23 protein-coding genes (2 of these 23 cut by a window edge) are annotated in these 57,671 nt (G+C 43.9%); all 23 read right to left on the bottom strand.

Annotation, left to right across the window (positions count from 1 at the left end; translation table 11 throughout):
- Positions 1 to 841 carry the 5' portion of a hypothetical protein gene (locus A2536_02800; protein OGF47713.1) on the bottom strand. 215 nt of this gene lie to the left of the window's left edge, so 841 of the gene's 1,056 nt are visible here — the first part of the coding sequence; it begins with the start codon at positions 839 to 841; its stop codon lies beyond the left edge, outside the window.
- 50 nt (positions 842 to 891) lie between these two features.
- On the bottom strand, positions 892 to 1,509 hold the full coding sequence (locus tag A2536_02805; GenBank protein ID OGF47686.1) for a hypothetical protein: 618 nt from the start codon (positions 1,507 to 1,509) through the stop codon (positions 892 to 894).
- Positions 1,510 to 1,744: 235 nt separating this feature from the next.
- Positions 1,745 to 2,551 carry a hypothetical protein gene (locus A2536_02810; protein OGF47687.1) on the bottom strand — a complete coding sequence of 269 codons (807 nt, stop codon included), beginning with the start codon at positions 2,549 to 2,551 and terminating at the stop codon, positions 1,745 to 1,747.
- Positions 2,552 to 2,705: 154 nt separating this feature from the next.
- Entirely contained in the window at positions 2,706 to 3,065 is a 360-nt protein-coding gene (locus A2536_02815; protein ID OGF47688.1) for a hypothetical protein, read from the bottom strand.
- 277 nt (positions 3,066 to 3,342) lie between these two features.
- Positions 3,343 to 4,113 carry a hypothetical protein gene (locus A2536_02820; protein OGF47689.1) on the bottom strand — a complete coding sequence of 257 codons (771 nt, stop codon included), beginning with the start codon at positions 4,111 to 4,113 and terminating at the stop codon, positions 3,343 to 3,345.
- Complete coding sequence (locus A2536_02825) at positions 4,110 to 4,739, bottom strand: hypothetical protein (GenBank protein ID OGF47690.1); 630 nt, start codon at positions 4,737 to 4,739, stop codon at positions 4,110 to 4,112. The genes A2536_02820 and A2536_02825 overlap by 4 nt, the downstream gene beginning before the upstream one ends.
- Before the next feature lie 173 nt (positions 4,740 to 4,912).
- The gene (locus A2536_02830; protein ID OGF47691.1) at positions 4,913 to 5,740 is read right to left on the bottom strand and encodes a hypothetical protein; all 828 of its coding nucleotides are present in this window, start codon (positions 5,738 to 5,740) and stop codon (positions 4,913 to 4,915) included.
- A 158-nt stretch (positions 5,741 to 5,898) separates the two neighbouring features.
- Positions 5,899 to 8,013, bottom strand: a complete 2,115-nt coding sequence (locus tag A2536_02835; protein OGF47692.1) for a hypothetical protein — start codon at positions 8,011 to 8,013, stop codon at positions 5,899 to 5,901.
- A 74-nt stretch (positions 8,014 to 8,087) separates the two neighbouring features.
- Positions 8,088 to 9,800 (bottom strand): hypothetical protein, encoded by a 1,713-nt coding sequence (locus A2536_02840; protein ID OGF47693.1) that lies wholly within the window; start codon positions 9,798 to 9,800, stop codon positions 8,088 to 8,090.
- Between the two features lie 86 nt (positions 9,801 to 9,886).
- Positions 9,887 to 12,124: a hypothetical protein gene (locus A2536_02845; protein OGF47694.1), complete on the bottom strand. Its 2,238-nt coding sequence runs from the start codon at positions 12,122 to 12,124 to the stop codon at positions 9,887 to 9,889.
- A gap of 120 nt (positions 12,125 to 12,244) precedes the next feature.
- Positions 12,245 to 40,288 carry a hypothetical protein gene (locus A2536_02850; GenBank protein OGF47695.1) on the bottom strand — a complete coding sequence of 9,348 codons (28,044 nt, stop codon included), beginning with the start codon at positions 40,286 to 40,288 and terminating at the stop codon, positions 12,245 to 12,247.
- A 733-nt stretch (positions 40,289 to 41,021) separates the two neighbouring features.
- Complete coding sequence (locus A2536_02855) at positions 41,022 to 41,435, bottom strand: hypothetical protein (protein ID OGF47696.1); 414 nt, start codon at positions 41,433 to 41,435, stop codon at positions 41,022 to 41,024.
- Entirely contained in the window at positions 41,435 to 42,586 is a 1,152-nt protein-coding gene (locus tag A2536_02860) for a hypothetical protein (GenBank protein ID OGF47697.1), read from the bottom strand. The genes A2536_02855 and A2536_02860 overlap by 1 nt, the downstream gene beginning before the upstream one ends.
- Positions 42,587 to 43,837 (bottom strand): hypothetical protein, encoded by a 1,251-nt coding sequence (locus tag A2536_02865; GenBank protein OGF47698.1) that lies wholly within the window; start codon positions 43,835 to 43,837, stop codon positions 42,587 to 42,589. It abuts the gene before it with no gap.
- An 87-nt stretch (positions 43,838 to 43,924) separates the two neighbouring features.
- Positions 43,925 to 44,614: a hypothetical protein gene (locus A2536_02870; GenBank protein ID OGF47699.1), complete on the bottom strand. Its 690-nt coding sequence runs from the start codon at positions 44,612 to 44,614 to the stop codon at positions 43,925 to 43,927.
- Positions 44,615 to 44,900: 286 nt separating this feature from the next.
- Positions 44,901 to 45,929, bottom strand: coding sequence for a hypothetical protein (locus A2536_02875; GenBank protein ID OGF47700.1), 1,029 nt, complete (start codon positions 45,927 to 45,929; stop codon positions 44,901 to 44,903).
- Positions 45,923 to 46,183: a hypothetical protein gene (locus A2536_02880; protein OGF47701.1), complete on the bottom strand. Its 261-nt coding sequence runs from the start codon at positions 46,181 to 46,183 to the stop codon at positions 45,923 to 45,925. Before A2536_02880 ends, A2536_02875 begins: the two co-directional genes overlap by 7 nt.
- Positions 46,168 to 46,866, bottom strand: coding sequence for a hypothetical protein (locus tag A2536_02885; GenBank protein OGF47702.1), 699 nt, complete (start codon positions 46,864 to 46,866; stop codon positions 46,168 to 46,170). Before A2536_02885 ends, A2536_02880 begins: the two co-directional genes overlap by 16 nt.
- The gene (locus A2536_02890) at positions 46,863 to 47,774 is read right to left on the bottom strand and encodes a hypothetical protein (protein OGF47703.1); all 912 of its coding nucleotides are present in this window, start codon (positions 47,772 to 47,774) and stop codon (positions 46,863 to 46,865) included. Before A2536_02890 ends, A2536_02885 begins: the two co-directional genes overlap by 4 nt.
- Positions 47,764 to 48,549, bottom strand: a complete 786-nt coding sequence (locus A2536_02895) for a hypothetical protein (protein ID OGF47704.1) — start codon at positions 48,547 to 48,549, stop codon at positions 47,764 to 47,766. Before A2536_02895 ends, A2536_02890 begins: the two co-directional genes overlap by 11 nt.
- 149 nt (positions 48,550 to 48,698) lie before the next feature.
- Positions 48,699 to 50,711, bottom strand: coding sequence for an amino acid transporter (locus tag A2536_02900; GenBank protein OGF47705.1), 2,013 nt, complete (start codon positions 50,709 to 50,711; stop codon positions 48,699 to 48,701).
- A 282-nt stretch (positions 50,712 to 50,993) separates the two neighbouring features.
- Positions 50,994 to 51,905, bottom strand: a complete 912-nt coding sequence (locus tag A2536_02905; protein ID OGF47706.1) for a hypothetical protein — start codon at positions 51,903 to 51,905, stop codon at positions 50,994 to 50,996.
- Positions 51,906 to 52,052: 147 nt separating this feature from the next.
- Positions 52,053 to 57,671 carry the 3' portion of a hypothetical protein gene (locus A2536_02910; protein OGF47707.1) on the bottom strand. It continues 4,413 nt past the right edge of the window, so the window shows 5,619 of its 10,032 coding nt (coding positions 4,414-10,032); the start codon falls outside the window, past its right edge — the gene reads right to left on this strand; it ends in the stop codon at positions 52,053 to 52,055.

Here is a 57,671-nt window from a genome sequence, read left to right on the forward strand (position 1 = left end):
TAAACTCTATCCACTCTCTTAAGGTAGAGACAGAACCGTTTTTAATTCTGGAGATGGTCGTATAAAGCATGTCAAATATTGGAATTCCCATAATAAGTACAGGCATTGCCACACCTATCATGACATTATTCTTATCCCATACTCCAATAATGGAAAAACTTGCAAGAAGGAAACCGATAGTTGACGAACCGGAATCACCCAAAAATATTTTGGCAGGCTTAAAATTAAACAGAATAAATCCGATAGAAGCCCCGAGAAAGGCCAGAAGAAGATATGAAAGTTCAAGCTGTCCGGATATATATATTATTGCAAAAAAACCGAGTCCTGAGACAATCCCGAGACCCGCAGCCAGACCATCGACCCCGTCAAGAAAGTTAACCGCGTTAATTATACCTACTACCCAAAATACGGTCAGAAGATAATCAAAAAAGACAGAACCCGGAAATTCAGGAATGACGGTAATATAGACTCCGGATATTATCAGGATAATAACAGCAACCACCTGAGCCCCAAGCCGGAGAAAAGCAGAATTGCTTTTTATATCATCCAGGAACTCCGCTGCGAAGACAAGTACCAGCCCGGACAAAAGGCCTATGACCTCTTTAGGAAAATGATAATTCCTCCCGACTGCAATAAGAAAAGCAAGAAATATTGCCAGCCCTCCGATTCTCGGTATCGGCTTTAAATGAATCTTTCTGTCATTTGGAATATCAAGGATACTAAATTTAAATGCAACTTTGATCGCGAGAGGGGTAAATATTACGGCAAGAAGAAAAGCAAGAAGCAGAACATAGATGCTTCTGAGATTGTTAGCATAAAACCAGGTTCCGCCAAACGGCATTAAAAGATAAAGAGCGCCTGCTCCAGCAGAGAAATACAGTATTTTTTTTATCATCTAAACTTTGTCAGCTCCAGCCTTAGAGGCATAAAACCCTCGGCGTATTTTACCCGGTTTTGAACTCCGCGAAATATCGCATTAGCTTCCGCATTTTTTAAAATGCTAAGTCCGGGAACTTTTGTTTTATGAACCTGCGAAGAATGCGCCTTCAAGAGCTCGAACTTGCGATTTATTACGGAAGTTATATTAACATAAGCTACCGGTAAAAACTCAATAGAGGAAGGCACTTCATAAAAAAGCACATTTTTTTGATATCTGGCAGCTGTTACAACCGCCGTCGAAATATTACGATGGTCCTGATGCGTATCATTATTATAAGGTACAAAAATAATATCTGGTTTTATTTTAGTTATTTCTCTTTCCATAATCTGGATCAGTTCTCTATTTAACTCCACTCTTGTATCTATTAAACCGCCCCAGTGCAATTTTGCATGCAAAATCTTTGCGACTTTATCCTGTTCTTTTATTCTTTTTCCCGAATCACCGCCGGCCTGCCCCCGGGTCATTATCAAAAGATTAATATCATATTTTTTTTCTTTTGCAATGAGCAAAGCGCCGCCGCAACCAATCTCTATGTCGTCAGGATGAGGACCTATTGCGAGTATACGCATAATAACTCCTTTGAAATAACGCTTTTCCTTTGTTTGCCTGCATAAATTCGAAACTCTAAACAGAAAATAACTAAGGTCTAAGCACTAAATTCTAAACAAACAAAATATACTTAATAACTAAATCTTAAACAAAATCGTTGAATTTATACCAATAATCCTATTTTCAATCTTCAATTCGCAAGATCTTTTCACTTTACAAACTTTAAAAACCTTACAAACCTTATAAACTTTCAGTTTAATCCGCTCCGCCTAATGAATCTATCGCTTCCTGCACTACAAACATATCTATCTGCGGGAGTGTTTTACCGTACGCTACCATAAGAGCCATATCGCAAATCTGATTAATTCTTCTCGGGATTCCACCTGAACGAAGATACAAGAGATTAATGGCATCCGCAGTAAATATTTCCTTTGTCGCACCTGCTACTTTCATCCTATATTTTATATAATCCGCCGTGTTTATTGAACTTAAAGCATCGAGGTGGTAACGCATCGCTATTCTTTGCGACAATTGTTTATTAGATTCAAGTTTCTCCCGAAGTTCCGGCTGACCTATTAAAAGTATCGTTACCAGAAATTTATCTTCGAGCTGGATATTAAGAAGCAGTCGAATTTCTTCAAATACCCTAACATCTTCTATCGTATGCGCCTCATCTATTACAATTACAGTCTTCTTCTTGTCTCTCCAGTTATTTGCAATGAGCCTTTCAAGCGTAATAAGGATATCTGATTTTCTGACAGGAAGTTCGGGCGCTCCCAGGTTATGAGCTATCAAACGAAGCAAATCAATATCTTCCACTCTTGGATTGGTAATGAAAGCCACTCTATAAATATCTTTTTCCAGCTCCATATTAAGAGCACGGGAAAGAAGCGTCTTACCGCAGCCAAAAACTCCTGTTAAGAGCCCCAGCCCTTTTTCTTCACGAACTACATAAAGTAAGCGGGAAAGCGCTTCTTCATGCTGAGGAGAAAGATAAAAAAATGCCGGATCCGGCGTATTCTCAAAAGGTTTTTTCTGTAATTTCCAATAATCTAAATACATGATTTCCTTTGAAAAGAAAATTGACTAAGTACTAATGACTATTGACTATTTATGGTAAGAGGAAAACAGCCTCCTCCAATATTTAATTTTTTCTTAAATAGATGCGGCGAAAGCTCTTTTTCGCCTTCATTAAATAGTCATTAGTCACTAGTAATTATTTTTTATTTCCTATCGATGTCATCATCGCAGTCTTTATATATTTAAAATCAAACGGCTTAAAGATGCAGTCGTAAGCCCCAAGCCTGAAAGCAGAAACCACTCTTTCCGCGTCCCTGAAAGCAGTAATCATTATCACAGGTATTCCCGGGTTTATTTCTTTAATATTCTTAAGTACTTCTATACCGTCAATGTCCGGAAGTTTAATATCCAAAAAGACGAGAGTGGGCTTTATTTCTTTAAATTTCGTTATCGCATCACGTCCGAGTTTTGCTATATCCGTCTCGTATCCCTCTTTTTTGAGAAATATCGTCAAAACATCGCATATATCCTGTTCGTCATCAACAACTAGTATCATAATAGGCTCCTTCACAATCGTAAATTAGAAGCACTAAATTCGTCCGTTTAAAGCGAGATCTCGCCGTAGGCGGAAAACTCGAAACTCGAAACAAAACCGATAAAAATACAAGGAGCTAAACGTTAGAAATAGACCTTTTTTTTCTGTTCTTGCTTCTTTTACTTCTTCTACTTCCCCTGCTTTCCTTGCTTCTTATTGATTTTAACAAAGTTTTCCAAAAAATGCAATATATATCAGCATTTTTACAATATTCAGGGTTTACTTATGTCCGTTTCATTTAATACTTTCCGATGCTTCCGGTTTTTCCGGCGTGTTTGACTGCAAGTTTAAAAGCATAAAAGGCAGCAGGCAAAACAACTATAGAAAATATTAAAAGGAACATAATGCTTGACTGCGGCGACCAGGAAAGAGAACTTTTAAAGCCAAACCCGATACGGATGAGTTCAAGAGCATGTGTTATTGGATTTAGCAATGAGAGTTTAAGAAGCCAGCCGGAGAGAACGCTGACCGGGAAAAACACACCTCCCAGCAGAGTAAGAGCTGCATTTAAAAGAAAATTTATGGGATCACCTCTTTTAAAAGCCATTATAAATGAAGCTGAAATGATTCCCAGTGCAGCCAGGGAAAAAAGCCCCAGAACAACACCGGAAAGCAGCAGAAATAGATTTATTTCACCCGGTAGCGGAATAAAAAACAAAGCCCCAAGATAGATAACTGTTTCCAGAAACCCATAAACCAACGGGTATGAAACCACTCCGGAAAGAAGGCTGAAATTACTCTTTGAAGAAAGAAACAAGCTTTCCATTGTTCCATAGAGCTGTTCTTTTCTTAGCCCCTCCGAAAATGCATTCAGCGGGACAAGCAGTAAATTTGCAAAAATAATCCCGAGGAACACCGACAAAAAGAAGGCACCGCTTTTTTCAAGCCAGAAGCCCATAAAGTAAAATATGGAAAGATACAGATACATACCGGCCAGCTTTAAAATAAAAGCCAGCTTATAATTTTTCTCTATCCGAAAATCCCTTTTAATAAATGCCCGCGCACTCACAGACCCAGCTCCCTGACCTTGTATTTTATGCCTCTAAAATCTGTTTCATTGTGCGTTGCAATTATGATGGTATTTTTATTTTTAAGCAGAAGCTTGAGCAGCTCGATAAATATTTTTTTTGCCGTTTTATCCAGACCCTTTAGCGGCTCATCAAAAAGACATATATCCGGATGATGTATCAATGTTTTAGCAATAGAAATTCTTTGCTTCATGCCAAGAGAACAGTTCTCGACAGGAAAATCAATATAGCTCTCCATTTTCAGACGTTCACTCAGTTTTTCGATACGATCTGAAATAGTTTTAGCATCCACATTGTAAAGTTCTGCAAAAAATTCCAGATTCTGTCTGCCCGTCAATTTAAAATATAAAGCTCGCTCCTCTGCACCTAAATAGCCAATCTCTCTTCTTGCCGCCGCCGGAGACAAGCCGTTTAGCACTACTTCCCCTTTATCAGGGATAAGAAGACCTGATATTATTTTCAGAAGAGTGGTTTTACCCGAACCGTTTTTGCCGGTAAGAAGAAGCAGTTCGCCCGGCTTTACGGTAAAAGATAAAGACCGGAAAACAGAAAGCTTTTCCTTTCCCTTCTTGAAACTTTTCGATATTTTGATTACCTTAACGGACATAGGCCATCCTTAGTATTGACAATTGACGATTTACGATTGACAATTTAATGTAGTATTATTTATAATGCACTTGTTAAATTAGCTTTACAAGTTCGTGATATTAAATTCAATTCGGCGAATCGTTTCATTTCGCCTTCCTAAAATTGTCAATTGTAAATCGTCAATCGTAAATTTCATTTGATTAAGTAGTCCTTAATCATCTTAAACTTCAGACTCCAGGTATCGGCTATTAATACAGGAATGAGGTAGCCGTAGAAAGCAGACCTTTTATCGTATTCTATTTTTAAAGCCGACTCCAGATTATATTTGATCAGTTTATCCGCAAGCCCTGTACTTATATTATACTTTAATCCTATGTTGTTTTGCCAAAGTTTACCGCAGAGCTCTACGGGTAAAAACACAGCTCGGAAAACCCCTTTTTTCTTTGCGAGGGTTTCTACTTTTTCCATGTTAATTCTCTTGGTCTTTAAAAACTCATTAATATCAACGAGTTTTGAGATATCGTAAAAAGAATGGGTCATGGAAGCATGCAGACAAAGATGGAGCAGATTATATTCGCAATTCAGAACTCTAACTTTTTGACCTCCGATTTTCACCTTTGCCGTATGTAAAAGTAACTCTTCGACCGGCAAAATATTTTTCAGCACTCCCAGTTCGCCGGCCAGCTCCACTTCAAGCCCGTTTACATCAGTCATCACGGTCACAGTTTTGTTAGATTTTTTCTTATCTTCCCTGAAACCCTCTTCATACAGGGACCGGACGGCTGCCAAACTGTCTTTTTCCGCCACAATAATATCTATATCGCTCAAATATCTGGCACCCGCGGGATAAATATCAAAAGCAAGGTAACCACCCTTTAATACCGCGTAATTTATTTTTTTATTATTTAAAGCCTTTACTATTTTCGGGAACTTCCTTTGGAAATACAGGAACCGGTTTTTCTCCCTCTTTTTTAACTTCTCCAAAACCAGGCGGTTTTTTCTGCTGATACGTAGATTCAAAGTTTTAACCGCTTTTGAAATATAAAAACCAAGCCAGTGCGCTTCAGCCAGAGCAATTATTTTTTTCCAGGCAAGCTTGTGCGGCTTACAACCGCCCGGTAGTTCCGGTTTTGACAGAACAAAGGTATCTATGGCAAACTTCTCTTCTTTGAGTATCTTCAGCTCCCCTTCTTTAGTTTTTCCAGATATTTTAAAGCAATCTTGTTCGACGGGTCCAGACCAAGAGCTTTTTCAAGTTCAAGCTCCGCCAATTTGGCCTTTCCCTGTTTAAGATGAAGCACAGCCAGCCCTATAAGCGCGTTTATATTTCCCGGCTCCAGTTCAAGACCTCTGCACAAATTATATTCCGCTTTTGCTAGATCGCCTTTTTCTGACTGTACAACACCCAGATTAGTATAAGCTTCGGCAAAACCGGGCCGCATTGAGACCGCTTCTTTAAAATAGTTTTCAGAGGCTGCAAAGTTCTTCTGTTTATATGAAGCAATACCCGCGCTTAACAACGTAAACGCATTTTTATATTTCCCCGCAAAATCCAAGGCTTCGCGGTAAAGCCCTGTTTCTGTAAGCTTTCTTGAGACATTCCCCGTAAAATAATCCAGTTCTCCCGCTCTTTCCGCAGAAAGGAGAAAGTATTTGACGGCCCGGTCTTTATCTTTAAGGTTATTATAATACTCCGCCCGAAAATAGAAGTATTGCGCGGAAAGATCCCGGAGAAGATAATCGCTAAATTTTTCTATTTTATCAAAATCCCCGTATGAAGACCAGAGCCGGTCTATTTCCGTTTTTCCGGAAGCCGGTCCTTCCGCAAGATACAGCACACCTTTGGGTACAGAAGCAATACCTGAGTTCGAGAGATAACTTCCGAGCGTAAAATATGTTTTTCCCGGAAAATTCCGGAGAAGATCCATTTGCACGGTACTTCTTACGCTGTTTTTTTCAACGTCAGAAAGCCGTACAAAGTCCTCTCCATAAATATTCTTAAAAATACAACCGATGTCATCATAGATAAAGAGATCAGTTCTGAGTTTTTCAACTTTATTAAGATATACCAGGGGAAACATGATATTGTCGCCGTAGCAAAAGAGCAGGGAACCTTCAGGCAGGGTCTTAAGTACATTTACATTAAAATTATACGCAAGTTCTGTTTTATCTAAACGCGCAGTATTTACGCCGGAGACCGCAACCGGAAGAAGGAATACGGAAAAAATAAGTAATGCCGGTAATTTGTTTTTCTCATAGAGAAAAACAAAGCCGGCAAACACAAGGATGGCTATACCCAGAAAGGACAGCATGCAGAAAACTTTAAATGTTTCAATATTTTTGTAATCCGTATCCGTGTTAAGTACCAACAGAAGAATTAGACCTGAAAAAACCAGAAAAATAACGGGTAAGAGTAATATGTTCTTCTTTTTATACAGGCAATAAACCCCTAGAACAGCTGCCAGAAGGAAAGCATAATATTCTTTGAACACCAGTTCAAAAAATACCGCTATTTCTGCAAACGCGCGGTTAAAAGAAAAAGCATTTGCGGTTAACGCCCCGTACTGTCCTCTGACTATATGATATACCGTTCTTTCAATGTTATGCGGATTACCCCAGTTAATCAGTGGATTTGCAGAAGCCCTTACAGGCAAATACAAATACAGAGCTCCCGCAACCATAACCGTTATCACGGAAAAAACCAGAGTTTTTATAAACCAACCGTCTTTCCTGTCCGTTATGATCAAATAAAACACAACCGGCACCAGAAAAAGTGACGTATGATGATTGGCAAGCGCCAGTCCCATAAAAAGACCCGCCAAATATAGAAACCTGATATTTTTTTTATAGGAATATTTTAAGACTGCAATTAATAAAAGAACTGCAAGAAAAGCGTTAAGCGTGTAGATCCCCCCCTTGGCCTGCAGGGCTTGCGAAAAATATACGGTTCCTAAAGCAAGCGTGACCGAGGAAAATAGTGCAGGGAGCGCATATTGCCTGCTAAAAAGAGAATTAAGCAGAATAAATAATACCGTACAGGCGAGGGAACCAAAAAATACCGCCATAATATTAACCCGGAAAGCGATACTTGCCAGAGGCAGAAACGTGAACAGTTTGCCAAGAAGCGTAAAAAGCGGATACCCCGGAGGATGCGCAATCCCGAGTCCGTAGCAGGCGGTTATCAGCTCACCTGAATCACCCACATAAACCGTAGGGCAGACAAAGGGCAAAAATACAGTCAATGTAATAAAAAAAACAAAAACTGCGGTATACTTAAAATATTTGACTCCCATCAATCAGGCTTTCCCTTTTTTCTTGAGTTTCTCCGGATAGAGATTGTTTTCCCCGTTAACTTTAATCCAAGCACTTATTTTACAGTAAATCTGCCGGAATGTTTACTGTTGATCTCATAAATGTACCTGCCGGCAGACACCGTATTCCCCGAGCTGTCTTTTCCGTCCCACACTTTAACATTATTTAAGACTTTGACTAAATCTCCGGAAATAGAATATATCCTGATGATAGAATTATCCGGAAAACCGGAAAATCTTAAGGGTTCCTTCACTAAGTCCACAATATCCTTTTCCACTCCAACCGTATTTTCTTCTTTTGCTGTCCTTTCCGCCTTAGAGATTGGCGGACTGCCCGCCAAAGAACCGGCGGACAGGCTATGCACTTTCCCTTTTTTATTTCCTTTTTTTTCTGCGTTTTCTGTAATTCCTGCACCTGCTTTTCCTGCTTCACTTGCTGCCCCTCCCAGTCTCGCCGTAAAGGAAATTCTGTGCGTAACCCCGAGATCCCCGAAAGGAACAAAAGCATAATCAAGCTGGTAGTCTGAAATCCGGATTCCAATCCCCGCCGTCAGACCGGACAGTTCCCCCAGTTCATTACCGTTAAATCTATAACGATATCCAATCCTTGGAAAAAGAAGATTATCATAATTATATTCCAACCCTGCCGAGAACTTTGTAAAGTTATCAATCGGCTGATTAATATCAAAATCTCCGGTGAGATTAACCTCGGGAATTTTAAATCCAACCCCTACTTTAATATTTAGCGGCAACCAGTAGGAGGTTTCCCGTATAGAAAGATGCGGTCCAAAGTTTTGTATTACCATTCCAATGTTAACATTTGGAACAATCTTATAAATTGCGCCGACATCTAAAGCAATTGTAAAACCGCCGTATATATCAATGCTTTCATAGACACCTTTAATATTTGCACCAAGTGTCCAGGATTCATCCAGCTTTGACGAATATGAAGCAACAGCCAGGATATCATAAGCCCCAAATGTTCCTTCCGGCAAAGAAGGACCGTCCTCCGGATTTTCCATAACCGTACGCCTTTCTATCCCTGCTAAATACAAGCCTCCCAGGGAAAAAGCACAAACACTCTTTGCATCAAGGCGAAGCGCGGCGGAAGCATATTCATACCTGATATCCTGAAACCATTCGGTATGCATAGCTGTAAACTCATTACTTGTCAAATTATTCAATCCTGCCGGATTCCAATAAACAGCATAGACATCATCCGCAATACCCGCATAGGATTCACCCATTCCGATAGCACGCGCACCCAAGCCTATTTTAAGGAAAGAAGCTGAGGTCTTGCCGGCATTGGGGTGAATCTCGGCAGCAAAAACAGTAGAAACAGCAAGTACAGCAGAAACAGCTAAGAACAGAATAAAAAAGGAATTATTTGTTTTTTTAATATACTGTCGTTCTTTGACGGCAGCCATTAAGGAACAAATCATCTTCCAAATCTCATCACAAAGATTAACAAGCTCATCATGGATATTTTCTTCAACAAGACTCTTCTCAAAAGCAAAGTCAAGTAAATACCTTACCTCTGCCGACGATCTCATAGATACATTCAAAAACTGAACAAATTCTTTCGGATGCAAAGCAGCATTGCCTTCAGCAATGTTTGTAGGAACAGACAAAGCCGCCCGACGCAACTGGCTAGTAAGGTCAAACATATATTTCCTCGGAAACTCATCTGTAATATCGTAAACCTTTAAAGCCAGACTATGTGCTTTTACCCATACTTTCAACTTTCTGTAATCATTAGCATTTCCCATATACCCCGCCCTTGTTTTTTTCTAAGTTCCTAATCTTTTCCTTTTCTTGCTGTATTTACTGTTCTTGCTTTGTTTGCTGTACTTGCTTAATGCACCACGGCCATCTTCTTCGTGACATATTTTCTTTCACCATTAACTTTTGAGATAGCTTGGAGTTTGAAGATATAGACTCCGCTGGCATAGTCCTTAATGTTCCACGGGATGTCAACCCCATTCCCACCGAAACCGTTTCCTTTTAATTCTGCTACAATCTCGCCCGCGATATTAAATACGGACACCGTAATATCCGCATCCGCGCCGAGATAGCATTTAAAATAAGTAATATCACCGAGCGCAGGATTCGGGTAAACATATACCGTATCTTTATTTATAAGTTCCGCAACACCAGGTTTATACTCGAAGATCCTATAAACTGAAAAGTGAGAGACCGTTGCAATCACATAATTCTCCTCGGTATTCGGTTTGGAAGTATTTACCACACTCCACTTCAATTTTGACGTATCCCAGACCGCAATTCTTAGATTTGTTTCTGATTTCCCCGCCACTTCAACATCCGCGTAAGGGATTTTTATAGTTACTTTTTGTTTAAAAACAGCATTCGCAGCTTTCGTAAGAGTAAAGGATCTTGCAACCTCCGTCGGCGTAAAATTAGACGGGTAAGCGGAATTTGCATAGACCACAGGTTTATCAATAGTCACCGTATCATCTTCTGTCAAAGCTCCGGGGTCGAAAACAACTTCCGTACCGTCCGGAGAAGTTACAGTACCTCCGATTGCGGCACTTATTGTACCGGCAGTTATCACGTTGTTAATGAAAAACCCTATGATTGCCCTGCTATTTAAGGAAGTGCCGTCATCCACGGTAAGCCGCAGTTTATACTCCCCCTCAGGGAAGCCGCTCGTTACAAGACTCACGAGGTTATTAACCGCAGGCAGCGTTGTGCTCTCGCCTGCTTTTACCCAGGCAGCGGTATTGCCCAGGCTGTACTCTACGGTATATTTATTGAACTGCGCATTTTCTATTACACCCTTTAGCATTACCTGCCCTTTTACGGTCGCGCCGTCTTCCGGATAAGTAATTGCAGAAACTTTTGCTGCTTTAAAAGCGTATAGTGTCCCGTCCCCGGTTTCTCCGCAACCCACATAAACCCAGCCGTTTGCAACCGCCGGGGTAGAGAGTATAGGAGCTTCAACCGTTTTAGTTTCCAGAATATCACCATTAATATCAACTGCATAAAGTTTACCTTCAGTAGACCCGGCATAAATAACTCCGTTTGCCACAACAGGAGTGGAAACAACACCGGTGGTAGAGGCATTGCCGAGAGGAACAGGTGCCATATTTGTAACCCCGCTTGAATTCAAAGAATATAGTTTTGCAGGTGTGATTCCGCTGACAAAATATATTGAGCCTTCCGCCTCAGTAATAGAAGATACCAGCGTAGGCAAAGCAGGCGCCGAACCAAAATCGTTTAAAACCCAACCCGGCTTTGGAGTCCCGTCGCTATTAAGTAAGAGCGCATGAACTTTTCTATCATCGTTTCCTCCTGCAAAATAAACGACGTTACCGTCATTTGAGACACAGGGTGTCGCAAGAAATACCCCGCCCGCAGTCGGAAAGAACCATTTCACCTCTCCTGAATAAGCATCAAGCGCGTACAAACACCCGTCATTGGCCCCGACGTAAACAACACCGTTATATACCGCCGGCGAAGAGTAACTGTACTGCCCGATGGGTTTTGTCCAAGCCATAGACCTTGTTGAAAGATTAAAACAATAGATGTATTTATTGGGATAACCTGTTGCGCCGTACATATTGCCGTTATAAATAACAGGAGAAGCACAATCGGTACTGCCAATATTATAAGTCCATTTAATTTCTCCGGTTTCGGCATCAAACGCATAAAGATTACCGTCCTGGGAAATGACATATATCCTGCCTGCATCCGCCAGAGGTGAAGAAACTATTTTGCCATCTGTTGAATACTGCCACTTTACTTCGGCGGTCAGTGAATCAGCCGTCATAGCATACACATCACCGGCATCATTGGCGAAGTACACCGCCCCGCGATAAACTATAGGCGAAGAAACTATTGCACCCTGTGTTGTGTAAGACCATTTCAAGGTAAGAGCCGGATAGGCCTGTTCAGTAACCGCCCCCGACCGCTTTGAGTCCCGCTTGAAAGCCCGGAAATCAGCAGAAAAAGCAGAAGAAGCAAGGAAAGCACAGAAAGAGAAAACAGCAAGGAAAGCAAATACAGAAAGAAAATGTTTAAAAATAGATTTCTTTCTAAAATCTCTTAAACTTTCATTTAGTTTTTTCTTCATTTTGATCTCCATTTTTTTACTTTTCAGCTGCTTTTTCTGTATCTACTGTTGGTGCTTTACTTTCTGTTTTTGCTTTACCTGCTTTTCCTGTCCTTGCTGTCTTTGCTTTACTTGCTTCTTTTACTGTATCTGCAGTGCGTACACTTTTCCGTCAGTTGAAGTAAATGTAATATTTGTATACTCTCCAAACCCGTCATCCCAGCCGCCAAGAACTGGCATTGCTTTCACGGCAGCGCCGGTAGTCACAGGCCAGCCGCTTCTGAGAATACCGTCAGAGGCAGAGATACAATAACACCTTCCGTCATCACTTCCGAAATAAACCCACCCGTTATAAACGATAGGTGAAGATTTTATCGCCCCGGCGGTTGTAAACTCCCATATCGGTGTTCCGGTTTCACCGTTAATCTTGTACATCTTTCCGTTATTTGCGCCGAAATAAAGCGCTTTTGGAGACTCCCAGGCCCAATAAAACGGAACCGTTTCAATGGCGCTGCCTATATTATAATTACCGTCTTCCTGACCACCACGATTCTTCCACCCGTCAGGGATTAACGTAAGATTTACGGAAGAGCGGCAATACATCTTTCCATCAGTTGAGGGTATGAAGAGATTATTTGAGGCTCCAAATTGGTATCCGCCGTCAATAAACGGAGAGGACTTTATGCTTGAACCGGTAGTCAGCGTACTCAAGACCTGTCCGTTTACCGTGTTTACTCTGTATAAAGAACCCCCTTCAGAGCCTATCCAGCAGGAGCTTACACCCGGAGTAAACTCATCAACAGCTGCCGAGCCGGTCAGATTCCCGGAAATCGCCGTGCTGGTATCCCAAATAACACTTCCGGTAGCATCGTCTATTTTGAAAAGTTTACCGTTCGCGGCCCCGATATAAATACTTCCGCCGGTCATAATCGGCTCTGCCTTTACAACCGCGCCAAGATTAATCGTCCACCCTCCGGTTGTCGTTCCGGAAGTACCCTGATCTTTTATCTTATAGATGTAGCCCGCGTCATTAGCGATATAAATGAAGGTATTACCGTTTTCCATGGTAACCTGCGGGGCAGAACTAATAGCGCCTGTTGTTTCAAAAGGCACCGTCCATTTAGCGCTCCCGTCATTATTCAGAGCATACAGTTTTCCCGCGGAGGAACCCATAAACAGGCCCTGCTCTGTGTCCCTGTTGATTGCGACAGGACTCGTAATCTGTTCGTTAACCGCCGTTGCTACAGTAGCAGGATATTGCGAGTCAACAGGAGGCGGCGCGGGAGCAAACACCGTAACACCGGTCGAAGAAACAGGGGCTGAAGCAGCCGTAGCCTGCGTAACATCATAATAAGCATCCCTCAAGTAAATATCAGCATCCACAATTGCTTTAAAAGAATTCGGCGAAGCCGCACCGGCATTTGTGGTAAGTTCAGCAACTACAAAATACACTGCGCTTGTTCCTTTCTGTATCGTTGCTTCACTTCCGTCAGGAAGAGGCACATTCATTGTCAAAACTCCGCTTCCGTCAAGGGATATGGAACTGTTCTGAACCGCGGCAAGAACATCCGTATCAAAAGCGGGTTCATAACTTCCGGCAACGCCCGTATTCGCGTTGTCCCTGAATATACTGACGCTCTCAAACAACCCCTGCGCCCCGGCAGTAGAAAGGAGAGTTCCGCCTCCATCCGTGAATTTAACATTTACCGATGTCAGTTCTATATTATTCCCCCACGCAGGGCTGGTACTCGTCACCGTAATTTTAAGGAGCGCGATCTTTTCGCTGTTATTCGCACTTCCGTTAACGGGAGCGGTATCAGAAACAACTCCGGTGGGTATTGAAGCATCATAGGTTATGGCGCTGTTTACAACCTGAGCCGGCGCGCCGTCAGCCGTATCGCTATTGAGTATTAACTTATACGTCGCACCGTCAACTATCTTATTTCCTTCTATATCGGTGATTACCGCGCCGGAAACTGTCACTGTTTGCGGAGCTGTTACCGCAGTATTAAAACCAAGATCAGAAAGCCTGAACACATGAGGAGATTTAGTATCCGTATTTCCGCCGGTCTTGACAAACCATAAAGTATCATTAACCCCGTCGGAAGAATTCTCGCCCAGAGTGATACTTATTTTAAAATTCCTTGAAATATTTATGGTTGGAGAGCCAAAAGTATTCGCCAAAACCTGAGTTCCCGCACTATTTCGCCGCCCTTCTGTCGGTGTCGCGAAACTTCCAAAGTCACTGTTATCAACATTTGTATCAACCCCGTTTCTGCCCAGAGTATTCGGAGCAGAAAGACCGCCCGCAGCAGAATTCGCATATAGAACCAGTGTTCCTGTATAATCATAATAGACAGAAGGCGTTCCGGACTGCCAGGTCGCCCTGTCTTCCACCTGGCCCGAAGCATTTTCGAGAGCAACAAAATCCGCCGATGAGGTAAGGCCGTTCGTTGTTCCAAAGGAGTTCTCATATGTAAAGCTGTTTGCCCCGGTATCCGTACTGCTGTTATCCACCGCGGCAAAAGAACCCGCGTCTATATTTCTGGTAAAAGTAAAATGTTTCCTGTAGGGATTATTTCCGGAAACGGACTGAGAACCTCTTAATATGTATCCGGCAAGCGTCACCGCCGTGCCTCCTGTATTATTTAACTCAATAAATTCATCCGCAAGCTGATGATATGAGATCTCATTTATTTTCACGGTACCGGTGACCGCATTAAGCGCGTTTTGAGTCGGCGTCGGATCTTTCTCAAGATAATTACTGCCGTCAGAGATTCTTGCAAAAGAAATATCTGATGCGCCTGCAGTAAAGGCGGGCCACTGCACTACATCAATCTGAGTATTTGAATTATCTTTAAGTTTCACGTATCTAATATTATTCCCGTCCAAATTCGACGAAACGCCGAGTGTAAGTACACTGCCGTTTGTGACGGTAACTCCGGCACTTCCTGTCCACACCGCTACATCCGTTCCGGGGCTTGCTATAGTTCCGCTGTTATAAACCAGAGTCCAGCCGCTCAAACCGACATCACTGCCGGTGTCATTATAAAGTTCAACCCAGTCCGCGCCTGCTGAAGCTCCGAGCGAATAAACCTCATTAATATGTATATTACCCGTCTGCGGCAAGCAGGACGGATTGTTTGAAAGAGCAGAATAATTATTGGCCTTATCTTTTGTTTTAATTGCAAAATAATAGGTTACTCCGGGTGTTAAACCCGACAGATATCTTGTCTCCTCTGCGGCGGCTGTTACCGGCACCCAGGTATTCGGGTAATCTGTTGCATTTTCAAAATCAGTATCATTGGCAATCGGACTTGTCGAATATCTCACTATATACGACCCTGCTGTATTGTCCGCAGAAACCCCGTTATCTCCGGGAGCAGTCCAGGTAAGTTTTACCTGTCCCCGGGACACTCCCGGCACCGCGGTAAGATTTGTCGTATTTGAAGGAGCCACCGTGTCTTTTCTTATATAGAAAGCATCCGTAGTCAAAGTGGTCAAGCCCGCATTGTCATACCCTCTTGCCGATACGTAGTTTGTTCCTTCTGCCAGAGCCGACCAGGCAACAGTCCAGTTTGTCGTGTAAGTCGAGGCATTTATTGACGAAGCAATATTTGTCCAGGCCACAAGATTTGTCCCTGTCATTCCGGTGGCAGAATAAACCGTATACTGAACATTATTAAGCAGAGAGGTTGCATCCGAAAAATCAACATTATAGGAGGTACCTGCAGCGTTTCGCCAGGCTGTATCACCGGACTGATTATTGGTAATCACCGGAGCCACGGTATCTTTTTTTACATAAAACTTATCGGCTTCAATAACGTTATTGCCCGCACCGTCTACTATTTTAACGGAAATATTATTTACACCCTCCTGTAAAGCCGTCCAGACTGCGGAAGGAAGAGCCCAATCGGTTGTATAACTGTTATTATTTATTCCGGATACCGCATTTGTCCAGTCAGAAAGAAGCGAACCTGTCATGCCGGTTCCTGAATACACTTTCACCTGGTTGTAAGCTAAAAGCGAACCACCTGCATCCGAGAAATCCACATTATAGGTGCCATTATTTGAAGTTCTCCACGTATCATCCCCTGCCTGATTATCGGTCATACCCGGCGGATTCGTATCATGCATATCCAGACACATATTCGCGCATCTGTATAAAGAATCTGAAGCTCCGGCATTATGTACAGTCCCGCCGGTCCAGGCAGAGCCCGTCCAATTCCTGGAAGCAATGGTTGCTGATTCATCTATACCAACAGCCGTCATCTTGTTCTGATTCGGATCCGGCTCAAGCTGAACCCAGCGTATATGGTTAGACCAGTCATAAGTATCTTTCGGTGCCGCAGCCGGAGTAGCAGACCAGCCGCCCGCAGAAGTCCACGTAATATAACTAAGTTTTGTTGAAGTAAAATCCACGGCAACCGCAACTGCTTTGCCGCTGCTTTTTTCAAAAGCAACATCAGCTCTAAATCCGTCAGACGGTTCCATCGTAGTATCCGCCGCAGGAAGCGCGCCCCACGCAGCGCCGGTCCAGACGCAGACATCCCATCTTGAAGAACCCGAGAGTGAAGCAAAAGCAATATTGTTTGAGGACGACGCCGTATCAGAAGCAATTCTTATCCAGTTAGCCGTCGACGCAATGTTAGGCCCAGTTCCCTGAGACGCAAGCCATATCGAACCGTTCCACTGATCATACGTTGTTCCTGTACCGGCACCCCAGATTACCATACATTTACCCGAGGTATTTTCCCAGGCAATATCAAAGCATTGTTTACTGTTAACCGCGGCCGCAGTCGAAAGGGTTTTACCGTTACCCCATACAGAACCGCTCCATCTTAAAGCATAAATATCGGAATTAGCATCCAGAGTCGCAAGCATTATTTCCGCAGTTCCGCTTCTTTGTTTCAATCTCACCCAGTAAACTATACCTGTAGTCCCGGCATCATACGTAGTTTCATTCGTCCAGGAGGTACCGTCCCAAATCCTGTAAGCTATCTCATTTGAAGCCGCACCGGTAGAGTAAACCACCATACATCTTCCCGTTGTCTGTTCATACGCAATATCAAAACCTCTATAAATGCTGTTATTTGAGCCGATGCCCGAGACATTCCATTGAGTCTGCCAGGAGTTTGTCAAACCGTCATATTTTAAGACAGACATAGTGCCGCCGCTGGAAAGAACCCCTGCCATTTTCTCATTCCTGAAAACAGGGCAGGGTTTTGTAATCACCCATCTTATGGTAGCCGTAGCCGCCGTAGCAGTCTGCTCGCTGCCCCATGCCGACCCGCTCCAGAGTTCATACTTTGGATTTGTTAAACTTCCCGAGCCGTAAATGATAACCCCTGCCGCCGCACCGGGAGCTCCGGAAACCGCTGAAGGGGAATTGCCGTAGGTTCCTGTATTTGGGACTTCATCATAAGCTCTTATTGCAAAATAATACGTAGTACTCGGAGTTAAACCCGAAACCGTCCTGTTTTCTGTAACCCCGGCATTAACCGGTGTCCAGGATTGACTATAGGTAGTCGCCGCATTCCAGGTTGCCAGATTCGTCACAGGAGTGGGTGCATATTTAACAGTGTACCCTCCGTTCGGCGGAGCCTGCAAGTTAATGCCTGTCCCATTGTCCCCGGGCGCAGTCCAGGAAAGATTTACCTCTCCCGCATAATCTCCGGTAACCGCAGACAGGCTTGTTATCTCTGACGGCGCAGTAACATCAGCACCGGTAGTTCCCGAATTACCCGTAAGATTTGAAACACCTCCCAAACTTCCCGCTTTATCAACCGGTTTTATAGCAACGTAATACAAAGAGTTTGCATTAAGTCCCGTTATACTCCTCGTTTCCGTACTTCCTCCCGCAACAAAACTTGCCCAGGAGTGAGTATAAGTAGAAGCCGCATTAAAGTCCACATCAGTCCCCGAAAAGTTCCCCTGCGCGGAGGTTTTATATTTTACCGAATAATTGCTGACAGTTCCCGAAGCAGCATCATCCCCCGGAGCTTTCCAGGAGAGATTTAAAATACCTTCCGCTCCCGTAGAAACCGAAAGATTAGTGATAGCCGACGGCGCTGTTGTGTCCTTGTTTATATAGAAGACATCATTTTGCGATACGGCATTTGTCAGATTATCGTAAGCTCTGACAGAAACATAATTAACACCCTCCTGCAGTGCCGCAAAATCCACCGTAAAGTTAGTCGTGTAAGTAGCGGCATTCAGTCCGGTTGCGATATCCGTCCAGTCCTTTCTGATGCTTCCCGTCTGCCCCGTCGCAGTTGTTACTTTATACTGCACATTGTTCAGAAGAGAACCGTTGTCGGTGAAATCTACATCATAAAGTGTCCCGGCCGCATTCCTCCAGGCCGTATCCCCTGTCTGGTTATTGGTAATTGTCGGTCCCTGGGTATCTTTTTTTACATAGAACACGTCGTTTTGCTGTTTCGTATTTCCGGAGTTATCGTAAACCCGGACCGAGACATAATTCGTACCTTCGGACAAAGCGGTGAAATCCACAGTCCAGTTTGTCGCATAAGACCCGGCATTTATTCCCGAGGCAATATTCGTCCAGGCTTTAATAGTCGAACCGGTAAGGCCGGTTCCGGAATATACGGTATACTGCGCGTAAGAGAGCTGTGAACCGCCGGCATCAGTGAAATCAACATCGTATACGGTTCCCGCAGCACTCCGCCAGGTATTATCACCGGCCTGATTATTGGTAACTACCGGTAAAGTAGAGTCTTTCCTTACATAAAACACATCGTCAGAAGTAATAACTCCGCCTGCATTATCATAAGCTCTGACGGAAACGTAATTACTCCCGTCAGCAAGCACGTTATAATCAACACTCCAGTCTGTCGCATACGAAGAAGCATTTATTCCGGTCGCAATATTGGTCCAGTCCTTTATAAGGGTGCCTGTTTTTCCTGTCGCCGAGTACACCGCATACTGCGCATACGAAAGGTTGGAGTTCCCCGTATCAGAGAAATCTACATTATACACAGTCCCGGCAGTATTTCTCCAGGTATTATCACCTGTCTGATTATTGGTAAAAGAAGGCGCTAGCGCATCTTTCTTGACATAGAAAGCATCCGTAAGAACAGTTGAAGAAGTCTGATTATCGGAGATCCGTACAGAGACATAATTTGTCCCGTTTTGAAGGGCAGCAAAATCCACCTGCCAGTCGGTCGTATATGTCGAAGCGTTTATTCCGGAAGCAATCGCTGTCCAATTTTTAAGCTGACTGCCTGAAAGTCCCGTACCGGAGTAGACCGCATACTCCGCGTTATTCAGCAGGGAATTTGTATCCGTGAAATCGATATTATATACGGTCCCTGAAGCAGATCTCCAGGTATCATCACCCGTCTGATTATTCGTGATAACCGGCCCTGACGTGTCTTTTTTGACGTAAAACACATCGTTTGTCTGCGCAGTATTTAACGCATTATCGTATACTCTTACCGACACATAATTTGTTCCCTGCTGTAAAGAGGCAAAGTCCACCTGCCAGTCGGTGGTATAAGAAGCAGCATCTATAGAAGAGGCAACCGTTGTCCAATCTTTTATCATTGTACCCGCAAGCCCGGCATTTGAATAGACCGTGTATTGGAAATATGAAAGATTTGATTCTCCGAGATCGCTGAAATTAATATTGTATGTTGTACCTGAAGAAGATCTCCAGGTGTCGTCGCCCGCCTGACTGTCCGTTATCTCAGGCACAAGAACGTCCTTTTTGATATAGAACACGTCGTTTGTTACCGAAGCATTACTCAGATTATCGTAAGCCCTGACCGAGACATAAGTGAAACCATCCGAAAGAGCACCAAAGTCTATCGTAAAATTCGTAGTGTACGTAGACGCGTTTATTGAAGCTGAAATATTAGTCCAATCCTTAAGTACTACACCTGTCTGCCCTGTAGCGCTTGTGATTTTGTATTGTATGTTATTTAGAAGAGAACCGGCGTCGGAGAAATCAACATTATAAAGTGTACCCGCCGCTTTTCTCCACGTATCATCACCCGTCTGATTATTGGTTATAACCGGTCCGGCGGTATCTTTTTTAACATAGAAAACGTCCGTCGCTCCCGTGGAACTACCGGCATTATCATAAGCCCGGACTGAAACATAATTGAAACCCTGAAGAAGAACCGCGTAATCCACCTGCCAGTCTGTAGTATAAGTAGCTGCATTTATTCCGGTGGCAATATTTGTCCAGTCTTTCACCAGAGACCCGCTCAAACCCGTACCGGAATACACTCTGTACTGGGCATAAGAGAGATTGGAGTTTCCCGTATCGGTAAAGTCAACATTGTAGGCGGTGCCGGATGCCGCTCTCCAGGTGTTATCCCCCGTCTGATTATTCGTTACACCCGGTACGGTTACATCCTTTTTAACATAGAACGCGTCAGAAACAGTAACGCTGCTGCCGGCATTATCAACGGCCTTTACCGAGATATAGTTTGTTCCTTCCTGTAAAGCGGAGAAATCCACGCTCCAATCTGTTGTATAAGAATTGGAATTAATTCCTGCCGCGATACTTGTCCAGTCCTTAAGCACAGAACCTGTCATACCTGTCGCGGAGTAAATCTTATACTGGACAAAGCTTAACCCGGAATTCCCGGCATCAGTGAAATCCACATTATATACCGTGCCCGCGGCACTTCTCCAGGTATCATCACCCGTCTGGTTATTCGTCACACCCGGCACGGTCACATCTTTCTTTACATAGAAAGCATCCTGCTGGTTCTCGGTATTACCGGCGTTATCATAAACCCGCACTGAAACATAATTAGAACCTTCAAGAAGTGCTGCATAATCCACCTGCCAGTCAGTCGTATAAGAAGCCGCGTTTATACCGGCTGCAATAGTTGTCCAATCCTTAACAAGCGACCCGGTCGAGCCCGCACCGGAATACACTCTGTACTCGGCATAAGAAAGATTGGAGTTACCGGAATCCGTAAAGTTGACATTATAGACCGTACCCGCCTCGTTCCTCCAGGTATCATCCCCCGCCTGCTGGTTTGCTATCTGCGGATTGGTCACATCCTTCTTAATATAGAACGCATCCGTAAGCGAAGAAGTATTTCCGACATAATCATAAGCCCGTACCGAGACGTAGTTAGTACCTTCCTGGAGCACGGAGAAATCAACAACCCAATTTGAATTGTAAGCAGTGGCATTGATTCCGGCCGCGATATTGGTCCAGTCTTTAAGACTCGACCCCGTCTGCCCCGTTGCCGTCCAGACGGAATACTGGAGATTATTTATTAGAGAAGAACTATCGGAAATATCGACATCATAAGCCGTCCCGGATTGCTTCCTCCAGGAATCGTCCCCAGCTTGATTATTTGTTATTACAGGACCCTGCGTGTCTTTTTTAACATAGAAAGCGTCGGTAACTACCGTACTATTCGTATTATTATCATAAACCCTAACCGAAACATAATTAGTCCCCTCGGAAAGAGAAGCATAGTCCACCTGCCAGTCCGTCGTATAGGAAGAAGCGTTTATTCCCGTCACAATATTGGTCCAGGTTTTTACAAGAGATCCGGTCAAACCCGTCGCCGAGTATACCGCGTACTGCGCATTGTTTAACAGCGAGCCGTTATCAGTAAAATCGACATTATAAGCGGTTCCTGAACTTCCTCTCCACGTATCGTCCCCCGTTTGATTATTGGTAATCCCCGGATTTATGGTATCTTTTTTCACATAGAAAGCATCGTTTGCCTGAACCTGATTTCCCGCATTATCGTAAGCCCTGACTGAGACATAATTTGTCCCCTCGGAAAGAGAAGCAAAATCCACCTGCCAGTCGGTTGTATAGGAAGACACATTAATACCGGAGGCAATTGTTGTCCAGTTTTTTATCTGCGAACCGGTTAAGCCCGTACCTGAATACACGGCATACTCCGCATAAGAAAGATTACTTCCCCCGGCATCCGTAAAATCCACGTTATATGCCGTTCCGGAAGCAGATCTCCAGGAATCATCCCCTGTTTGATTATTGGTGACCCCGGGAACCGCTCCGTCTTTTTTCACATAGAAAACATCCTGAGAGGTAATTGAATTACCCGCTGAATCATAAGCGCGCACCGAGACATAATTTGTACCCTGCTGCAGAGCGGTAAAATCAACGGTCCAATCCGTGGTATAGGACGAGGAGTTTATCCCCGAGGCGATATTCGTCCAATCCTTAAGCTGTGAGCCTGTCTGTCCTGTTGCGGAATAGACTGAGTACTGTACAGAACTGAGCGTCGAACCGGAATCGGAGAAATCGACATTGTACGCTGTGCCGGCAGAACCTCTCCAGGTATTATCCCCCGCCTGGTTATTGGTAACGCCGGGATTTACGGTGTCTTTTTTTACATAAAACACGTCATCGGTTACGGTATTATTGGAAGCTACATCATATATCCGGACGGAAATGTAATTAACCCCTTCCCCGAGAGCGTTCCAGACCCCGGCAGGCAGTGTCCAGTCAGAATAATAACTCGTACTATTAATAGAAGTTGCGATATTGGTCCAGTCGGCATAAACCGATCCGCCCTGATTCGGCGCGCTTGTTGCTTTTACCTGGAAGTAGGAGAGGTTAACTCCGCTGCCGCTTAAGAAATCAATATTATAACTTCCGGTGTTGGTTTTTCTCCACGTATCGTCGCCTGTCTGGTTGTCAACTACAGACGGAAGCCCGATAGCTTTTTTAATATAGAACAAATCATTCGACTGTGCAGAGTTTCCGGCGTTATCATAAACACGCACCGAAACATAATTATTCACACCCTGTTCGAGCGCTCCGAAATTAACCTGCCAGTCATCCGTGTACGTTGAAGCATTTACACCTGTTGCTATATCCGTCCATGGAATTACATTAGTACCCTGAAGTCCCGTTCCGTTATAAACGGCATATTGCATATAAGAGATAAGACTATTTCCGGTGTCCGAGAAATCAATATTGTAAACAGTTCCGGGCGCGCTTCTCACGGTATCATCTCCCGTCTGGTTATCGGTAATAGACGGAGCAGAAGTATCCTTCTTAACATAGAAAGCGTCGACAACTTCGGCAGTATAGCCCGTATTATCGTATACTCTCACAGAAACATAATTTATCCCGTTCTGCAAAGCACTGAAATTAACCTGCCAGTCGGTTGTATATGAAGAAGAATTTATATTCGTTGCAATAGTGGTCCAGGTAACCAGATTACTTCCCGTTTTTCCGGTTGCGGAATAAACGGCATACTCTGAGTAAGAAAGACCTGACTGGTTATCGCTGAAGTCGACATTATAAGTAGTGCCCGCCTGTTTTCTCCAGGTATCATCCCCGAGTTGATTATTCGCAACTCCCGGATTTGTCGTATCCTTTTTGATATAGAAAGCGTCGGTCGTACCCGTGTAGTTGCTTTTATTATCATAAGCCCGCACCGAGACGTAATTCGTCCCCTGTTGGAGAGCCGTGAAATCAACAGTCCAGTCGGCAGTATAGGCAGCGGCGTTAATACCGGCAGCAATATCCGTCCAATCTTTAAGCACCGAACCTGTCTGGCCGGTTGCGGAACAAACCTTGTACTGAGTATTATTAAGCAGGGAGAAGTTATCGATAAAATCAACATTATAGGTTGTTCCGGCTGCAGTCCGCCAGGAAGTATCCCCGGTTTGATTATTGGTAATTACCGGACCGGCTGTATCTTTCTTCACATAAAAAGCATCGGCAAGAGTTACTGAGCTGCCCGCGCTGTCAAACGCTCTTACGGAAATATAATTTACCCCTTCATAAAGCGAGGCAAAATCCGTCTGCCAGTCCGTGGAATAAGAAGAGGCGTTAATATTTGTAGAAATCGTCGTCCAGGTTTTCACCTGCACCCCGGTCAGGCCCGTTGCAGTGTAAACAGTATATTCTGCATATGAAAGATCACTCCCTCCCGCATCGGAGAAATCAACATTATATAAAGTACCGGAAGCACTTCTCCAGGTGTTATCTCCTGCTTGATTATTAGTATAAGAAGGCACTGTAATATCTTTTTTCACATAGAATACATCGTTAGAATAATCCGTAAGACCGGCGTTATCGTAAACTCTTACAGAAACATAATTAGCACCTTCGGCGAGAGCGGTAAAATCTATTGCCCAATCGGAAGTATATGAATTTGAATTAATTCCTGAAGCAATATTAGTCCAGTCCTTTAAGACCGATCCCGTCTGACCGGTGGCCGAACAAATCTTGTACTGCACATTGTTCAAAAGACTGGAGCCTGAATCTGTAAAATCAACATTATAGAGCGTTCCCGCGGTACTTCTCCACGTATTATCCCCGAGTTGATTATTTGACACAGCCGGCTTAGATACATCTTTTTTTACATAGAAAACATCGCTCGTTGCTGCTGTACTGCCGGCATAATCATAAACTCTGACAGAAACATAATTTGTCCCCTGCTGCAGGGAAGCAAAATCCAGCGACCAGTCAGAAGTATAAGAATTAGAATTTATCCCGCTTGCCAGAGTTGTCCAGACCTTCAGATTCGAACCTGTTTGCCCGGTGGCGGTCCAGACGGAATATTCGGCGTAAGAAAGTTTCGACCCGCCCGCGTCCGTAAAATCGACATCATACATTTTTCCGGCAGAACTCTGCCAGGCATTATCCCCTGCCTGGTTATTTACTGCAGCCGGAACAGACGTATCCTTATTAATATAAAAGACATCGTCGGATATAACAGAATTCCCGGCGTTATCAAATACCCGTACCGAGACATAGTTAGTGCCGTTAAGAAGCGAAGAGAACGCCGCGCTCCAGTCCGTTGTATATGAATCCGCATTAATACTGGTGGCAACCGTTGTCCAATCAATAACCTGTGTCCCTGTCCTTCCCGTCGCGGAATATACCGAATACTCGACGTAAGAAAGGTTAGAATTTCCGCTGTCGGTAAAATCAACATTGTACGTTGTTCCGGAAACATTTCTCCAGGCAGCATCCCCGGTCTGATTATTGGTAACACCGGGAGTGGTTGTGTCTTTTTTTATGTAGAAGGCATCATTCAAGGAAGCGGTATTTCCTGCTTTATCATAAACCCGGACCGAGATGTAATTACTTCCCTGCTGCAGCGCGGTAAAGTCCACACTCCAGTTTGCCGTGTATGAATTTAAGTTTATCCCTGAAGCAATATTAGTCCAATCCTTAAGCTGTGAACCCGTAAGTCCTGTGCCGGAATAAACAGCATACTGGGCATTTTCAAGAAGCGCAGTGGTATCCGAGAAATCAACATTATATGTCATCCCGGCAGTATTCCTCCAGGTGTCATCACCAAGCTGGCTGTTTGAAACAACAGGATTAGCCGTATCCTTTTTCACGTAGAAAGCATCCTGCAGCGTCGTAGTGATTCCGGCATTATCTGTTACCTTTACGGAGATATAATTTATACCTTCCTGTAAAGAAGTAAAATCAACCGTCCAGTCGATTGAATACGAAGATGCGTTAATAGAAGCAGCAATCGCTGTCCAGTTTTTCAACATACTGCCGGTCTGTCCGGTTCCGGAATAAACGGAATAGGAAGCGGTATTAAGGAGCGAGCCGCCTGCATCCGAGAAATCAACATTGTACGCCGTACCCGCCGCAATTCTCCAGGTATTATCCCCCGTTTGATTATTTGTTATAACCGGGACCTGTGTGGCTTTCTTTACATAAAAAGCATCCGGTAACGAGTTGGTATTACCGGCATTATCGTATACTCTTACAGAAACGTAATTTGTGCCCTGCGCGAGAGTGTTAAAATCCACCGTCCAGTCAGTTGTATAGGAAGAAGAATTTATACTTGAAGCAATATCCGTCCAACCTATAATAGTTGACCCGGTCATACCGGTAGAGCTGTAAACCGAGTACTGCGCGTTCGCTAAAAGCGAATTTCCGGTATCGGCAAAATCTACATTATAAGTCGTACCTGCTGCAGTCCTCCAGGTATTATCCCCCGTCTGGTTATTTGTAAAGGTCGGATTTGCAGTATCTTTCTTTATATAGAAAGCATCGGTCAGCGACACGGTATTTCCGGAGTTATCATAGACCCGGACCGAAACATAATTACTCCCCTGCTGTAAGGAAGCAAAATCCACCTGCCAGTTAGAGGTGTAAGTACCGGCGTTTATTCCCGTCGCAATATTAGTCCAGGTAATCACGGTAGCTCCTGTCTGACCTGTCGCCGAGTAAACAATATATTGAGCAGAAGACAGTAACGAGGTCGAGTCATTAAAGTCAATATCATAGGAAGTTCCCGCTGCAGTCCTCCAGGTATTATCTCCCAGCTGATTATTTACAATACCGGGGTTGCCCGTATCTTTTTTTATGTAAAATACATCATTAGAAGAACCCGTATTACCCGCATTATCGTAAACCCTGACCGACACGTAATTAGTTCCCTGCTGCAAGGCGGTAAAATCAACCTGCCAGTCAGAGGTGTAGGTAAGAGTACTCATATTGGTGGCAATGCTTGTCCAGGTTTTTAATTGTGAACCGGTCTGTCCCGTTCCTGACCAGACGGAATACTCTGCGTAATTTAACAATGAATTTCCTGAATCCGTAAAGTCAACATTATACGCCGTACCGGAAGCAGTCCGCCACGTATTATCTCCAGCCTGATTATTTGCCACAGCCGGCGCCTGCGTATCTTTTTTGACATAGAAAACATCATTCGTCGTTGTAATAATTCCCGCATAATCCGCTGCCTTGACCGAGACATAGTTCGTACCCTGCGCCAGTGCGGCAAAATCCACCTGCCAGTCAGCAGTGTAAGCAGAAGCATTAATACCCGAGGCAATATTCGTCCAGGTAACAATGGTGGTACCGGTCTGCCCGGTTCCCGAAAACACAATATATTGGACCGTATTCAAAAGCGAAGTCGTATCCGAGAAATCGACATTGTAGGACGTCCCCGCTGAAGTTCTCCAGGTATTATCCCCTGTTTGATTATTAGTTAGGACAGGACTGCTTGTATCTTTCTTAACGTAGAAAACATCAGCCGACTCAGCAGTGTTCCCGACACCGTCGTATACTCTGACCGAGACGTAATTTATCCCCTGCTGCATCGCGGTCCATACCCCGGCAGGCAGAGCCCAGTTGGCAGTATAAGAACTTCCGGCGATCCCGCTTGCAGCCGTACTCCAGTCGGCAAGCATTGTACCTGTTTGACCGGTAGAAGACCAGACCTTCACCTGAAAATACGAAAGTAAAGAGCCGCCGGCATCGGAGAAATCAACATTATAACTTCCATTATTGGAAGTGCGCCACGTATTATCCACAGCCTGATTATTAATTATTGAAGGAGGCGTAATATCATGTTTATCAAAAGCCACTCCGAAACATTCGTATGCCGCGTCCGAAGCTGCAGTATTATGCGCGGTACCTCCGACCCAGGCTGAACCCGTCCAGTTACGCGATTTTATATTTCCGTTCGTATCAAGACCCACAAGGGTCATTTTATTAGTATTGGGGTCAGAGTATAGAGACATAATACGAAGGACTGACGGCCAGATATACGTATCCTTGGGCGCCACCGACGGCGTAGTTGACCAGCCGCCGGAAGTCCAGGTAATATAACTGAACTGCGTGGCAGAAGCATCGACAGCTACAAAAACTGCTTTTCCGGAATCTTTTTCCCATGCAACATCCGCACACCTGTAAGTACTTGCTGCCATAGTAGAATCTTCAGCAGGTAAAGCACCCCAAGCACTGCCGTTCCAGATACAAGTATTCCAGTCAGCAGAGCCGTCATGACTTGCAAAAGCTATATTATTTGAACCCGGTTTTGTATCAGCAGCCAGACGCACCCAGTTAAGCGTCGAAGCAGTATCAGGCGCTGCGCCTTGGACGGCCAGCCAGCTGTTCCCGTTCCAATAATCATACATAGGAGTGTTGCCATCGCCAAAAACTATCATACAATTTCCCGAAGTTGTCTCCCAGGCAATATCATAACACTGCCTTGTTGCAATAGAAGCGGAAGCAGTCAGAGTTTTTCCGTTTGCAAACGAAGAACCATTCCAGATCATTGCATAAATATCGGAATTCGCATCCAAAGTTGCAAGCGCAAGTGTTTCCGCGCCCGTCTTCGGCTCTAATCTTACCCACCGTACAATTCCGGTAGTAGCCAGTTCAACCGTAGTTTCATTAGCCCAAACACTTCCGTTCCAAACTCTACAGCCTATTTCATTCGTTGTTGTCCCCTTCGAGTAAACGACAACACAATCACCGGTACTCCGCTCATAAGCAACATCAAAACCCCTGTAAATATTATTCACAGAACCTATACCCGTGTTTGTAAACTCCGTCGTCCACGTGGAGGTTTGCCCGTTCCAGCGCAGTATTGACAAAGTCCCGTCGGAAGAAAGAACCCCTGCTATCTTTTCATTTCTGACCACGGGGCAGGATTTAACCGCAACCCATCTTATACTTCCGGTAGCGTTGGAGGCATTCAACTGAGGATCCCAGGCGGAGCCCGTCCAGTTCATATACCTCGGGGCAGCATTTGTACTATCGCCGTACATTATAACTCCCGCAGCCGCGCCGGGCATTCCGGAAGTAGCCGAGCTCGAATTTGAAAGGCCCGAAGTATTCGGCACTTCATCATAAGCTTTAACGGCGAAATAATAAGTTGTATTTGAAAGAGGCATGCTCAAAACCCTGCTCTCTCCCGTTCCTGCCGGCTCCGGTACAAAGTTCTGGGCATAAGTTGTCGCATTACCCCAGTCCGTATCATTGTTTATCTGGCCTGAAACAGAATATTTAATTGTATACCCCCCGTTTGCCGGAGATTGAAGGTTACCCGAACTTCCGTTATCACCGGGCGTAGTCCAGGTCAGAATAACCTGTCCCGGATAATCGCCTGTTACCGCATTCAGATTGGTTATAGCAGAAGGTGCAGTCGTATCAGATCCAGTAAGAGCAAAATTACCCGTAAGATTTGATATTGCTCCATAATTGCCTGCTTTGTCATATGCTTTTATGGCAACGTAATAGGTCAATGCAGGAGTTAGTCCAGTTAACACATGATTTTCCGAAGAGCCGGCGCTTGAAGCTCCCCAGGACTGGCTGTAAGCTGCCGCTGAATTAAAATCATTATCAGTTCCGGTAAAATTACCGGAGGTCTTAAGTTTTACCAGATAACCGGAAGGAGTTCCGCTTGCCCCGTCATCCCCCGGCGCAGTCCAGGAAACATTTATTTCTCCTTCAAGGCCGGTAGAAGCTGCAAAATTGGTGACAGAAGCAGGAGCCGTGGAATCTTTTTTTACGTAAAAAACATCATTGAGTGACGAGTTGTTTCCGATAAGGTCATACGCCCGGACAGAAACATAATTTGTCCCTTGCAAAAGAGAGGCAAAATCAAGTGTCCAATCAGAGGTATAGGAAGAGGCGTTGATTCCGGACGCAATATCCGTCCAGTCCTTTAAGACTGAACCCGTCTGACCTGTTGCCGAGCAAACTTTGTACTGAACATAGGAGAGGAGTGCCCCGGAGTCGGAAAAATCCACATTGTATGTTGTTCCTGCAGAAGCTCTCCAGGTATCATCTCCGGATTGATTATTGGTAATGGACGGAGCAGCAGTATCCTTTTTTATATAGAACGCATCGGTTAAACTCTGAGAATTCCCGGCGTTATCGGTAACTTTTACCGTTATATAATTGACACCCTGTTGTAACGCGCTCCAAGTCGAGGCATCCAAGCCCCAGTTGGAAGTATATGAAGAGACATTCAACCCGCTAAGCTGGATGGTCCAGTCCTTCATCAGGCTCCCTGTCTGCCCGGTACCGCTGTAAACTTTCGTTTCAACCTGAGAAAGAAGCGCTCCACCGGTATCCGACAGATCAAGATCATAAACTCCGTCATTTATACTTCTCCAGGTGTTATCCCCTGTCTGGTTATTAGTAATAGAAGGATTAGTACTGTCTTTTTTTACATAAAACACATCTTCCGATATTAAGCTCCCGCCCGCATTGTCAGTTATCCGTACTGAGACATAGTTAGAACCCTGAGAAAGAGAGGTAAAATCAACGGCCCAGTCGGTAGTATAAGAAGAAGCATTTATACCTGAAGCAACAGCCGTCCAGTCCTTATTCATTATCCCGGTTCTGCCGGTAGCCGTCCAAACCGAGTATTCGGCGGCTGCAAGTAATGAACCGCCGGCATCAGAGAAATCAACATTGTAAACCGTACCCGCCGCGCTTCTCCAGGTATTATCACCCGCCTGATTATTTGTAACGGAAGGAACCGTGACATCTTTTTTTACATAGAACGCATCCGTAAGCGTTTCCGGATTCCCCGCATTATCATAAACACGGACGGAGACATAGTTCGTCCCGGAAGAAAGAGAAGCAAAATCGACAGACCAATCCACCGTGTAAGTTGAGGCGTTTATAGCCGAGGCAATATTTGTCCAGCCGATAATCGTCGAACCCGTAAGTCCCGTGCCGCTGTAAACCGCATACTGCGCGCTTGCAAGAAGACTTCCGTTATCCGAAAAATCAACATTGTAAACAGTTCCTGCCGCGCTTCTCCAGGTATTATCACCTGTCTGATTATTCGTAACCGAAGGAACCGTGACATCTTTTTTTACGTAGAACGCATCCGTAAGCACCGCAGAATTTCCCGCATTATCATAAACACGGACGGAGACATAATTGATCCCCTGCTGCAATGAAGAATAATTAACCTGCCAGTTTGTTGTATATGAAGCCGTATTAATATTTGTGGCAATAGTCGTCCAGGTAACCAGCTGGCTTTCCGTTTGTCCCGTTCCCGAATACACGGTGTACTCCGCATAATTAAGATTAGAACTTCCGGCATCGGTAAAATTAACGTCGTACGCCGTTCCGGCCGTATTCCTCCAGGTATTATCTCCCGCCTGACTGTTTAAAATAGAAGGAGCAGTCAAGTCCACTACAGTGGAGCTTTCCGGACCGGTCGAAGAAGACGGAGGATTTGTTTCATCCGTATTTCCGGCAAGGTCAAAAGCAACAGCCCTGAAACCGTAAACGCTCGCGGCTGAAGCCGTAAAAGCAACCGGGCTTGTCGTAAAGTCACCGTAACTTGTCCAGGTATAAGGCGCACCGTTACTTGACGTATAATAAAGCCTGACATAATCTATTCCCGAAGGTGAATCCGAGGAAGAAAACGCAACGTTGAAAGTCAGTGTACTTGAATTAGTCGGGGAAGAAGCCGCAGCAGAAGGGCTCACCGTATCCTTCTTTACATAAAATGCATCTTTTAACAGAGTAGTGTTTCCGATATTATCATAAGCGCGGACACAAACATAATTCGTCCCCTGCTGAAGAGACATATAGTCCACGGTAAAATTAGTAGTGTAGGTTGCGGCATTAACGGAAGCGGCAATATTTGTCCAGTCCTTAAGCTGGGTTCCCGTCTGGCCTGTGGCCGAGTAAACCGAGTACTGCATATAGGCGATAAGCGACCCGGGGTCTGCAAAATCTACATCATAAGATGTACCCGCAGTGTTCCGCCAGGTATTATCTCCCGTCTGATTGTTTGTTATCCCCGGACCTAACGTATCTTTTTTTACATAAAACGCATCCGTAAGTGTTGTTGTATTTGTCGAATAATCATGTAGTTTTACCGAGAGATAATTTGTACCTTCGGCAAGAGAGGCAAAATCAACCGTCCAATTTGTCGTAAAGGAATTCAGGTCTATTAATGATGCTATCAATGTCCAGCTTATTACCGGAGTTCCGGTCAAACCTGTTTGCGAGTACACCGTATATTCGGCGTAAGAAAGTTTACTTTCCCCCGCATCGGAAAAATCCAAATCATAAACCGTACCCGCAGAACTCCGCCATGCAGTATCACCGGTCTGATTATTGGTAAACGCGGGCGAAGTTACATCTTTCAAAATATAAAAGACATCGTCAAGCGCTGAACTGTTGCCGGCGTTATCATAGACACGGACTGAAACATAATTTGTCCCCTGCTGTAACGCAGTAAAATCCACCTGCCAATTTGCAGTATAAGAAGAAGCATTTATACCGGAAGCAATAACTGTCCAATTCTTTAGAAGAGATCCTGTTTTTCCCGTAGCAGAGTAAATAGAGTATTCCGCGCGGTCAAGCAGAGCATTTCCAATATCGTTAAAATCGACATTATAAGCCGTGCCTGCTGCATTCCGCCACGTATTATCTCCCAGTTGATTATTGGTAATAGCAGGCGAACCGACATCTTTTCTGATAAAAAACGCATCCGTCAAAGTAGTCACATGTCCCAGAGCGTCATAAGCCCGCACGGACACATAATTTTCGCCGTTTTGAAGCGCCGTAAAATCCACCTGCCAGTTACCGGTATACGCCGCGTTGTTTATGTTTACGGCTATATCAGTCCAGGTTTTTGCATTTGTACCCGTCTGTCCGGTAGCCGTCCACACGGAGTACTGAACATTAGAAAGAAGCGAGAAGTTATCCGTAAAGTTAACATCATACGAAGTGCCGGGTCCGGCTCTCCAGGTTGTATCCCCGGTCTGATTGTTGGTGATAACGGGACCCGCCGTATCTTTCTTAATATAAAAAGCATCCGTCAAAGAAGACTGATTGGTGTTATTATCCGTCGATCTTACCGAAACATAATTTAAACCTTCAGACAGGGAAGAAAAATCCACTGCCCAGTTACCTGTATAAGTCGAAGCATTAATATTATCGGCAATCAGCGTCCAACCTTTCAGCAAGGAGCCTGTTTGTCCTGTACCGGAATAAACGGCGTACTCCGCGGATTTAAGGAGCGACTGGCTGTCCGAAAAATCAACGTTATACAAAGTGCCTGCCGCGTCCTTCCAGGTATCATCCCCGGTTTGATTATTTGTTATCTCCGGAGCAACGGTATCTTTTTTCACATAGAATGAATCCGTTAGAACTGTTGTACCTGTCGCATTATCAAAAGCCCGCACAGAGATGTAGTTAAGCCCCTGCTGCAGAGAAGCAAAATCCGCCTGCCAGTTAGTATCATAAGAGGAAGCATTTATGCCTGTCGCTATATCGGTCCAGCCCTTTATTAAAGTTCCGGTCTGCCCCGTTCCGGAGTAAACAGAATACTGAACATTATTCAGGAGCGATCCGCCCGCATCAGAAAAGTCTACATTATAGGTCGCACCGGAAGCGGCTCTCCAGGTATCATCACCCGATTGATTATTTGTGATAAGAGGAGCAGTTGCGTCTTTTTTAATATAAAACGCGTCCGTTATCACGGTTGTCGAAGAGGCATAGTCATAAACACGTACCGAGACATAATTTGTGCCCGCGGAAAGAGAAGCAAAATCCACGGTCCAATCCGTCGTGTACGACGAAGAACTGATACCGGCTGCAATATCCGTCCAGTTTTTAATAAGACTCCCCGTCTGCCCTGTTGCCGAGTAAACTATATACTGTACATTGTTTAAAAGAGAAGTCGCGTCGGAAAAATCCACGTTATAGGTTGTCCCGGAAGCGGATCTCCAGGCAGTATCCCCCGCCTGATTATTTGTAGCAGAAGGATTAACCGTATCTTTTTTTATAAAGAACACATCCGAGACTTCGGTCATATTGGGAGAACCCGAGGTATCATAAACCCTGACCGAAACATTATTCACACCTTCCGCCAGAGCCGCCCAGGTGGAAGCAAGTATTGCCCAGTTATCGGTGTAATTCAACGCGCCGATATTTGTAACCACCGTGGTCCAGTCCTGAATGACCGAACCGCCCTGACTTGAAAGTGAGGTTACCTTTGTCTGAAAGTACCCGAGGTTAGCCCCGCTGGTACTCGCAAAATCGACATTATAGGTTCCGTTATTTGAAGTTCTCCAGGTGTTATCCCCGGTTTGATTATCGGTAACGGTGGGCAGATTTGCCGCCTTAATGACATAGAATACATCGTTCGTCTGCGCGGAGTTTCCCGCACTGTCATAAACCCGTGTAGAAATATAATTTGTGGCTCCGGGATTAAGAGCGCCGAAATCAACTTCCCAGTCCGCGGTATAAGTCGAGGCATTTATCCCGGAAGCAATATTAGTCCAGGTCTTTAGCTGTGACCCTGTTAAACCCGTGGCGCTATAAACCGCATACTGCGCGTAAGAAAGGAGGCTCCCTCCCGCATCGGAAAAATCAACATTATAAGTCGTACCCGGTGAACTTCGTTGTGTATCATCACCCGTCTGGTTATTGGTAATAACAGGAACGGTGGTGTCTTTTTTCAGATAAAAAGCATCCGTTAAGGTCGTCGATTGCGTTGAGTAATCGTAAACCCTTACCGAAATATAATTCACGCCAATCTGGCAGGCGGAAAAATCTATCGTAAAATCCGTAGTATAGGTGGAGGCGCTAACCGTGTTTGCAATATTTGTCCAGTTCTTAAGCTGCGAACCGGTAAGACCTGTTCCGGAGTAAACCGCATACTGAATATTATTGAGTAAAGAGGCCGTGTCCGAAAAATCCACATTATAGGTTGTCCCGGAAGAAGCTCTCCAGGTATCGTCCCCCGTCTGGTTATTGGTAACTAAAGGAGGAACCGTATCTTTCTTCACATAAAACACATCATTCTGGGAGGCGGTATTTCCCGCGTTATCATAAACACGGACGGAGACATAATTGATTCCCTGCTGGCAGGTACCGAAGTCAATGATCCAATCCGGGTTATAGTCAGTGGAATTAATAGAAGATGAGAAAGTAGTCCAGGGCTTAATCTGGGTTCCGGTCTGCCCCGTTGCAGAATATATCGTATACTGAACATACGAGAGCTGCGAAACTGCGTCGGAGAAATCCGTATTATAAACGGTACCCGCGGTGGTCCGCCAGGTATCATCTCCCGTTTGATTGTTAGTGATCCCCGGAGCCACGCTATCTTTCTTTACATAAAATACATCATTTTGAGAAACGGTATTTCCCGCATTATCATAAGCGCTTACCGAGACGTAATTCGCTCCCTGCTGTAACGAAGCAAAATCCAGTTGCCAGTCGGTTGTATATGCTGAGGCATTTATTCCCGTTGCAATATCTGTCCAATCTTTAAGCACGGTACCTGTCTGGCCCGTAGCCGCACACACTTTATACCGGACGTTACTTAAGAGCGCGCCACCGGTTTCAGAAAAATCAACATTGTAAACAGCACCTGCCGCAGCTCTCCAGGTATCATCCCCCGTCTGATTATTCGTAACACCCGGCGCAGATGCATCTTTCTTTATATAAAACACATCATTTTGAGAAACGGTGTTGCCCGCGTTATCATAAACTCTCGCGGACACATAATTCGTTCCCGCGACAAGAGATGCAAAATCCACCTGCCAGTCCGTCGTATAAGTAGTAGCATTTATTCCGGTTGCAATATTTGTCCAGTCCTTTAAAACCGTCCCGGTTTGTCCTGCCGCAGAACACACCTTGTACTGAACGTTGTTAAGAAGAGAGGTTGCATCCGAGAAGTCCACATTGTAAACCGTACCGGCCTCCGATCTCCAGGTATCATCGCCCAGCTGGCTTACCGTTATCGCCGGATTAGCTATATCTTTTTTCACATAGAATACGTCATTTTGCACCGCATTATTGCCTACGGTATCATAGGCTCTTACAGAAACATAGTTCGTCCCTTCCTGTAAAGAAGAATAGTCCACCTGCCAGTTGGCTGAATAAGAAGAAGAGTTGATCCCCGTCGCAATATTAGTCCAGTCCTTAAACTGCGAGCCGGTCCGGCCTGTAGCGCTATAGACAGTGTATTGAACATTATTTAAAAGCGAACTTGCGTCGGTAAAATCCACATCGTAGGAAGTTCCAGCCGAGGTACGCCAGGTATTATCACCTGTTTGGTTATTTGTAAAACCGGGAGCAGTTGTATCTTTCTTTACATAGAAGACATCGGTTTGCGAAACGGTATTTCCTGAATTATCATATGCTCGGACCGAAACATAATTCGTCCCCTGCTGTAAAGATGCGTAATCCACCTGCCAGTCTATGGTGTAAGTAGCGGCATTTATTCCCGCTGCTATATCTGTCCAATCTTTCAGAACTGTTCCCGTCTGACCTGTTGCGGCGCACACCCTGTACTGGACATTATTAAGAAGCGAGGTCGCATCAGAAAAATCAACATTATATGTCGTCCCGGAAGCTGCACGCCATGTATCATCCCCGGTCTGGTTGTTTGTTATTCCCGGATTTACACTGTCTTTCTTAACATAGAACACGTCATTTTGAGAGAAAGTATTTCCCGCATTATCATAAGCCCTGACCGAAACATAATTTGCTCCCGCTTGTAAAGAGGCATAATCCACCTGCCAGTCAGTTGTATAAGTAGTCGCGTTTATTCCCGTTGCAATATTAGTCCAATCCTTAAGAACTGTTCCGGTCTGACCTGTTGCTGAACATACTTTGTACTGAACGTTACTAAGAAGCGAGGTCGCATCAGAGAAATCTACATTATATGTTGTCCCTGAGGCGGCTCTCCAGGTATCATCGCCTGTCTGATTATTTGTTACTCCGGGATTACCCGTATCCTTCTTCACATAGAACACATCATTTTGAGATACGGTATTTCCCGCATTATCATAAGCCCTGACCGAAACATAATTACTCCCCTGCTGTAAAGACGCGTATGCTACCTGCCAGTCAGTTGTGTAAGACGCCGCATTTATATTTGTTGCTATTGTCGTCCAGGTGACCAGCTGCGAACCGGTCAACCCCGTTGCGGAATAAACAGCGTACTGCGCATAATTTAAATTCGCTCCGCCTGCATCAGTAAAGTCCACATTATATGTTGTTCCCGAGGCAGCTCTCCAGGTATTATCCCCCGTTTGATTGTTCGTTACTCCGGGATTACTTGTATCTTTCTTTACGTAGAAAACATCGTTTTGTGCCAGCGTGTTTCCCGTATTATCATAGGCTCTTACCGAAACATAATTCGTCCCCTGTTGTAAAGACGCATAGTCCACTTGCCAGTCGGCAGTATATGTGGCAGCATTAATATTGGTCGCTATAGTTGTCCAGGTAACCAGCTGCGAACCGGTCTGGCCCGTAGCAGAATACACGGTATACTGAACATAATTTAATAGCGAGGTCGCGTCGGAGAAGTCCACATTGTACGTCGTCCCCGCTGCGGCCCTCCAAGTATCATCTCCGGTCTGGTTGTTTGTTATCCCGGGATTCCCTGTATCTTTCTTCACATAGAACACATCATTTTGAGAAAAAGTATTTCCCGAATTATCGTACGCTCTTACCGAAACATAATTCGTCCCCTGCTGTAAAGACGCGTACGCTACCTGCCAATCCGTTGGATAGGAAGCTGCATTTATATTTGTAGCAATGGTGGTCCAGGTAACCAGCTGTGACCCGGTCTGTCCGGTTGCAGAGTAGACGGTGTACTCCGCATAATTCAAAAGCGATGTCGTATCCGTGAAATCCACATTGTAAGCCGTCCCTGCAGCGGACCTCCAGGTATTGTCCCCTGCTTGATTATTTGTCACACCGGGATTACTTGTATCCTTCTTTACATAGAACACATCATTTTGCGAATAAGTATTTCCCGCGTTATCATAAGCTCTTACCGAAACATAATTCGTCCCCTGCTGTAAAGACTCATACACTACCTGCCAGTCGGTGGTATAAGAAACCGCATTAATATTTGTTGCTATTGTTGTCCAGGTGACCAGCTGCGAACCGGTTTGCCCGGTAGCAGAGTAGACGGTGTACTCCGCATAATTCAAAAGCGATGTCGTATCCGTGAAATCCACATTGTAAGCCGTCCCTGCCGCGGACCTCCAGGTATTGTCCCCTGCTTGATTATTTGTCATACCGGGATTACTTGTATCCTTCTTTACATAGAACACATCATTTTGCGAATAAGTATTTCCCGCGTTATCATAAGCTCTGACGGAAACATAATTCGTTCCCTGCTGCAAGGATGCGTAAGCCACCTGCCAGTCGGTGGTATAAGAAGCTGCATTTATATTTGTGGCTATTGTTGTCCAGGTAATCAGTTGAGAACCGGTTTGTCCGGTAGCAGAGTAGACGGAGTACTGAACGTAATTTAAATTCGCCCCGCCGGCATCCGTAAAGTCCACATTATAGGTTGTCCCTGAGGCCGCTCGCCAGGTATTATCCCCGCCCTGATTATTCGTCACACCGGGTATCGTTGTATCGCAGCCAATATCGGCAGCTGCTTCAGCATTAGGTGTTGAAGTCGGATAAGAAACCCACGGAGAACTCCCATTTGCGCCGGTAACTCTCGCCTGCCAGTGATATACATTTCCTGTGGCAAGCGTTACGGTCACCGAACCCGTTACCGTAGATCCTGAAAAAGCAACACCGGTTCCGGTAAAATTCGCAGTTCCGGTAAAAGAAGTACCGACAGGCTTTATCTCCACCTGAGGTATTAAAGTTTCGCTTGCGAGCGGTGAGTCCATAGTAAATCTCATAACTGCTGTTGTTTCATTCGTATATTCCCCGGTTGTAAGTACTGTACTTCCATTTGCTTTATATTGAACTAATGAAACAGGCGGTTTGGGCGGAAAGAAATATGAATATGTCCCGTTAAATACGCTTCCAAATGATGCCGCATTAGCGTTTATGGAATAATTTGCAATAGCAGAAGTTGTTGCCTCAGTTATTTGCCCTGCATTTTTATATACCACGGAATCCCCGTGGGTTTCTGTATTTGTCCTGTGCGAAACTGTCTGCGTGCTTGTGGAATTTATCCCCTGTGTTGTCGTATAGTCACCCGTCGTCGAATTGCCGCCGGAAACCGTTCCCTGAGTAATTTCGGCTCTTAAACCTGCATTTCTTAACGTGAGAGTACCGTTATTTGTACTGTACCAATACGGGAACCAGGTATTGAATGTCTGGTTGGAGGAGGTATTAAAACCGTCAACTGACTGACCTGTAAAAATAGAGTAACTATTTGTAAACTTTTTACTTTCTCCGGTATAGTTATAAGTAATAATGAGTTCAACGCCGTATCCTCCTGCTCTTGCATTATCGCCAAAAGTAATAGATACCGCATCCCCGCTGCTAAAATTCACTTTTTGTTCGGAAAGATCGTGGAGGAAACTAAAACCTGAAACTTGTGCGGCAGTCACAACCATACTATACGCTCTTTGAGTTACACCAAAGCCTCCGATTGCGGAATCCAGCACGATATTCGAGGCCGTGGTATTATCATAATTACCAAATATCAAGGCGTAGATTCTTGAAACCGACACACCCTCTTCTTCCAGATAAATATTATCAGAAACACCTGCTCCGGCCCCGCTTACAAGCTGCCCCAAGATATAGCGTACCGTTTTAGTTTTAGTCGCAGAATTGTTATCGCATTCATAAGTAACAACACATTCACCGGAAAGCATATTCAAACTGTTCTGAGTCCAGGTAATATCCAGCGACTGATTTGAATTTATGGTAAAACCGGTTAATCCCGTGTTTCCCTGATGATCGAGAAATTTAAAATCATACGAATCTTTAAGTCCGCCGTCCAGGATATACGTTGAAGAGCCGGAACCCTGCCCTGTAATCTTTACATTCAAACTTCCATCCGTAGTTGAACCGCCGGATTGTCTGTAACCCCTGACTTCAAACCACTGCTGTCTTACTACAACATTGCTGTCCGCAATATCCGCACGGTAAGAATAAGCTTTGGTCTGCGCGCCCAGAGCTGAAGTTGCCGCAGCAATATTAACGTCATAATACAAAGGAAACCTTACCGTTTTTATTTGTATTGAAAAAGTATCATCATATTCATAGGTAATATAAAGTTTTAAAGAATGCCCGTTTATAGTAGGACCCGTCACCGTTACCGATGCGGTATACTGTTGGTTGGTTAAAGCAGTAATTGCAGTGGTTACATCCGCTTTTGCATAAAATCTTGAGGCCTCACCGGTGGGAAAAAGATATGTTCCTGTTATCGGATCTCTAACCGTGCTTGCAGAAGCTCCGGCATCAAAATTAATATCAAGTCCGGTAATATTCGCGCTTGTTGAAAGAACTCCTTCAAATTCAAGCCAGGCGCTCCGGATTGTTCTTGTTGTTTCCGGAATGTAAACATTTACGGAAGAAGGCGTCCACGCCGCGCCGCTGGCAACATTGGTTGCGCTATAATACGAACCAAAACTGTATTCAATAGTTTTAATTCTCGTTCCAGCAAATGAAGTTGCCGCGAGAATCAGTGCAAGCACCGCCGTCCTGCTAAATATGGTTAACATTTTTCTCATCATACAATATTATATACCATCTCCCATATTACAGTAATTATACAACATTTTTTGTACTCTGTAATGTATTTTTTTAAACATTGGTCAATATTAGATTACACCTTAAGTTTGCAGGGTTTTACTGAATTAAGTATGACGGGAAGCAGGGGAAGTAAAAGAAGCAAATACAGTAGAAGAAGTAGAGGAAGTGCAATCAACAAAAGAAGAAAAGAACTGATTTTTAATAGGATTTTTACTGAATGGCTTTCGTAACTTTTATTACTTCATTTTCTTCATCCGCCCAGGTGGATTTCGGAAAGAAAAGTTGTTAGATATTTAGACTTTCCTCAACTCCCATTCCTTTGCTTCTTTTACTTCATTTACTTCGTTTTCTGCATTTGCTTCACTTGCTTCCTTCCTCAGCTTCTCCTCGGGAATCCCGTGCAGGAGGGCTGCTTGATAGGCCCTGCATTGCATTTCCCGCAGGCAAGGGTGGAGGTTTCAAATATTTTTTGCGATTTTAAAGCAGGTTTTTGATATTTTGTTTTTTTAAGCTTCTTTTTTTTTCTCATTTTGCCACCTTATCCCGATTTTTCCGCCTAGGCGGATTTCGCAAAGATTTATGGTTTGATATTTAGACTTTCCTCAACTCCCATTCCTTTGCTTCTTTTACTTCATTTACTTTTTCTGCTTTGCTTGCTTCCCCTACTTCTCTTTTCCCACTTTCATCATCCACCCAGGTGGATTTCGCGAAGACTTATGGTCTGATATTTAGACTTCGCTCAACTTTACTCACTACATGCATAATTTTATTATACATGTTCTCTTCTACTACACCAATTATATCACTTTTATTTATTTTATGCACTACCGAATCCTTAGAATCACCTTCAACTGTGATCAGACCTGTTTTATTGTTCATTCCCGTTATTCTATGTATCAAGAACCATGACCGTGTTTTATAGCAGATAATAGATCCTACTTTCACTTGTTTAGAATTTATAATTTTGATCTTAGAATTCGCCCTGATAGTCGGACTCATTGACCCGCCAAACACTTTAATACGAATACTTCCTTTATTTATTATTTCATCAGCTATTATATCTCGAGCTATTTTTTTATTCACCCCTGGGAAATCCCCCATGAAGCAAATAGGTCGGTGTCCGGTCATTAGATCACCGGAATTGTGAAGATAAACCTGCTGCCTTTCCCAAGCCCGTCAGATTCTGCCCAGAGTTTTCCTTTGTGAAGTTCTATTATTTTCTTGCAGATCGCGAGTCCAAGCCCGAAGCCCGCTTCCAGTTTTTTTAGGTGCTGATCCACACGGTAGAACTTGTCAAATACTTTTTGAAGATTTTCTGCGGCAATGCCTTTTCCGTTATCTTCCACAACAACTTTAATATCATTTTCGGATTTCTCAGCCCAGACACATACTTTCCCGTTCTCCGGAGTATATTTTACGGCATTCGTTACAAAATTAACAACGACCCTGCCTATCTGGTCCATATCTCCTTTGAAAAGCAGCTTTTCACAGTCATATTTTTGCCCGGACAAAGAAGTTCCCATCACCACTTCAATATTCTTAAGACTTGCAACCGGTTTCACCGTGACAGGAATATCATCCATTATCTCCGGCATTTTAATATCCGTTATTTTTAATTCCCAGAAACCGGATTCCATTTTGGCAAAATCCAGAAGATTATCAATTAACTTTCTAATCTTATCCGCATTTCGACTTATCATCTTCAGGAGTTTTTGATTTTCCTGTGAATTATTCTTAATAAGCGTTTCTTCATCAACACCCTCGTCATCCATAAGCAGCTGAATTGCTCCGGAGATAGAAGCTAAAGGAGTTTTAAGTTCATGTGAAACTATGGAAAGAAATTCGTCCTTCAGCTTATCCATCTGCTGCAAAGATATAACCTGAGATTTTAGCTTCTTTGTTTCACAAGCTTTTATTATAAGCGCTATAAGCTGATCAATATTATACGGTTTATGTATAAAATCAAAGGCACCCTTTCTCAAACTTTCAATAGCTGTTTCCATGGTACCAAAACCAGTTGCCATTATTACCTCTATTCCCGGTTTCATTTCTTTCACTTTACCAAGAACTGTTATCCCGTCCATTTCAGGCATTTTAATATCGGAAATAATAACATCAACATCCTCTTTTTCCGCTTTTTCAACGCCAAGTTTACCATTCGCAGCTGTTAAAACATTGTAACCTTCATTCATAAGTGTAAATGAAAGCATTTCCCTTAAATCCTGTTCATCATCAATTACTAAAACCGTCCATTTTTTATCCACCTGTTCTCCTTTCATTTACGGATTACTTTGCTCTGTTTTCTGAGGTTCCGCCTGTGTAATCGGCAGTTTAACAACAATGTTTGTTCCCTTATCCATTTCACTGATGATTTGAATTGTTCCGCCATTTCTAGTAATTATTCCATGACACAAACTCAGTCCCAGGCCTGTACCTTTGCCTACGTCTTTTGTGGTAAAAAACGGTTCAAAAATATGATGCTTTACGTCCTCCGACATTCCTTTTCCTGTATCCGCGACGGATATTTCGATACATTCATCAAGCTGTTTTGTGGTTATAGTTATTATCCCGCCTGAGGGCATAGCATCAACGGCATTGTTACATAGGTTCACAATAACCTGCTGTATCTGATTTTTATTCGTCAATATCTGCGGCACCTGACTATACTTTTTTGAAACCTCCACATTTTTAACCTTTGACCAGGCCTGTACCAGGGTTAACGCCTGATCAATGGCTTCATTGATATCAATATTTTCTTTCTCAAGTTTCTCTGTTCTCGAAAACGCCAGCAGATCACTGACTATCTTTTTGCACCTTCCCGTGGCATTCTCAATTGACTTAAGCGGTTTGTACATTGGATCATCTTCTTGTACTTTCTTCAGTATAGCCTGAGAATAACCGAGTATAATAGTAAGAGGATTATTTATTTCATGCGCGACACCTCCGGCTAATTGCCCGACAGCCGCCATTTTTTCGCTTTGACGCAGCTGTTTACCGGTAGATTCAAGCTTGCTTATTGCCTCATTTAGCTTCGCATTCTTTTCTTCAAGCTTCTCATATACATGATCCATCTCCATATCCAATGCTGCTCTCATAGTATTATCCTGGAAGAAAAACACCACTCCTGTTATTTCTTTCTGCGCGTTTTTTACCGGCCCGCCAATAATATTTAATCGCAGTTTAGAAGTTTTCAATTCGGTTTCTTTTACAATGTTTTCTTTTTCCCCCTTCAAAATAGAGTCAATAATATCTTCCAGTTCCGCTTTAGCTATGACATCTTTGCTCTCCACGGCTTCAGACAAACCTACCAATCTTTTAAACGAAGCATTAATAAAAAGAATGTTTTTCTTTACGTCAAATATTATCTGACCAACACCCAGGGCTTCCAGCGTTTCGACACCCTTCATGAATTTTACAAGCTTAGGAAGGATTTCCTCATTGATTATTTTTTTCATCTGGAAAGGAGTAATATTATCCGAGGTGAACCCGTGTTTTTTTAACCCTGAGTCAACGATCGCTTTTGCAAACATCGGATTAACAAGAGCAATTTTCGAAATTATATTATTGTATAATTCGTTTCCTATAAAACCCCCTGTAAATTTTCGAATTATTATGGTTTACTTTGCGCCGTCAAAAAGCTCCGGATGTTTTACTTTATAATCTTCGATATAACCGTCTATCTTCCCGGGATAGCCCATGATAAAACGGCAATATTTATCTCCTTTTGCCCTGCATAATATTTCCTTTGCAACCAATTCTATTCCAAAACTAACCTCGCACCATCCTGCGGAATATCCTGAATTCATAAAACAAACACAAATATTAGAAGATTTTTTCATGGAAACCCAGGAATCAGCTTCAAAGGACTGCGGATGATCATATATGAGATAAAAATTTTCATCCGGAGACGGCTTGCTTTCTTCAAAAATATCCACATAGGCCCAGCCTGAATACGCAAAATGTATAGGGCCTGAAGATAATTTTGCAATCGGATCTCTTACATCCATGGATTTATGAAATGCTTTTGCATCAGCTCGCCCTATCGACCGAGCAATATCATAGAGGATACTGCCTGTTGCCTTATTCGCTTCTATTTCTTCCAGCCCCGGGTAAAGAGTTTTGATAAATTCAAAAAATTCCACTGACATGGATGACGCCCGGAGCAATATATATCTTTCCCCTCCGATTGTTATTATTCCTTTGGCAGGATTTTCTTCGCGTAAACTGAAATACTTTTTTACATATTCCGCTGCCTTCTCAAACAACGGCTCCATTGCTTGTGGCACTTTTACTGTTGAAATAGTCATACCCACCCCCAAATAATCGACATTTAAAATAAATTAATTGTATACCTTTTCAATATTCCTAGTTTACCATGCGCTTATACTCAAGAAGATACATGAGTTTATTGAAACCTATTGTAATTTTAACCTAAAAAGAGCCTATTATTCAACAAAAACCTGTCAAATAATACCAATTTTCAAACAATAATATTTGATGTTTCCAATACTCTTTTTCATCATTCGCTGCCATCGCTCAATCCGCCCAGGCGGATCTTGCAAAGGGTTTATGGTCAGATATTTATACCTTTGCTCAACTCCCCTTCTTTACCTGCTTTCGCAGGGCTGCCATTTCACATGCGGACTTTGATTTCCCGTACAAACTTCCGTTTTCAAGCATAGCCAGACCGGGACACCTGTTACAATAACGGATATCTTTACAAATTACGCATTCTTTCAAGTCTTTAAGTTTCATGTTCCGTATTTTTTTTAGCACCGCGGAACTTTTCCATATTTCTTTAAAAGTTTTCTTTCTTAGATTTCCGGCAGAAAGCGGAATCTGCAGACAGGAGAGAACATCGCCGTAAGGATTTATAGCTACAAAGTTTTTACCGGCAGAGCATATAACATTTTTCTCAAGATATTTACTTGAATAGCGCCAAACTGCGCAATGCTGCCTTACTACTTTTTGCAAAACATCATTTCCAATTTTTCCCCGGGTGTTTTCTGTACTTCCGTCATTTTTTGGCGCTATAACAGGGTCAAAAAGCATTTTAAAACCATTCTTTTTGGCAAATGCAGTTATTGCTTTTTTCTCCGGGTAATTAGACATCATAAGAGGAGTTTTAATCCTGGCACATATCCCGGCCTTTTTAATTTCTTTCAGCGCTTTCATAGTTTTATAAAACGAACCTTTAACGCCGGTAATTTCGTCGTGTACTTTTGCTTTTAAAGAGTAAAGACTGGCACTTATCTCATTAATATTCAACAATTTAAGTTTTTTAATTCTTGAAGGAGTTAAGAGAGTGGCATTAGTCAGAATAGTCACCGCAAATCTTTTTTCCACGGCATATTCAAGTATTTCAAACACATCTTTTCTCAAAAATATCTCCCCGCCCGTAAATGCCAGGAAAAGACATCCCTCTTCCGCCAGTTGATCAAGAACCTTTTTCACCTCACCAGTTGTCAGTTCCCTTTCTCCACTTTCCCCACTTTTTTCACTCTGCCCTCCGGGCAGATAACAATGCGAGCATTTCAAATTACACCTATAAGTTAATTCAATCATAGACCAGGCTGGAATATTATTTTCTTCGGTTATTATGGCAAGTTCAGCTTCTAGCATTTTTGAATTATTTTCCCGGCAAGAAGCTCCCTAATAAAAGCAACAACATCTTTTTCTGCCCTGACCTCGGAGATATCGTATTCCGACGCAAGTTTCTTTACCATACTGTTTTCAGCGGTATTCTTTACTAACAATTTGAAAAGAAAAGTTCCGGTTGAATTTAATTTTACCAATTTCATCTTTTCCGGCTGAACGATATAATAACTGTTCTTGATCAACCGTGCCGCCACACCGCTTTTTATTTTATACGCCATAAAACTCTCCAGAACCCCGTTTTTTTGAACTCCAATATGTTTTTTTCCACCGAGCTGATGAAATCATAGCTCAACCCGGCTATCTTTTTCTCCGGCTTAAAGAGTATAACATTTCTTAAGAGCTTTGCCCACGCCCTCTCCGTTGCAATTGGTTTTAAAGCATTTTCCCGAGCTTGTTTTAGAAATAAAAGCTTTGGACTGCCAGCACTTTTATTCGTTCCCCCGCCTTTCATCAGTCCCATAAACGGAGTTCCATAAAGCTTCCAGCTTTTCCCCACCTTTCTTACTGCAACTATCTCATCACTTAAGACAACTCCGCATTTTCTACTGGCTTCCGCCACCGTAGTTTTACCCGCTCCGCTTATCCCCGTGAATATGTACCCCTTCCCCCGTGAAATAACCCCGGAAGCATGCAAGAAAAACCCGTTATGTTTCAGTAGTAAAGAAGAGTAAGTAAGCCGGAGAAACGTGTCAAACGCATACTTATTGGGAAGTCCTTTGTAAACAAGAGTTATTTTAGCCGGAGTATTTTTAAGTGAAAACTCTTTATACCTTTTCTTTAGGATTTTGAAAAACGCTGTCTGATATTTTTCAGCTAGAGCGATACTACTGCCAACCCCGGCAATACACAAGTACAGCATTCTTTCACGTTTAATACCATTTTCCTTCATAATTATTTTCATAATTTTAGTGCTTTACCCAGTTTGGCAAGGGCCTTTTTATGTTTCACCTTATCCATCTTATTAATATTTTCAAGTTTCCACTTTACCCCCGGAAGCTCTTCTACTCCATCAACATCCAGTAATTCCCACACCGGAGCGCCGCTTTTAAATGATATTAAAAACTCTTTCTCCTTTGATGTAAGTTTTTCATTAATTTCTTTAACTATTATTTTCCTGTACTCAACAAGTTCAGAATATTTAACATCCGGCACCATACCGGAAAATTCATTATCAAATACGAGTTGCATGTCGCTCAGATTTGGCGCCAATAGTTCCGCCATAGGGCGATTATGACTAATTAGATACACAATAAACGCCTTGCGCACTTGTTCGGTAATCCCTTCGTTTTTCAGGAGAAGCATTGCATCGAATATGTCGCGTGGATGCTGCCTGTCAAGCGCGGCACATAATTTCGAGCCAAATGTCTCAGCAAATGATAATACCTTAACAGATGTAAATCTTCCAAAAACTTCTACGGCTTTATCACACAAGGGCCTTTCTTCGCATTTATATATTGCCCCACGTATAGTTGTACTTGTTTCTATTTTTATTTCCACATCATCTTCTTTTATATATAGTTTTGTAATAAGATTACCGCCAACTTTGTATTCTTTAATATTAACTGTTTTAATATTGTTTTTAATCCGGCGAGAAATATCAAGGAAACTATCATTAATGGCTGTTAGTGTTTCATTCCTTGGATAAATTTTGGTATATGTTAAATCTATGTCTACTGAATACCGGGGCATGTTTCTATAGAAGAAGTTTATCGCCGTTCCTCCACGCAATGCGAATTCTGTATCAAGAAATATATGTGGAAGGATTTTCATAAGCAGTTCGACTTGCCTATGGTAAATATTAGTAGTCATGGTCTTGCTCCCCTTCAGGAACCACTATTTTATATTTTGAATTATAATGCCCCTTATCTGCAAGCTTTCTTTTACCGGAGCCAAAAGTTACCCTGCTGAGGTCTAAATACTTTACACAAGGAAGATTATGTTTCTCCGCCAAATACATAAACAAGCGTTTTGCTTTGACTGAAGTACATCTTTCTAAAAGTGTTTGGACTAAGTTAGGCCGTAAGTCAAATAAACCGGATATTATGTGGTCCATCTCTCCAAAACTGCCGTTATATTGATAATCATAGCAATACTCTAAAGCAGCTCTTTCCCTGGAAGAGATATTTAATTCATAATTTCCAAAATTATGTTTTACAAACCCTATATCATCGCAATTTTGAAGAAAATTTGTCATAGTATATTTATACTTCTGATTCCAGTTATAGGTTTTAAACCACTTAGGTAATTTCCGGTGAGCAGGCCCAAATAATTTGACTTCCACAACACTTGGATCATTTGGTATGTATTGAGCGGCGCCTTTCATTGCTAAAGCAGTTTTGCCTCCGGGATGAACGAGCAGTTTCAAATAGGTTTGAAGAGCATAAACACCACCGCTCCAATCAACCCTATCTCCGGTTTTTATAAACGCACCAGGCCCTAGCCGTTTTAACCAGTTGCTTCTAACATAGGCATTTGCCAAAGAAGGATATACACCTGCACTTTCAAGTGAGCATGACAGGGATACAGTATTACTCGGCCATGACTGGAGCAACTGGTTTATTATTGTTCCATTATTAGTATTCATACTATGCATATTAGCACTATAATAAACTTTTGTCAACTCAAAGGTTTATATTTGTGCTGATTTGCATAGTTTTTATGGACATATACGCACAATAATGAACTATTAAATTAAGTCCGATAGTAAGATCAAAAACTCATTTCCAATGATTTTTACAGCCGCACCGGCATCATGATCATGGGGATTCCCATGTAGTAGAATTTCCGTTGTATTGCAAACACCGTATAATTGTGGAGCCATCTCGCCATAAATACTTCCTCGGGAAATACCAGCTGGCCTCCGAAGAAAATAGCACCGGGATATTTTCTAAGTATCTCAGGAGCCGCTCCGGAAACTTCGCTTACGGGGTCAACGCCGGTTAAAGCAACGCCTTCCGCGAATGAACCGGTTGAGCGGATATAATTAACATATTTATTTACATCCTCTTTTACTTTAATTTTAAGTTTATCAATCTCCTCTACTCCCTTAAATGCGCCGCTATCAACTATACCGACCTGAATAATAACGAAATTCTTATACAACCCTTTGAAGATCCGTGAAATATTTAATAATGTGTGCAGGCCTAACCCGTTAAAACCATTCACTAATACTACAGCCGTCTTTCCGTTTTTAATATATTTCGGAGTGCTTGCCGTTGCTGCAGGTTCAGAACTGTCAACCGTGGGCATTACGGAAAGCACCAGGCTATCCAGGCGGTTCAATATATTTTTCGTATTATTGTAATGCTTTCTTATGAGCAGGGCGATTATCATAAAGCCGGCTGTTATTGTTAAAGTTATCCAGCCTCCCTCATAAAATTTTACGGTTATGACCGTGACAAGAATTGAAAAAGTAAGGACGAGACCTATACCGTTCAAAGCAAATTTCCTCTTCCACTTTTTTTCAGTTTTTCGTTCTTTCCACCAGTGCCTGACCATTCCAAGCTGTGAAAGCACAAATGTGATAAAGACATTAATGCTATAAAGAACAACAAGGAGTGTCACAGAACCCTGACTGAAATATAAGACAAGCAAAGAAGCACCACCCATCAGTAAAATCCCATTTTGTGTAACTAAGCGATCGGAGAGCATTGTAAACCGGGAAGGGAGCCACCTGTCCACAGCCATATTCGCAATGACTCTCGGACCGTCTATGAAACCCGCCTGTGCGGCAACAAAAAGTATAGCTGCTTCCGATATGAGAGTGATCAGGAGCAATGTGTACCCCAGCGTCCCTGTCCCGAATATTTTTCCGAAAAGCACGGCGTTTAATGTCTTATTCGGTTCAGGAGTTACATTATACAGAAGATAAGCCACCAGAAGGCCGGTAACTACAAGAGCAAGAGAAATTGCCATATAAAGCATGGCTCTTTTTGCCGTTTTTACTTTCGGTTCACGAAGAATTGAAACCCCGTTGCTGACCGCTTCAATACCCGTATACGTTCCGGCACCCATACTATAGGCCCGAAGCAGGATAACACTGAGGCCAAAGAAACCGAGCTGGCCAAACGAAGTTTTAATATCAGCTCCCGTATTCACGGCTACTGAAGCAAGGTTTGAGCTGTGAGAGAAAATAGCATAAACTATAACAACAGCATGGGTGATAACAAAAACAAGAAATATCGGTAAAAGGATAAGTATTGATTCTTTCACTCCACGCAAATTCATAACGGTAATCAATACTATTAAAAAAGCGGCGAACCCCAATTTTAAATATTGCCACTCAGCAGGAAGAAAACTAAAAATAGCGTCTGCCCCGCTCGCTATCGATATAGTAATGGTCAGAACATAATCGATTATCAGAGCAGAACCTGCAGCCATACCGGCAAAAGGTGACAAAAGTTTTGAAGCTACTACATATCCCCCGCCGCCTGACGGAAAGAGTTCTACTATCTGCGAATAACTGGCGCTGATTATAGCGATCGTGATAGCCGAAGCAAGTCCGATAATTACAGCCAGATATACGTGCCCCTGCAAGGCCTTAAAAGCTTCTTCCGGACCATAACAGGCGGAGGAAAGCCCGTCCGCACCGAGTCCCACCCACGCAAAAAAAGCAATCAGGGCAAGATTATGAAATACGCCCTTTTCTTCGGGGTTCTTAGCTTTACCTATAATAATATTTTTAGCTTTTCGGAACAACCCGTGATTTTCCGTATCTCTTATGTCATCAAACACTTTTTTCGACATTGTCATCTTCCTTTGAGACTTTTTACAAAAAAAAATGTCAGGGAGAACTCGCCGTCCCTGACGTTGTTCTTCCTCTTTTCATGAGCTTACGAGGTTAGCTGTCGGGCTCGGGCTTGCGCCCTAGAAAACTTTCCATTCGCCCCAATCCCGTTTCCGGGAACTTCCTGGTTTCCCCGCTTCTGCGCTACATCCGCAGCATTAAGCATGTACTTAAATTTAACACCATTGCAAATATTTGTCAATATGGATTATGGGGTTTGGAATAATGCTTTCTAAGGGGTTTTAAAATTTTAACAACAAAGAAAGCTGGTGTGTGTTTCCCAGATCATTGAAAGGAACAAAAGCATAGTCGAGCAGGAAACTTTTCCATCCGATACCGAGGCCGGTTGTAAGTCCCGCCAGGGTTCCGAGATCCTTTGCTGTGTCGGTCCTGAAGCCTGCTTTCGGGCTTATACTGAATTCCCCGAAGACACAGGTATATTCGGCACCAAAGTGCAGATTAGCGGTTGTCTCGACCGGGAAATTAATATCCGCGCCCAATAACAAGGCCTTGTCGAAAAGTTTACAACCCAGTCCGATACCGATATTGAACGGCAGATTATCCGCTTCATTTACAAAACTTATCTTCGGCCCCAAATTTTGCACACAGGCTCCGGCTGTCAGTTCTTCCGTTATTTTATATTTAATACCCGTATCTCCGGCAAAACCAAGAGCATATTTGTTGTCAATGTTCTGGCTTATCAACTTCACGCCCCCGCCTATGGATAATTTTTCGTCAAGCCGGAAAGCATAAGCAACGTCAACAACCAGGTCATAAGCGCCAAACAAACCTTCGTAGGAGGATGTATCGGCACTTCTTCTTTCCAGATCGTTCAAATATAGATAAAGCACATATCCGCCTAAATAATTATTTTTATCCAGGGGCTGGGCATAGCTCAACACTTCGTACCTGATATTTTGCAGCCATTCGCTATGCATCGCCATAACCTGGGTTTGCTTAATTTCCACCAAACCCGACGGGTTCCAGTAAAGGGAGTTCACGTCATCTGCAAGACCGACAAACACCTCTCCCATACCGATAGGCCGCGCTCCGATCCCAAGCTTAAGGAAAGCCGCTCCGGTCGTCCCGGTCTCCGCACCGACCCAGGCCGCGCACAAACAAACCGCGAGTATGTATGCCGCTATTTTCTTCATATCATTCCTTTAAGTCTCCGAATGCCGTTAAACGTTTCACGTTGTCATGTTACTCACGTTCTATACCAATGTGTTATTATTTATTTTTTTCCTTTCTCCACTTAACTTTCTGTTTTTGCTGTTCTTCCTGTCCTTGCTTTGTTTGCTTCACTTAATGACTGCCATTTTCTTTGTTACCTTCTTTGTCTCTCCTGTTACCTTATCTTTTGCGGTTATTTGATAAATATAGACGCCGCTGGCAATTTTCTCATTCAGGTTGTTTGTACAGTTCCAGTCATACCTATACACCGGAGATCCTGTCTTATCAATCTCACTGTCTGTGATCGTTCTTATGAGTTCCGCAGCCAGGTTAAATACCTTTATTTCTGCTTCCATATTTGCATAACCGGAGGTGAACTTAAATGTTGTGACACCGCCGCTTATCGGATTCGGGAAGTTGTAAACCATTTCTTCCTGTAACGCCTCTACGGCAAGGTTTATTGTCACCTTTTCCCCTTTATGCACCGTCAGCTGCTTATTTGAAACTTCAATATCCCCGTAAAAACCTTTTACGGCATAATTTCCGGAGAGCAAATTGGGTATTTTGAAATTACCGTTTGCATCCGGCTCTATTCTTATCATTTTCCTGCTCCCCTGCCACAATTCCACCGCCAGTGCCTGACCGCTGATACTCATGGCTTTACCCGGAGCCTTTGCCAGAGCATATTTTTTGGCAAACTGAAGCGGCACTACACCCGAGATCTCACCCAGGGAATAGGTGACGGCTATTTGAAAATCCATGTTATTTATTGTTTCTGTTGTCGGCTGGAAGGCGCTGCTTATATAACCTTCCAGGGTCTGAGCCGAAGCCAAAATTGAATATTCTCCCGCCGTTATCGCGGAAATACGGTACTTTCCGTCTACATCGGTTGTTCCCGAAGCAAGTAGCACCTCGTTTAGTTTCAATTCAACACTTACCGCGGCGATCGGCAGATTGTCCGGTGTTGTGACTTTTCCGGCTATCAAATTCATTACCGTGAACTTAGAAGGACTTGTTGCCGTACCGACACCGGTTGTTATTTTAATATCATAAATTCCGGCGGGCAGACCCAAAGGAACCACGGCACCGCTTATTACCGTATTTGAAATACCGGCTCCGCTGTAGTCCATGTTTGTATCGGAAGGCATAGTCGCTATTTTTATTGACTGCACATTAGAAGAACTCCCGCCTCCAAAATACCCTGTTCCGGAAATTGTAATTGTAGTTGTATAAATATTGTAACCAAGCAGAGGTTCTATCACGGAAATAACCGGAATGGGAGGATTTACGGTAATCACAGGGCTTACACTTAAAGTGTAGACCGAACCCTGATCCGCAGCGGTTATTGACGCTGTTCCCGCCGTCATAAATGTTACATTAAACGTCTTCGTTCCTGCGGCTAAGAACAAGGGCGCCGGCTCCGTATCCAGCAGGTCATTTGTATTTATTTGAACCTGCGGATTTGCCGCTATATTTTTATTCCAGTTGGCATCCGTACAATTAACCGTCACCGCAAACGCTGTTCCGGCAGTCTGTGTTGAAGGGACGCCTGCTTTTCCCGTGGGCGACCCGGCAACTGCCGCTTCGCCCGGCGTTAAGAGCTGTAACTTCACCGCCGCACCCGCATTTACCGTTAGATTCGGGCTTGTATTCGCCGTTAAATTTGTCCCGCCTGCGTCTGCCGCAGTCAGAGTACTTACCCCCGCCGTCTTCAAGGTCACTACAAATGTTCCGGTTCCGCTTGCTAACACCGCTGTTGACGAAGGCGTGTAAAGATCCGAGCTGTTTACACTTACCGACGGATTTGAGGAAGTAACTTTGTTCCACCCCGCATCTACCGAGTTTACGGTTACCGTGAATGCTGTTCCTGCAGTTACAGTTCCAGCAGTGCCGGTTTTTCCGGAAGCTGATCCGGGAAGAGTTCCCTCTCCGGGGACTAAAAGCTGTAACTTTACCGCAGAGCCGCCGTTTACCGGTATGGTGCCTCTTATAAACGTTGTATATATAGAAGCCAAATCTGCCGCGGTTATTGACGCTGTTCCCGCCGTTATCAGAGTTACATTAAAGGTCCTTGTCCCCAGCGTTAAGAAAGCCGGTGCAGGTTCCGTATCAAACAAATCGTTCGTTGATACTTTAACCTGCGGGTTCGCAGACGTTACTTTATTAAAGTTATCATCCACGCAGTTTACCGTAACCGCAAAAGCAACACCGACTGTCCGGGTCGAAGGAGTTCCTGTTTTTCCCATAGGTTCTCCCGGAACTTCCACTTCCCCCGGAACGAAGAGGTTTAATTTCGCTGCAGGTCCGGCATTTACGGTTACCGCCGGGCTTACATTCTGAGTGTAGTTCGTTCCTGAACCCAGAGTATCTGCAGCTGTGATTACCACGCTCCCGGCAGTCAGTAAGGTAACGGCAAAGCTCTTTGTAGAGGCCGCCAGTACTGCCGCTGCCGGCTCTGAATCATTTAGTTCACTAGTAGTAATAATTACTTCCGGCTGTACTGCGCCAGTTACGATATTCCAGCAGTTGTCTACGCAATTTACAGTTACATTAAACGCCGTACCCGCTGTTCTTACCGAAGGTGTGCCGGCCTTTCCAGGAGTTCCGGTAAGTTTACCGGCAACAGCTGCTTCGCCCGGTAATAAAAGCTGTAACTTTGTTGCGGTACCATTATTTACATTTATGCTCGGACTAATATCTGCAGTATATACCGAACCCAGGTCCACAGCTGTAATTGCGGCTGTTCCTGCGGTCACAAACGTTACATTATAAGTATTCGTTCCGGCAACCAGGAATGCCGCGGCCGGTTCCGTATCATACAGATCATTAGTAGTTATCCTGACCTGAGGGGTCGAGGTTATATCCTTATTCCAGTTGGCATCCACGCAATTCACTGTTACAATAAAGCCCGTTCCGGCTGTCCACGCAGTAGGAGTTCCCGTCTTTCCGGGAGTTCCGGTCATCATACCGGCAACCGCTGTTTCTCCCGGGACCAAAAGCTGAAGTTTCGTTGCCGGAAGTGTATTTACGGTTATATTAGGAGAAGCATTTAAAGTATATACGAAACCAAGGTCCGTAGCGGTTAATACCGCCGTTCCCGCTGTTACCAGTGTCACACTATATACCCTTGTTCCGAGTGTCAAGAAAGCCGGTGCTGGTTCGGTAGAAGACGTGTCACTCGTTGTAATTTGTACCTGCGGGTTTGCCGTATTATTTTTATTCCAGTTAGCATCCACGCAATTTACCGTCACTACAAAGCTTGCGCCGCTGACTTGCACGGCTGGAGTTCCGGTTTTTCCGGTCGGAGATCCGGGCACCGCTGTTTCTCCCGGGACCAAGAGCTGCAATTTTACAGCTGCGCCGTTATCTACCGTGATATTTGGAGTTGCATTTGCCGTATACACAGAACCCAGATCTGTCGCGGTTATTATCAGCGTTCCCGCTGTCACCGCTGTCACGCTAAAGGTCTTTGTACCTCCGGATAAAAACAAGGCGCCGGGTTCTGAATCGTTCGGATCATTTGTTGATATTTGTACCTGCGGGTTTGCAGCTGTATCTTTATTCCAGTTAGCATCCACACAATTTACAGTTACGACAAATCCTGTTCCTGCCACCTGAACGTCAGGCGTTCCGGTTTTTCCTGATGGAGATCCGGGTACGGCTGTTTCTCCGGGAACCAGAACCTGAAGTTTAGCCGCCGCACCTGTATTCACTGTTATATTCGGGCTCGCGCAGGAAGTATATACTGAACCCAAATCCGTAGCGGTTATTACCGCCGTTCCTGCCGTCACAAGTGTTACATTATAAGTCCTGGTGCCGGCTACCAGGAACGCAGATGCAGGCGCTGTAGCAAACGGATCATTAGTTGATATTTGAACCTGCGGATTAGCGGAAACAACTTTATTCCAATTTACATCCACACAGTTAACAGTCACATTAAACGCCGTTCCTTCAGTCCGGACAGAGGGTGTTCCCGTTTTTCCTGGAGTCCCGGTCATCATTCCGGCAACCGCAATCTCTCCCGGCACTAATAGCTGCAGTTTTACTGCAGTGCCCGGATCTACTGCCGTACTAGGGCTTACATTTTGGGTGTAATTTGTTCCGGTACCTAAAGTATCTGTTGCAGTGATTACTACACTTCCGGAAGTTTGTGGTGTGACAGAGAAGGTCTTAGTAGAGGAGACAAGTATTGCTGTGACCGGCTCTGCATCATATAGATCACTTGTAGTTATCAGCACTTCCGGCTGTAAGGCTGCGGTTACAATATTCCACCAGTTATCCGTGCAGTTTACCGTCACATTGAACGATGCTCCCGTTGTTCTGGTTGAAGGTATTCCGGTTTTCCCAAGTGGTGTCCCGGCAACCGCCGTTTCGCCCGGAAGAAGAAGTTGTAACTTCGAAGCAATATTCATATTTACGGTCACGGCCGGACTTGCTGAGGCCGAGTAATAGGGACCAATTCCGTCAACATCCGTAGCGGTGATAGTCGTAACTCCCGCGGTCAGTAAAGTCACACTAAATGTTCTCGTTCCGGAAACGAGCGTTGCTTGAGCGACCGACGCAGCATTTATATCAGAAGTTGTGATCTCCACCAAAGGTGCAGCAGTGACTTTATTATACCAGTCATCCACACAATTAACTGTCACATTGAACGCGGCACCCGCAGTCCTGGCTGACGGCGTTCCCGTCTTTCCCGGAGTTCCGGTACCCATTCCGGCAGCCGCTGTTTCTCCGGGGAGTAAAAGCTGCAACCTGGTCGCTATATTTCCATTCACCGTTATATTCGAGGTTGCTCCGGTCGTATATACAGAACCCAGATCCGTTGCGGTTATTACCGCCGTTCCTGCGGTTACAAGCGTTACGGAATATGTCTTAGCTCCAAGAGTTAAGAATGCCGCAGCCGGCTCCGTATCATACAGATCACTCGTTGATATCTGAACCTGAGGATTTGCTGATGTAACTTTATTATAATACTGGTCGGTGCAGTTGACTGTAACATTGAACGTGCTTCCCGCCGTCTGCGCGGAAGGTGTGCCGGTTTTTCCCGACACTTCAATAGGCGCGCTTACTTCACCGGGAACCAACAGCTGCAGTTTAATCGCAGCATCCGGGTTAACGGTTAAACTCTGCTGCCCTGTTATCGTACCGGTCACCGTATCCGTCGCCCTCACCCAGATGGAACCCACAGTCATAAGTTTCACTTGATTGGTAAAGGTATGCACACCGTTATCCCCGCCGGAACCCGGCAGGAAAGTGTAATTCGCAGGAAGCTGTTTTCTGCTGTCGGTATCATTACTTGTGAAAGTCACGGTACCTGCATAACCTTTTGCCTGATTATTACCGGCGTCTTTTGCCATTACCGTTACGGATTGCAGAGTACCAATCACCACAGGGTCAGGTATACCGTAAACATCCAGATGGTCAACCGGCACAAAATAAACAAAGGAATTTCCCGCGCCCGGGGTTTCAACATTACCCGCAGCATCCGTAGCTTTGGAACGAATAAGATAATTTACACCGTCAGTCCAGGCCGGACTTACTTTGCTCCAGGAAGTTGTTCCCGTGGCAGCAAGCCAGACCTCCACATTGGAAGACCAGTCTGCGCCGTTGTAATATTTATTAGCGTCTGTATCCTTGATTGACACACCTATTGCCCCGACGGTAATATTATCGGAAGCCGTACCCAGAAGGGAAGCAGGTCCACCGTTTACGGAAGAACCATTTACCGGCTGTGTCACAGTTGACGA

This window comes from Candidatus Firestonebacteria bacterium RIFOXYD2_FULL_39_29 (assembly GCA_001778375.1).
Taxonomy (GTDB): domain Bacteria; phylum Oederibacteriota; class D2-FULL-39-29; order D2-FULL-39-29; family D2-FULL-39-29; genus D2-FULL-39-29.

Bases quoted from the DNA above. Each gene is read 5' to 3' on its own strand.
- A2536_02805 (OGF47686.1), bottom strand. From the start codon at position 1,509: ATGCGTATACTCGCAATAGGTCCTCATCCTGACGACATAGAGATTGGT.
- A2536_02810 (OGF47687.1), bottom strand. From the start codon at position 2,551: ATGTATTTAGATTATTGGAAATTACAGAAAAAACCTTTTGAGAATACG.
- A2536_02815 (OGF47688.1), bottom strand. From the start codon at position 3,065: ATGATACTAGTTGTTGATGACGAACAGGATATATGCGATGTTTTGACG.
- A2536_02825 (OGF47690.1), bottom strand. From the start codon at position 4,739: ATGTCCGTTAAGGTAATCAAAATATCGAAAAGTTTCAAGAAGGGAAAG.
- A2536_02835 (OGF47692.1), bottom strand. From the start codon at position 8,013: ATGGGAGTCAAATATTTTAAGTATACCGCAGTTTTTGTTTTTTTTATT.
- A2536_02840 (OGF47693.1), bottom strand. From the start codon at position 9,800: ATGGGAAATGCTAATGATTACAGAAAGTTGAAAGTATGGGTAAAAGCA.
- A2536_02845 (OGF47694.1), bottom strand. From the start codon at position 12,124: ATGAAGAAAAAACTAAATGAAAGTTTAAGAGATTTTAGAAAGAAATCT.
- A2536_02850 (OGF47695.1), bottom strand. From the start codon at position 40,288: ATGATGAGAAAAATGTTAACCATATTTAGCAGGACGGCGGTGCTTGCA.
- A2536_02855 (OGF47696.1), bottom strand. From the start codon at position 41,435: ATGACCGGACACCGACCTATTTGCTTCATGGGGGATTTCCCAGGGGTG.
- A2536_02860 (OGF47697.1), bottom strand. From the start codon at position 42,586: ATGAAAGGAGAACAGGTGGATAAAAAATGGACGGTTTTAGTAATTGAT.
- A2536_02865 (OGF47698.1), bottom strand. From the start codon at position 43,837: ATGTTTGCAAAAGCGATCGTTGACTCAGGGTTAAAAAAACACGGGTTC.
- A2536_02870 (OGF47699.1), bottom strand. From the start codon at position 44,614: ATGACTATTTCAACAGTAAAAGTGCCACAAGCAATGGAGCCGTTGTTT.
- A2536_02875 (OGF47700.1), bottom strand. From the start codon at position 45,929: ATGCTAGAAGCTGAACTTGCCATAATAACCGAAGAAAATAATATTCCA.
- A2536_02880 (OGF47701.1), bottom strand. From the start codon at position 46,183: ATGGCGTATAAAATAAAAAGCGGTGTGGCGGCACGGTTGATCAAGAAC.
- A2536_02885 (OGF47702.1), bottom strand. From the start codon at position 46,866: ATGAAAATAATTATGAAGGAAAATGGTATTAAACGTGAAAGAATGCTG.
- A2536_02890 (OGF47703.1), bottom strand. From the start codon at position 47,774: ATGACTACTAATATTTACCATAGGCAAGTCGAACTGCTTATGAAAATC.
- A2536_02895 (OGF47704.1), bottom strand. From the start codon at position 48,549: ATGAATACTAATAATGGAACAATAATAAACCAGTTGCTCCAGTCATGG.
- A2536_02900 (OGF47705.1), bottom strand. From the start codon at position 50,711: ATGTCGAAAAAAGTGTTTGATGACATAAGAGATACGGAAAATCACGGG.
- A2536_02905 (OGF47706.1), bottom strand. From the start codon at position 51,905: ATGAAGAAAATAGCGGCATACATACTCGCGGTTTGTTTGTGCGCGGCC.